Annotated in this window: 53 protein-coding genes and 1 pseudogene (2 of these 54 running past the window's edge); 32 read left to right on the top strand and 22 right to left on the bottom strand. The window is 37.5% G+C overall.

Going from position 1 to position 57,671, the window contains the following annotated elements:
• The 10 genes from ACQ86H_RS00835 to ACQ86H_RS00790 form a co-directional block, all read left to right on the top strand.
• Positions 1-71: the 3' end of a hypothetical protein gene (locus ACQ86H_RS00835; protein WP_431293545.1), read on the top strand. The gene continues 82 nt to the left of window position 1, outside the view; 71 of the gene's 153 nt are visible here — the last part of the coding sequence; its start codon lies off the left edge, out of view; it ends in the stop codon at positions 69-71.
• Between the two features lie 470 nt (positions 72-541).
• Positions 542-1,246, top strand: coding sequence for a hypothetical protein (locus tag ACQ86H_RS00830; RefSeq protein ID WP_431293544.1), 705 nt, complete (start codon positions 542-544; stop codon positions 1,244-1,246).
• A gap of 89 nt (positions 1,247-1,335) precedes the next feature.
• Positions 1,336-1,833, top strand: coding sequence for a sensor histidine kinase (locus tag ACQ86H_RS00825; protein ID WP_431293543.1), 498 nt, complete (start codon positions 1,336-1,338; stop codon positions 1,831-1,833).
• Positions 1,834-1,844: 11 nt separating this feature from the next.
• Positions 1,845-2,510 (top strand): response regulator, encoded by a 666-nt coding sequence (locus tag ACQ86H_RS00820; RefSeq protein WP_431293542.1) that lies wholly within the window; start codon positions 1,845-1,847, stop codon positions 2,508-2,510.
• Positions 2,511-2,784: 274 nt separating this feature from the next.
• Positions 2,785-3,972 carry a type I restriction endonuclease gene (locus tag ACQ86H_RS00815; protein WP_431293541.1) on the top strand — a complete coding sequence of 396 codons (1,188 nt, stop codon included), beginning with the start codon at positions 2,785-2,787 and terminating at the stop codon, positions 3,970-3,972.
• 634 nt (positions 3,973-4,606) lie between these two features.
• A complete protein-coding gene (locus ACQ86H_RS00810; RefSeq protein WP_431293540.1) occupies positions 4,607-5,719 on the top strand; it encodes a DUF4236 domain-containing protein in 1,113 nt (370 codons plus the stop codon).
• Between the two features lie 51 nt (positions 5,720-5,770).
• Positions 5,771-7,765: a phospholipase D-like domain-containing protein gene (locus tag ACQ86H_RS00805; protein WP_431293539.1), complete on the top strand. Its 1,995-nt coding sequence runs from the start codon at positions 5,771-5,773 to the stop codon at positions 7,763-7,765.
• Positions 7,765-8,703 carry a hypothetical protein gene (locus ACQ86H_RS00800; RefSeq protein ID WP_431293538.1) on the top strand — a complete coding sequence of 313 codons (939 nt, stop codon included), beginning with the start codon at positions 7,765-7,767 and terminating at the stop codon, positions 8,701-8,703. The genes ACQ86H_RS00805 and ACQ86H_RS00800 overlap by 1 nt, the downstream gene beginning before the upstream one ends.
• Positions 8,704-8,724: 21 nt before the next feature.
• Positions 8,725-8,937 carry a hypothetical protein gene (locus ACQ86H_RS00795; protein ID WP_431293537.1) on the top strand — a complete coding sequence of 71 codons (213 nt, stop codon included), beginning with the start codon at positions 8,725-8,727 and terminating at the stop codon, positions 8,935-8,937.
• Entirely contained in the window at positions 8,919-9,425 is a 507-nt protein-coding gene (locus ACQ86H_RS00790; RefSeq protein ID WP_431293536.1) for a thermonuclease family protein, read from the top strand. Before ACQ86H_RS00795 ends, ACQ86H_RS00790 begins: the two co-directional genes overlap by 19 nt.
• A gap of 1,042 nt (positions 9,426-10,467) precedes the next feature.
• On the opposite strand, the gene ACQ86H_RS00785 is transcribed toward ACQ86H_RS00790, so the two are convergent.
• The 14 genes from ACQ86H_RS00785 to ACQ86H_RS00720 all read right to left on the bottom strand — a co-directional run bounded on the left by ACQ86H_RS00785 (position 10,468) and on the right by ACQ86H_RS00720 (position 23,511).
• Entirely contained in the window at positions 10,468-11,178 is a 711-nt protein-coding gene (locus ACQ86H_RS00785) for an OmpA family protein (RefSeq protein ID WP_431293535.1), read from the bottom strand.
• A gap of 12 nt (positions 11,179-11,190) precedes the next feature.
• On the bottom strand, positions 11,191-11,844 hold the full coding sequence (locus tag ACQ86H_RS00780; RefSeq protein WP_431293534.1) for a TerD family protein: 654 nt from the start codon (positions 11,842-11,844) through the stop codon (positions 11,191-11,193).
• Entirely contained in the window at positions 11,845-12,411 is a 567-nt protein-coding gene (locus ACQ86H_RS00775) for a TerD family protein (RefSeq protein ID WP_431293533.1), read from the bottom strand.
• Positions 12,412-12,438: 27 nt separating this feature from the next.
• Positions 12,439-12,852, bottom strand: coding sequence for a hypothetical protein (locus ACQ86H_RS00770; protein WP_431293532.1), 414 nt, complete (start codon positions 12,850-12,852; stop codon positions 12,439-12,441).
• A 32-nt stretch (positions 12,853-12,884) separates the two neighbouring features.
• Positions 12,885-13,718: a hypothetical protein gene (locus tag ACQ86H_RS00765; RefSeq protein WP_431293531.1), complete on the bottom strand. Its 834-nt coding sequence runs from the start codon at positions 13,716-13,718 to the stop codon at positions 12,885-12,887.
• 5 nt (positions 13,719-13,723) lie between these two features.
• Positions 13,724-14,983 (bottom strand): hypothetical protein, encoded by a 1,260-nt coding sequence (locus tag ACQ86H_RS00760; protein ID WP_431293530.1) that lies wholly within the window; start codon positions 14,981-14,983, stop codon positions 13,724-13,726.
• Between the two features lie 23 nt (positions 14,984-15,006).
• Complete coding sequence (locus ACQ86H_RS00755) at positions 15,007-15,456, bottom strand: hypothetical protein (protein WP_431293529.1); 450 nt, start codon at positions 15,454-15,456, stop codon at positions 15,007-15,009.
• A 38-nt stretch (positions 15,457-15,494) separates the two neighbouring features.
• Positions 15,495-17,630 carry a hypothetical protein gene (locus tag ACQ86H_RS00750; RefSeq protein WP_431293528.1) on the bottom strand — a complete coding sequence of 712 codons (2,136 nt, stop codon included), beginning with the start codon at positions 17,628-17,630 and terminating at the stop codon, positions 15,495-15,497.
• Positions 17,631-17,743: 113 nt separating this feature from the next.
• Complete coding sequence (locus tag ACQ86H_RS00745) at positions 17,744-19,279, bottom strand: hypothetical protein (RefSeq protein WP_431293527.1); 1,536 nt, start codon at positions 19,277-19,279, stop codon at positions 17,744-17,746.
• A gap of 18 nt (positions 19,280-19,297) precedes the next feature.
• Positions 19,298-19,492 carry a hypothetical protein gene (locus ACQ86H_RS00740; RefSeq protein WP_431293526.1) on the bottom strand — a complete coding sequence of 65 codons (195 nt, stop codon included), beginning with the start codon at positions 19,490-19,492 and terminating at the stop codon, positions 19,298-19,300.
• Entirely contained in the window at positions 19,480-19,635 is a 156-nt protein-coding gene (locus ACQ86H_RS00735) for a hypothetical protein (protein ID WP_431293525.1), read from the bottom strand. Before ACQ86H_RS00735 ends, ACQ86H_RS00740 begins: the two co-directional genes overlap by 13 nt.
• 158 nt (positions 19,636-19,793) lie before the next feature.
• Positions 19,794-21,200, bottom strand: a complete 1,407-nt coding sequence (locus ACQ86H_RS00730) for a hypothetical protein (protein WP_431293524.1) — start codon at positions 21,198-21,200, stop codon at positions 19,794-19,796.
• Positions 21,201-21,497: 297 nt separating this feature from the next.
• Entirely contained in the window at positions 21,498-22,652 is a 1,155-nt protein-coding gene (locus tag ACQ86H_RS00725; RefSeq protein WP_138819107.1) for a transglutaminase domain-containing protein, read from the bottom strand.
• Positions 22,653-22,899: 247 nt separating this feature from the next.
• On the bottom strand, positions 22,900-23,511 hold the full coding sequence (locus tag ACQ86H_RS00720; protein WP_431293523.1) for a GIN domain-containing protein: 612 nt from the start codon (positions 23,509-23,511) through the stop codon (positions 22,900-22,902).
• An 833-nt stretch (positions 23,512-24,344) separates the two neighbouring features.
• Between ACQ86H_RS00720 and ACQ86H_RS00715 the strand changes: the two genes are divergently transcribed.
• The 10 genes from ACQ86H_RS00715 (at position 24,345) to ACQ86H_RS00670 (ending at position 34,733) form a co-directional block, all read left to right on the top strand.
• The gene (locus ACQ86H_RS00715) at positions 24,345-25,901 is read left to right on the top strand and encodes a hypothetical protein (protein WP_431293522.1); all 1,557 of its coding nucleotides are present in this window, start codon (positions 24,345-24,347) and stop codon (positions 25,899-25,901) included.
• A 25-nt stretch (positions 25,902-25,926) separates the two neighbouring features.
• Complete coding sequence (locus ACQ86H_RS00710) at positions 25,927-27,519, top strand: hypothetical protein (RefSeq protein ID WP_138819110.1); 1,593 nt, start codon at positions 25,927-25,929, stop codon at positions 27,517-27,519.
• Between the two features lie 33 nt (positions 27,520-27,552).
• Positions 27,553-29,532 (top strand): hypothetical protein, encoded by a 1,980-nt coding sequence (locus ACQ86H_RS00705; protein WP_431293521.1) that lies wholly within the window; start codon positions 27,553-27,555, stop codon positions 29,530-29,532.
• A 17-nt stretch (positions 29,533-29,549) separates the two neighbouring features.
• Positions 29,550-31,031 (top strand): hypothetical protein, encoded by a 1,482-nt coding sequence (locus ACQ86H_RS00700; protein WP_431293520.1) that lies wholly within the window; start codon positions 29,550-29,552, stop codon positions 31,029-31,031.
• Between the two features lie 65 nt (positions 31,032-31,096).
• Positions 31,097-31,363: a papain-like cysteine protease family protein gene (locus tag ACQ86H_RS00695; RefSeq protein ID WP_431293519.1), complete on the top strand. Its 267-nt coding sequence runs from the start codon at positions 31,097-31,099 to the stop codon at positions 31,361-31,363.
• A gap of 816 nt (positions 31,364-32,179) precedes the next feature.
• A complete protein-coding gene (locus tag ACQ86H_RS00690) occupies positions 32,180-32,629 on the top strand; it encodes a hypothetical protein (RefSeq protein ID WP_138819113.1) in 450 nt (149 codons plus the stop codon).
• A gap of 18 nt (positions 32,630-32,647) precedes the next feature.
• Positions 32,648-33,292 (top strand): hypothetical protein, encoded by a 645-nt coding sequence (locus ACQ86H_RS00685; RefSeq protein WP_431293518.1) that lies wholly within the window; start codon positions 32,648-32,650, stop codon positions 33,290-33,292.
• Positions 33,273-34,064 carry a sensor histidine kinase gene (locus tag ACQ86H_RS00680; RefSeq protein WP_138819115.1) on the top strand — a complete coding sequence of 264 codons (792 nt, stop codon included), beginning with the start codon at positions 33,273-33,275 and terminating at the stop codon, positions 34,062-34,064. Before ACQ86H_RS00685 ends, ACQ86H_RS00680 begins: the two co-directional genes overlap by 20 nt.
• Before the next feature lies 1 nt (position 34,065).
• Positions 34,066-34,527, top strand: coding sequence for a response regulator (locus ACQ86H_RS00675; protein ID WP_431293517.1), 462 nt, complete (start codon positions 34,066-34,068; stop codon positions 34,525-34,527).
• On the top strand, positions 34,515-34,733 hold the full coding sequence (locus ACQ86H_RS00670) for a LuxR C-terminal-related transcriptional regulator (RefSeq protein ID WP_431293516.1): 219 nt from the start codon (positions 34,515-34,517) through the stop codon (positions 34,731-34,733). Before ACQ86H_RS00675 ends, ACQ86H_RS00670 begins: the two co-directional genes overlap by 13 nt.
• 169 nt (positions 34,734-34,902) lie before the next feature.
• Here ACQ86H_RS00670 and ACQ86H_RS00665 read toward each other — a convergent pair whose 3' ends face one another.
• Entirely contained in the window at positions 34,903-35,304 is a 402-nt protein-coding gene (locus ACQ86H_RS00665; protein WP_431293515.1) for a DUF1842 domain-containing protein, read from the bottom strand.
• A 1,301-nt stretch (positions 35,305-36,605) separates the two neighbouring features.
• Between ACQ86H_RS00665 and ACQ86H_RS00660 the strand changes: the two genes are divergently transcribed.
• The 3 genes and pseudogenes from ACQ86H_RS00660 (at position 36,606) to ACQ86H_RS00650 (ending at position 41,074) form a co-directional block, all read left to right on the top strand.
• Positions 36,606-37,955, top strand: coding sequence for an ATP-binding protein (locus ACQ86H_RS00660; protein WP_431293514.1), 1,350 nt, complete (start codon positions 36,606-36,608; stop codon positions 37,953-37,955).
• Between the two features lie 132 nt (positions 37,956-38,087).
• Positions 38,088-38,731 (top strand): annotated as a pseudogene (locus ACQ86H_RS00655) (TOTE conflict system archaeo-eukaryotic primase domain-containing protein); the annotation flags it as partial.
• A gap of 117 nt (positions 38,732-38,848) precedes the next feature.
• Positions 38,849-41,074: a DEAD/DEAH box helicase family protein gene (locus ACQ86H_RS00650; protein ID WP_431295504.1), complete on the top strand. Its 2,226-nt coding sequence runs from the start codon at positions 38,849-38,851 to the stop codon at positions 41,072-41,074.
• 74 nt (positions 41,075-41,148) lie between these two features.
• On the opposite strand, the gene ACQ86H_RS00645 is transcribed toward ACQ86H_RS00650, so the two are convergent.
• Entirely contained in the window at positions 41,149-41,913 is a 765-nt protein-coding gene (locus ACQ86H_RS00645; RefSeq protein WP_431293513.1) for a metallophosphoesterase, read from the bottom strand.
• A 1,253-nt stretch (positions 41,914-43,166) separates the two neighbouring features.
• Between ACQ86H_RS00645 and ACQ86H_RS00640 the strand changes: the two genes are divergently transcribed.
• The 6 genes from ACQ86H_RS00640 to ACQ86H_RS00615 all read left to right on the top strand — a co-directional run bounded on the left by ACQ86H_RS00640 (position 43,167) and on the right by ACQ86H_RS00615 (position 47,368).
• Positions 43,167-44,081 (top strand): sce7726 family protein, encoded by a 915-nt coding sequence (locus tag ACQ86H_RS00640; protein ID WP_431293512.1) that lies wholly within the window; start codon positions 43,167-43,169, stop codon positions 44,079-44,081.
• Between the two features lie 20 nt (positions 44,082-44,101).
• Positions 44,102-44,986, top strand: coding sequence for a sce7725 family protein (locus ACQ86H_RS00635; RefSeq protein WP_431293511.1), 885 nt, complete (start codon positions 44,102-44,104; stop codon positions 44,984-44,986).
• A gap of 663 nt (positions 44,987-45,649) precedes the next feature.
• Entirely contained in the window at positions 45,650-46,096 is a 447-nt protein-coding gene (locus tag ACQ86H_RS00630; RefSeq protein WP_431293510.1) for a hypothetical protein, read from the top strand.
• Positions 46,097-46,113: 17 nt separating this feature from the next.
• Complete coding sequence (locus tag ACQ86H_RS00625; protein WP_431293509.1) at positions 46,114-46,536, top strand: hypothetical protein; 423 nt, start codon at positions 46,114-46,116, stop codon at positions 46,534-46,536.
• 8 nt (positions 46,537-46,544) lie between these two features.
• Entirely contained in the window at positions 46,545-46,694 is a 150-nt protein-coding gene (locus ACQ86H_RS00620) for a hypothetical protein (RefSeq protein WP_431293508.1), read from the top strand.
• Positions 46,691-47,368, top strand: a complete 678-nt coding sequence (locus tag ACQ86H_RS00615) for a hypothetical protein (protein WP_431293507.1) — start codon at positions 46,691-46,693, stop codon at positions 47,366-47,368. Before ACQ86H_RS00620 ends, ACQ86H_RS00615 begins: the two co-directional genes overlap by 4 nt.
• Positions 47,369-48,063: 695 nt before the next feature.
• On the opposite strand, the gene ACQ86H_RS00610 is transcribed toward ACQ86H_RS00615, so the two are convergent.
• From ACQ86H_RS00610 to ACQ86H_RS00595, 4 genes are all read right to left on the bottom strand, one after another.
• On the bottom strand, positions 48,064-48,579 hold the full coding sequence (locus ACQ86H_RS00610; RefSeq protein ID WP_431293506.1) for a hypothetical protein: 516 nt from the start codon (positions 48,577-48,579) through the stop codon (positions 48,064-48,066).
• Between the two features lie 9 nt (positions 48,580-48,588).
• Complete coding sequence (locus ACQ86H_RS00605; protein ID WP_431293505.1) at positions 48,589-49,980, bottom strand: DUF2971 domain-containing protein; 1,392 nt, start codon at positions 49,978-49,980, stop codon at positions 48,589-48,591.
• Positions 49,981-50,170: 190 nt separating this feature from the next.
• On the bottom strand, positions 50,171-50,410 hold the full coding sequence (locus tag ACQ86H_RS00600; protein ID WP_431293504.1) for a GIY-YIG nuclease family protein: 240 nt from the start codon (positions 50,408-50,410) through the stop codon (positions 50,171-50,173).
• A 38-nt stretch (positions 50,411-50,448) separates the two neighbouring features.
• The gene (locus ACQ86H_RS00595; protein ID WP_431293503.1) at positions 50,449-51,792 is read right to left on the bottom strand and encodes a hypothetical protein; all 1,344 of its coding nucleotides are present in this window, start codon (positions 51,790-51,792) and stop codon (positions 50,449-50,451) included.
• Between the two features lie 1,039 nt (positions 51,793-52,831).
• Here ACQ86H_RS00595 and ACQ86H_RS00590 point away from each other — a divergent pair.
• Positions 52,832-53,227, top strand: a complete 396-nt coding sequence (locus ACQ86H_RS00590; RefSeq protein WP_431293502.1) for a (deoxy)nucleoside triphosphate pyrophosphohydrolase — start codon at positions 52,832-52,834, stop codon at positions 53,225-53,227.
• Between the two features lie 10 nt (positions 53,228-53,237).
• Here ACQ86H_RS00590 and ACQ86H_RS00585 read toward each other — a convergent pair whose 3' ends face one another.
• Together ACQ86H_RS00585 and ACQ86H_RS00580 are read right to left on the bottom strand one after the other, a co-directional pair.
• Positions 53,238-54,155, bottom strand: a complete 918-nt coding sequence (locus ACQ86H_RS00585; protein ID WP_431293501.1) for an HNH endonuclease — start codon at positions 54,153-54,155, stop codon at positions 53,238-53,240.
• 6 nt (positions 54,156-54,161) lie between these two features.
• Positions 54,162-54,515, bottom strand: a complete 354-nt coding sequence (locus ACQ86H_RS00580) for a helix-turn-helix domain-containing protein (RefSeq protein ID WP_431293500.1) — start codon at positions 54,513-54,515, stop codon at positions 54,162-54,164.
• A 926-nt stretch (positions 54,516-55,441) separates the two neighbouring features.
• On the opposite strand from ACQ86H_RS00580, the gene ACQ86H_RS00575 reads away from it, so the two are divergent.
• Together ACQ86H_RS00575 and ACQ86H_RS00570 are read left to right on the top strand one after the other, a co-directional pair.
• On the top strand, positions 55,442-56,176 hold the full coding sequence (locus tag ACQ86H_RS00575; RefSeq protein WP_431293499.1) for a TlpA family protein disulfide reductase: 735 nt from the start codon (positions 55,442-55,444) through the stop codon (positions 56,174-56,176).
• Positions 56,177-56,213: 37 nt separating this feature from the next.
• Positions 56,214-57,671, top strand: the 5' portion of a protein-coding gene (locus ACQ86H_RS00570; RefSeq protein ID WP_431293498.1) for a SusC/RagA family TonB-linked outer membrane protein. It continues 1,302 nt past the right edge of the window; the window shows 1,458 of its 2,760 coding nt (coding positions 1-1,458); the start codon lies at positions 56,214-56,216; its stop codon lies off the right edge, out of view.

Genomic DNA, 57,671 nt, shown 5'->3' with positions numbered 1-57,671 from the left:
GCACAACCGTAACTACTACAGGTGATACCGGTGGTGAAACCGGACAGAATCCACCTCCAAAAATTAACTAAATAAAAAAGGCGGCTATGTCCGCCTTTTTTATTTTACACAGAATAATATTTGGCTATTATATGAGTAATAATAATTATTGTAACTTAGATAAAAACCAAGATTGTGAAACGTCTCTCAAGCCTATTATTTCTCTTTATTGTTTTGTTGTCTTGTTCAAAGCCAGCCTTTAAAAAAAGTTTATAAAAGGAAATATCTTATATGATAAAGCATTTGAATTTAGAGAGCAAGGAAGAATTGATAGTGCATTTAGTTATTTCAATCAAGCCAAGGATTTATTTTTAGTCGAAAATGACAGTTTAGGAGCAGGGAAATGTCTAGTTAATATGGGGATTATTTCAACAGATAGGGAGATTATTTCGGCGGCCAAGAAATCTCACTTAATGCAATTAAATACTTTGATAATACTGACAAAAAACAATACCCATACATACACTCTAACTATAATAATGTTGGAATCGCATCTGCAAAGTTGGCTGATTATTCAAATGCCTTAAAATTTTACAATCTTGCAATTGATTATGCTGATAGGCCTTTTGATATAAATCTATACTTAAATAATAAGGCCAAAATTTATCAGGACACTAAAAATTTTAAAGAAAGTCTAAAAATCTACAATCAAATTCTATCAAAAAATAGTGATAACCCGAAAGAATATGCCAGGGCATTATCAAATCTCGCAAAAACTAAGTGGTTAATAAATCTTAATTACAATGCCGAACCTGAATTTTTGAAAGCGTTAAATATTAGATTAAAAGAGAACGACTTATGGGGACTTAACGCAAGCTACGCACATCTTTCTGATTTTTACAGTATTATAAAGCCTACACTTGCATTACATTATGCGGAGAAAATGTACAGCGTAGCCAAAAAGATAAAAAGTGCTGACGACCAGCTTGAGGCGCTACAGAAATTAACAAATCTTGGTCCTACTTCGAAAATTAAACAATATTTCGAAATCTATTATAAACTAGACGACAGCTTACAAACTGCCCGTAATGCCGCTAAAAATCAATTTGCCCTCATCCGTTACGAGACGGAAAAAAGCAAAGCCGATAACCTTGTGCTCCAAAAAGATAATGATGGTAAAAGATACCAGATCATCATACTCATTATCGGTATTCTTCTACTCATTATTGTTGGTACCTTTTGGTATAAAAAAGAAAACAACGATTAGAACTCGAAGCTCAGAACACCATCCGCGATAATAAGCTTAAAACCTCCCAAAAAGTACATGATGTTGTTGCCAACGGGTTGTACAGGATCATGAGCAAACTCGATAATCAGGAAACCCTAAAAGACAACCCTATTGTTAACGAAATAGAGGAACTTTACGAGCAATCGCGTGACCTCTCCTACGAAAAACCCAAATCCAAAAATCAGCCTTTTAACGAAAAAATATCTGAGACATTAAAGTCATTCGCTTCCGAAAATACCAGGGTAATACTTGTCGGGAATTCTGCCCCATTATGGGAAAAAGTTTCTGAACAGGCCAAAGATGAAATGGAACATATCCTTCAGGAACTGATGGTGAACATGGATAAACACAGCCAGGCGAGTGATGTAGTATTTAAGTTTGAGCAGGTAGAACAAAAAATAAACATTTATTATTCAGATAATGGTATAGGCATTAGGGGTAGCGTGCAACCCAACAACGGGCTTACCAATACGGGAACCCGTATTGCAACAATTGGCGGTACCATTACCTTTGATACCAAAGTTGAAAAGGGGCTTAAAATCCAAATCTCTTTTCCGGTTTCCTAATTGTATTAAATATGTTTAAAAGAATACTTATTGCTGAAGATCAAGAAACACAGAATATTTCGCTGCAAAAAACATTGTCTGAACTGGGCGCAGAAAAACCCGAATACGTTTATTATTGCGATGATGCAATTACCTGGATAAAAAATGCCGTTAAAGCAGAGCAACCTTACGATCTGTTAATCACCGACCTTTATTTTGAGGAGGACCATAACCGACAAAAAATTGCCGGAGGTGCCGAACTCATCAAAGCGGCAAAGGAAGTGCAACCTGATTTAAAAACACTGGTATTCTCTGGAGAAAGTAAAACGGCGGTTATCGATATGTTATTTAAAGAAATGAATATTGATGGGTATGTGCGTAAAGCCCGTCATGATGCCCAGTATTTAAAACTTGCCATATCTGCCATCCATAACCATAAAAAATACCTTTCGCCCGATTTAAAACTGGCCAGAAAAGAAAATAATTCGCACGATTTTACAGATCTCGATATCGCCATTATCTCTCAATTGGTAGAGGGAACACCTCAAAAAAACATCCCGTATTACCTCCAGGAAAATGATATTAAACCTTCTGGTCTGAGTAGCATCGAAAAACGTCTTAACCTGATGAAGGAAGTCCTTGGTTTTACTAAAAATGAACAACTGATTGCTTATTGTAAAGACATGGGGATTATTTGATGAGTCCTAAGTCTTCATTCCATAATCCTTAGTCTGGTCATTACTTTAACGTACTTGTTATCCTGAGAAATAATTTATTGTATAAATCAATATGAATGACTTTTTTTGCAAATGGTAGGCTGCGAGAGATCGTCATTCCCAACTCGATTGGGAATCGTAATGCCTTGGTAGGGCTTGTAGGTTACATTAAGATTCCCGCATGCGCGAGAATGACGACGCTTTTTATTGAAGTCTGTCAATGGTAGCGGAGTCGAAGGATCTTTTACAATGGAAAATGAATCTCTATGGCAAACAGGGCCAGCGCTTTCATCAGTTAACTAACCTCACTACGGTTTCCCGTAAGGAAAACAATCTCAACCGTTCTACTTTTAGATCAAAAAACCAAAAGTCAAGTCAAATGGACCTTAAACTTAAATTAGAACAACTTCATAAACGGGTGGTCGGCTTAAAAGATCAGATCAATACCGAAGAGGCTACGAAAAATGCATTTGTAATGCCCTTTATTCAAATCCTCGGTTACGATATTTTTAACCCTACAGAAGTGATCCCCGAACATATTTGCGATATCGGCACTAAAAAAGGCGAAAAGGTAGATTACGTGATTCGCAAAAACAACGAACCCATCCTCATTTTCGAATGCAAACACTGGAAAGAAAGTGCCGATGCACACAACTCTCAATTGCACCGCTATTACCATGTTTCGAAAGCGCGTTTTGGTGTATTAACCAACGGTACCGTCTACAATTTTTACACCGATTTAGAAAAACCGAATATTATGGACGAGAAGCCTTTTCTGACCATCGATATCGAAGACCTGAAAGATAATGCGCTTAAAATGCTCGAAAGTTTTACTAAAAACGAATACAATTTAGAAACCATTCTCGATTCGGCCGAAGGTTTAAAATACATCAAGGCCATCAGAAAAGAATTTGAAAAAGAAATAGACATACCATCTGATGAAATGGTAAAATTACTGGTGAACCGTTTTTTCGATAAACCCTTAACGGCAAACCGGATGATCGCCTTTAAAGAGTATACCAAAAAGGCCCTGGCTATTTCCATCAACGAATCGATCAGCGATCGTTTGAAATCGGCATTAAATATCAATGAGAAAATAGAGAAAAAGGAAGAGGACAAAGCAATTCCTGTTATAGAAGATCCTGATGCTTCTAAAATTGTAACGACTGAAGAAGAATTGGAGGCTTTCCAGATCGTAAAAGCCATTTTACGCGAGAAGATCCCATCGGCACGGATTGCAGCCCGCGATACCCAATCTTACTTTGGCGTATTACTGGATGACAATAACCGGAAACCCATCTGCAGGTTCCACTTTAATACCGCAAATAAATACCTCGAAACTTTTCAGAACGGCAAAGATGCCGGTGAGAAAAAACACTTGTTCAACCTTGATGAACTTTACGATTACAGGGCTCAATTGCATCAAACTTTGGAAAATTATTAATTACCTGCTCCAATACTCAAAAAAATGCAGGGATTGCCTGATTTGTTCGCGTTCAGAGCAGGCAGGGCAATCTCTCATTTTTAAACGCATAAAATCCTTCTCTATTTGTCATCCTGAGCGGAGTCGAAGGATCTTTTATAACGATTAACAACCAGCACATTCTTATTTTCAACCATATAAGAAATATAAGATCATTTAAGTTTGCGAAACCCTCATCGTCCTTTCGACCGCAGTGGAGAAATCTATATCACATAATTTAATCCCCCTCTATGTGCTCCGTGTTTTATCTCTGTGGTTGAAAAAGCGTTTATCATCCTGAGGGGTAATTTATTTTATAAAAATCGATATAAGTTACAGTAATCAATCTACTTATAAAAATTCTCTCAAGTTACCGTCATTTCGAGCGGGGTGCAACGCAATCGAGAACCACGACGTGCTCAGCGAAACTAAATCTGTCTTAATAGATCTCTCCATTTCGCTGCACTACAGTCGAGATGACGACTCGTTTTATTAATTCTGCCGCCGGTATTTATTTTCTTAATCGCATTAAATAGTAGTTCTCTTTTACGGGTTCCCGTAAGGAAAGCCTCTTTAAGCAGCATAGTTTTGGCATATCAAAATAAAAAACATCAAAATGGCTTGGAGCTTTCACAAACGAATAAAAATCATCCCCGGCGTTCATTTGAACTTAAGTAAAAGTGGTATATCTACTTCTATTGGGATAAAAGGAGCAAGTATGACTTTTGGAAAGTCGGGAACTTATCTAAACAATTCTGTTCCACTTTTAGGCATTAACAGCAGGCATAAACTTTCAGGCTCAAGTCCTCAGCCTCAGGTATACCTGCCGAATGAGCCCATAGAGGTTTTAGACAATATTTTCAGTGCCGACATCCACGAAATAACCAGCCAAAACATGCTTGGTGTTAAAGAGGCTATTCTACTGGCCCAACAGCAAAGGAAAGAACTCAAAAGCGATTTGCTAAAGATCCAGGCTACTTTAAGCGCTTCGAAAACTAAACTCGTGCTGAGTTATATATTCCTCTATGGCCTAATAAAAAAGAGCATTCCCGAAAGCTTAAAAATAAATATCTCGGCACAAAAAGAAGCCATCAAACAAACATCAGTTCAAATAGACAACTGTTATGTCAAGCTTGATATAGAATTTGAACCCGAAATCCAGGAAAAGTACGATCGCTTAGTGAAAGCGTTTGGGAACTTAACTACCTCCCATAAAATTTGGGATGTAACTAGTGCCCATTTTCAAGACCGAGTGGCAGCGCGTTCATCGGCCAGCACCATTGTAAATAAACGGGATGTAAAGTTTGCTTTTAAATCACTTATCGATATCAGATCAAACTTTCAGGCGCTATACTTCGAAAATGCAAATGGAGCAGATTTATATTTCTATCCTAGCTTCATTATCATGTATTCCAATAATACAAATTTTGCTATCATTGGACTTGACGAGATTAATTTACAGCAAAGTTATGTGCGGTTTACAGAAACAGGAACAGTACCCCGCGATTCGAAAGTAATCGACAGGACCTGGGCCAAAGTAAATAAAAACGGTACACCAGATAAAAGGTTTAAAGGCAACTACCAGATTCCGATCGCCAAATATGGACAGATCAACCTCCGTACAAGTACAGGCTTAAATGAAGAGTACGAATTTAGTAATTACGAGTTTACGGAAGCATTTGGACAGAGTTTTAGAGATTACCAAACAACGATTAAACAACTAAAATAAATTAAATCAAGTATGAATACATTGTTGTATTCATACCTAAATAAAAAACTCATGCTCACGGAAAATACACAACTTGATCAGCAAGTGTTGCAAGACAACAAAGAGATTTTTGCCCGGATAGTTAAAGAGCTAGAGGGAGCCGATTTTGAAATTCTAATTGCCACTGCATGGTTTACTGACGAAGAATTATTCGATATCGTTAAAAGTAAGGCCGCTCAAAATGTAAAGGTTGAGCTGATCATTGCCGATAATCAAGAGAATCTAAAGTTGGATTTTGATGAACTCGTTTCATTGGGGGCTTCAGTAACTAAGATAAAAAACGTGGGTTATGGCATCATGAACCAAAAGTTCTGTGTAATTGATAAACGCATTGCACTCCATGGCTCTTACAATTGGTCGGTAAATGCCAGGAAAAATAACCATGAAAGTATTATCGCAACCAATCATGAAGAGACTGTAGCTCATTTAATCGCCAATTTTAACGATATTAACCATAAGGCAGCCCTGCAAAGGGGCGAGACAGTTGATATTCCCATAGTACCTTTAAAAGTTGAGGCAAAAATCGAAACTCACACGGCTAAAGAACATGCTATTTCTGAGTTTACCAAGGTGCTCGATTCGATGATTGCTGCTGAGATTGGCAATTTTGATCGATCCATGTTAAGGGGGCAAGGTTATGAGCGCTCCAAATTTAATAATGGCGATCATCAGGTGCTTACTAAATCATTAGATACAGTTTATTCTGTTTTTATAAATGACATAGATGTAGTTGAAGACAAAAAGAAACGTCTAAAAACAAAGATTGATGAGCAGGAAGTGAAGAGTCTTAATGCATTTGAAGAAAATCTTAACTTGCAATTGCAAACCGCTGAAGCAGAAGCAGAAAATGAAACATTAGATGCCAGAAACCAGCTCATTAACCTCAAAGCAGAAACTGAAAAAAACAAACAGGAAATCCAGAGCCTTAAAGAAAATAAAATTGGTTTTCATGAAAATATTATTGCAGAGGTAAAAAACAAGATACGTATTGCACAAATAGATTATGTTAGCCCCAAGTTTAAATGGTATGAGTTTATTCCAGTATTGTTCGCAAATATCTGCCTAATTACTTACCTTTTTATCTTCTACTCTTCAGCATGTTATATTTTATTGTTTGCTGTTGAAGACTCTAAGGCAGCCAAAGCCGCGGGGCTCGATGCAATTCCGATGGAAATATTTAATCCTAAAGCATTGTCTTTAACCTTATCAAAAGGCGGGGCAGGTATCATTTTTATCTTGCTCTTCGTAAGTATCCCGCTTTTCTGCGCACTCATCAAACTTTTTACAAAGCAAACATGGATTATTATCTGCATGTTCCTTGTTGGGATTGTATTGGTAGATACAGCAATAGCTTACAAAGTTTCGTCAGCCATTTATCAAATGAAATATGATATAGGAGATGTAACTGAGGCCTGGCGAATATCAATGGCTTTTAAGGACCCTAATTTCTATTTGGTATTTTTATTAGGTGCCTTCGGTTTGCTGATGCTAAAGTTTGCTTTCGAAAAACTCATGTCAATTTTTGACGAAAGAAACCCTGATGTTGCTATGTTAAAGAACAACCTGCTCATTAAGCAGATGGACGAAGATTTAAAGTTAGAAGAACAAAAAAGTCTTACGGTTAAAGGTGAAATCTACCTGATAGAAGGAAAGAACATCAGTTTAGAAGCACAATATAAAATCATTGAATCTAAGCTCGCATCTATTCCAAGTAAATTAAACTTATTAAGGGAAATTAAAAAAACAGACTTAATTACCGGAAAACAACATATTGTAGATATTGCTACGATATACAAAAGCCATGTTGAAAATGACAATCTTCCAATTTCAATTGATTCCCTAAATGATAGGATCAATATCTTTTTAGAAGGCTGGAACGATTATCTACACGAAGAATACGCCATTTTAAAAGCTACAGAAAAATCGCGCGAGGCATTTGATACCGCTGTAAACTGGCAAAATGAAAAGGTAAAAAGTTCACAAATAGACAAACGGGTGGTAATCTGATGAAAAAGTATTTTTTAATAAGCGTATTGATATGCTCGGCCTGTACCTATGTGGCGGCTCAAAAAATAAAAGAGGCTACTGACTATAACATCGTCTTTGCACCCGATCTATCAAATCGGCTGAACCCTAAATTTTATCCGAAAGCGGTAAACGATGTAGATATTGTACAGGGGCTACTGAAGAAAGTCTGGCCAGACATATTGAAGTTCAAACGAACAGATGGCCAATTAGACCATTATAGCGTCGATTTTATCAATAAAGGACTAATAGGATTATATAAAATCAATACGAATTTATTAACTATCAACCTCCAGCAATTTGATAAACAGGTTGATAGAATTAATTATATATTAGCGAGAAATAAAGTTATCTCTTCACTACCTAAGGACATCTATAACTTTACTACTGAATATAAGAAGTTTAACGATAAAGTCGCAATCTCTAATAATGGAGCTGATATTTGGACCTACTTTCAATCAGGTATTGATGATCGCATTATTTTGCCAGATCTCGCTGTCGGTAAAATAACGCACAAATTTCGCAACATCATGGTATTAATAACTGATGGATATATTGAGGCTGGTATTTATAATAAAGGCTACGATTTAAGTGCTAAAAAGATTGAAGATTTTCGAAATGCTTTTTTGAAATCGAAGGATGGAGATATGGCGTCATTCCTATCTAAAAACAATAAGTATAAAATTAAACCTGCAAAAAATCCATATTTAAAGAACCTTGAGTTAATCGTGATCGAAATGTATGACCGATCACTTTCTAAAACAGGCGCAGCCACAAAACATCCAACAGATATGGAAATTATGCGATTAATTTGGACAGATTGGCTGAAGAATTCTGGCGTAAAAAGATTTGAACTTAAGCCCGCGGCAAGCAACCAGACCGAAGCTGTTAAATATATTATAGATTTCGTTAAAAAATAAACAAGCAAATATCCCACAATCATGAAAACACTCTCCCTACTCATCTTCTTCTTTGCTAACATGATTACCTGTAAAGAAAACACAACCGTGTACATTTGCAACAGTCCCGGCGCTAAAAAATACCATTATAACAGCAACTGCCGTGGATTAGGTAATTGCACTTATCGGGTGGTTTCAATTGAAGTAGAAAAAGCTAAAAAAGACGGAAAAACATTATGCAAGTGGGAAAAGTAAGTGTATTAATTTTATTATTATTAACACTGCAAAGCTGTTTTATCCAGCCAGGCGAGAGCAAACCTTTAAACAACTACCACCTTTCCTTCACGGCCAAAGTGATCCGGATTTTAGATGGCGATACCATGGAGGTATTGTATCAGGATCATCCCATTAAAATCCGTTTGGCCCATATCGATTGCCCCGAGAAACGTGGCCACCAACCTTTTGGTGCCAAAGCCAAACAAGCTTTGTCCGATTTATGTTTCGGTCAAATGGTTAGTGTACAAGGCCAGAAATACGACCGCTATAAAAGATTAATTGCCGTAGTAATTAACCAAAACAAACAGGTCGTTAATCAGGAAATGATTAAACTGGGTATGGCCTGGCATTTTAAAAAATACTCAAGTGATCCGTTATATGCCAGGTTAGAAATAAAAGCCAGGAAAAACAAGGTGGGATTATGGCAGGATAGCAGTGCCGTAGCTCCTTGGGTGTGGCGGGGATGAGGTACAGTTTGGCAAGGTAGCTACGCGATTTCTGTTTACAACACCATAGTATATTAATTAAGTAAAACCATGCATTCTGATTTCGCGTAAATGAAACTGATTTTATATTGGCACTTTTAAGGTAGCGAAAGCTACAATTTGCGATATAATGCCCAGTTAAACTTACAGTTGATGGTTGGCAGCCCAAACGAACAGCTCACCCACCGGCAGATCGAAGATTACCTTAACCTAAGGCGTAAGTACCTACAAATGGAAAGCAAAAGACGGCACTTCATAACCCATAAAACTACCGGGTGGCTACCGTTTTTACCTGAAAGACGAATTGGCTTCTTATTTAAAGAGCGAAATAAAAGGGTGCATTTAGTTACCCATCCTTTACCTCTTGTTCGAGACAAGTTAACCCCATGTTTACCTTTTCTCTACCTATTCTTTACCTTTTGTTTACCCCGGCGTTACCTTTTAGGTAAACAAAAGGTAACGCCGAGGTCTTTTGATGCCGGCAATAGGGTTATGCTCTCCCCCAGCTGTCTGCTAGCATGGGCGCAGATTTCTGGTTGAGTTTTTAAAGTTTCATTTTGGCTCAATTATACCTGTAAACTGTTTCAATTTTGGCACCTTAAGTTCGGAATAATGCGTCAAGAAAGCCTGTAGCTAAGTGTGAGATGGATTTTTGGGGTTAAATTCGAAAACAATGTGGTGTCCAACAGTCAATACTTGGGCAACTTACCACACCATAAGCTTAACCATTAAACCCTGCCCCAACTGGCGATTATACTTGGTTGGAGCAGGGTTTATTAATTTTTTGTTTTTTAGCTATACTTTTCTCACTGCCGCTTTTAATACCGAAAGAAGGAAAAGGATCAAAAATACAATGATCACAGGAGCAAAAACTTCTAACCAGCCTATGCGCCCGAAAATGATTTTGATGATAAAGAGGATGCAGCTAAACAGCATCCCCAATAGGATTAAGATTTCTTTAAAACTCCTTTGTTTTGTTTTTTTGGTTCTTCTTTTTGCCACGGGTTTTTCTTAAATGATTAACTTATAGCAATGTAATTTCAACACGCCTGTTCTTTTTTCTTCCGCTAACAGTTTTATTTGAGGCAATCGGATTTTCAATGCCTTTTCCTATGGTGCTTATCCGGCTTACTTCAATATTTAATGCCGTTAAATGATTTTTAAATGTATCGGCCCTTGCCTGCGATATCTGCTGGTTTACGCCTATCGGACCATCGCTGCTGGCATAACCATTAATACGGATGGATACCGTAGGATTTTTGATCATATAAACGACAATGCGTTTGATTAAAGTTTTGTTGGTGCTTGCAAAAGATGATGAACCTTGAAGAAATGTTACCGGCACGGTATGGTTTAAAGCTTTGAGCGCTTTGGTTTGTAATTTAGCAGGAGCTGTATTCAGACTGGTTTTTCTGATCGGATCTGCTTGTATCGCCGTTGAATTTACCTGTGCAACAGCAGTTGTATCTACACTGCTAACTTTTTCTTTTGTTGGTGCAGCAGGTATAACAACCGAAGCCGGGTCAGAAGAAACGTTAGCTGCAGATGCTTTTGCCGCAGGATCTGCTTTGCCTGATGCATAATACCAGATGCCGCCACCAACAACCAGTATCCCGAATAAACCGATTAACCATCCCCTCGATTGGCCTGCGGGTTTTTCGATCTCTCTTTTTGAAAGATCAAATTTGGATGACTCTTCTTTAGAACCATCACTTTTATTTAAATCGAATGCCATAATTTTATTTTTTTAGGTGTACATATCAACTAAAGTTTGCAAACTGCCAGTATGCGCCCTGCCCATCGCTTCAAACTCCCAACTCTCGCCAGCACGGAACAAACGTCCAAATTCTACGGCATCTTCATTGGTATATTGGTCTTTAAGGTCGTAACGCAATATTTCAGAACCATTGCTTTCATCCACAATCCTGATGTAACAGTCGTTCACTTTTCCAAAATTCAGGTCTAATGTTCTTCTGTCTTTTTTATTGTCGTGAGGATATTTACAGATCGTGCAACATATAATAATCTGCTCGATTTTATCGCTGACTTTGGATAAATCGATAAACATATCTTCATCGTCATCGCCTTCACTTCTGCTCCCGTCCGGATCATCAATGGCGCCAGTAATTGCACCATCTTCAGTAAATGGCCTAAAGAGACCTTTTTCTATCTTATCCTCAATTTTATTACCTATACGGATCTGTCCATAAAAGGTAAAATAAGAATCAGAAGGGATTTTAAAATCACTGCCTATCGAAAAGGCAGAAACATCGAGGTCGAACTCCGGACCACCGGGTTCTTCGTTAGGATCCCAGCCCATTCCTATTTTTACAATGGTGAGTCCGGGTGCTGCTTTGGAAAGAGAGAACCTGTCTCCCTTATTTAAATTAAAACTGCTCATCTATTGATATAATTCTATTAGTGTATTTAAACCGCCGGAAAAGGCCTGGCCAAGGGCCTCAACATTCCATGCTCCCCCGTTTCTGGAAACTGAAGCAATCATCAGGGAATCTTCGTTTGTAAATTCCTCTTTGAGCAGGTACTGGCATAAAACCGATTTATCAGAATTGTTCCTGATATTGATATAGGAGTTTTGAACGTGGCCAAAGTGGTGGCCTCTTTCTTCACTCTGATCAATGGTTACTGCGAAATAAAGGAACTCCACTTTCGGATCTATTTTGGATAAATCGATATGGATTACTTCATCATCTCCATCGCCTTCGCCACCCCTGCTATCGCCCGGGTAATGGGTAGAACCATCAGGGCTCGTGTTGTTGTTATAAAAAACAAAGTATTCATCGGCAAGCAGTTTGCCGTTTTCGCCCAGCATAAACAGGGAGAGGTCGAGATCTACCGGGTGTCCGTTTACAACAGCGGTATCCCAGCCCAGGCCGGCAATAATGCGTTTTAAGTCCGGTTCTTCACTGATCAGGGAAACGGGTTTTCTTTTTTCTATTTGTATAGCCATTTTGTTAAGTTTTAGATGTTATATGCCCTAACTTTTTTTTGGAGGTAAAGGCGGTGGTTTTACGGGATTGTTTTTAGTGTTTTGCGGTACTTTTATTTCGGGCAACCTGGGGATGTTTACCGGTTTTGGAACATCGCTTTGCTTTTTGGGTGGTAACGGCGGAGGCATTTTTGGTGTTGGAAGGGCTGGCCACGGCAGTACGGGAGGCGCATTAGGTACTTTTGCTTTAACACTGTAACCGGCATTGGCAATTGTTTGGAAAATGGCCAGCATGGTATGTTTAACATCAACTGGCTGCAATGCCATAACATGATGATACCTTTTTAGCAGTTTATCAGAAAAATACGCGGTGCTGATTTCTTCTGATCCAAGCAGGATCATTACTCCATCGGCCTGTAAACTGTTTGCCCTTAACAAATCGTCTATCGCCGTAAAAATCATCCCGTCATTGGTATAATATTGCAGCCTGTCGTTCAGGTTTTTTCCCTTACATTAAACCAATACCGGTTTCCATCAGATAGTTCGGCTTCACCTTTAATAATCGGACTGATGTTTTGAAGTAAAGCCGCACTGAACGGCAGCAGGAAAGCGATTTCGGCATCTTTATTAACCGACAGATAAGAGTTTTGCAGGATGATATATTCTACAATCATATCGGCCAGTATTTTTACCCTGGGGTCGGCACCCTGACCTGGCAGTTTGGCCGATCCAAGCGCTTCAGCCTTACTATTTTTGTAAAGGTTTAAATAAAGTACATCATCAATGCCATTCATGAATAAAATAGCCTTGTTGTTTGATAAAATCTGCTTTTGGGCAAGTATATTAAAAAGGGTATTGTGATAAGCAATGCGGTCTAAATTAAAATAGCCGGCCTCCTGAAACAGGTTTTCGATCAGCGATTTCTCATTGTCTTCAATATCATCATCAAATAAAAAGCGTAATGGAAACTGCTGCCTGTACGATTCGATAGAATCTGATTTGTATAATACGGTGTTTAAAAAGTGTGATAAGTATTGTTCAAAACCATAATAAAATAGCTGTTTAACAGGTTTTTTGTTGCCATATATACTGAAATGTTTAGCCGGATCTTTTACAATTTCGAAATAATTGCCATAAGCATAAGGATCGTTTTTGTAAAAGCGTTCCCTGGCGGCGGCACCAAAAACAAAATCGTTGCCATTTACATAAAAGTATAAGGGAATCTCGTTCGATTCCCTCATTTTTAATGGGGCATAAGGGTTACCGTCGGCTTGATACCAGAAAGTAACCGTCCGCTTCGATATTTTTGCCAATACACAGAATCCCATCGTTACTATTGTTTTTGAATGCCTTTAAGCAGGTGTTTTTCAAAGAATTTCATCCCTTCCAGAATGATGATCGGCGCTACATAATCGAAATCTTTCTGATCATCGTGTTTCCGCTTTTGTGCTTTGATAAAATCGGGCTCTCCTTTGATGTAGTTCTCGATGTTCATATCCTGGAAACCCGCCATAAAATCTGTCGCATTCATTTTTAAACCGAACATGCTGGATGATACCTTGTAAAACAGATCAGCAAAATCCATAAACCTTGGACAGTGTGGTTTGCCTTCCTGTGGCAGGCAGATAAAATGATTGCCAATGTGTTCCAGCATCTCAGGCGTAATGGAATTGGTTGATTCGAGGTATTTAAATTCGCCATTTGGCGTAACCACACAGAAATTATCTTCGCCCAGGATCTCAATGGCCTGTTTGTTGGTGGGCACCAGAATGCTGGTGATATTGGTTGGGATGGCCAAACCTTTCGATACTTCGTATTTAACATCCGCATTATCTGTTCCGCGCTGCGAATTGATATCGATTATTTTTAAAGGGCTTGTGGTAATCGGACTAATGGTTTGTTTGGCCACTGCTTCCCCGCCCATTCCCCTGATAAACATCTGTGTATAATAATCATCTGCTGCGGCCGGATTTACCGCGGTAAACCAGTCGAATATCCTTGCTCCTTTACCAGCAAATGCAATTTTTATTTTAGGCGGGATGGCTTTAACGGCTGGTGGTGCATCTTCTGATTTAACAATTTCATTCCTCAGTTTATAAGCCAGTTGGCCTGCGTAAAACATAATCAAACCGGTAACGTAAAGGTTAATGCTCATCATTTCTTTACACTCGGCAGCGATTAAAAGATAAAAAGTTTCAAAATCCGAAGCTTCTAAACGGTCAACAACCTGTTCGAAATAATAGGGTGCAGTATTTTCGTTAAATTTAGGCGTGCCTGAATTTAAACCCTGGATCGATATTTTTTTCTTTTCACAAATCCTGAGCAGTACATTTTTAAAGTTGGGCGAAAATTTGGTTGCCTGTGCCACACGTTCGGCGGCGAAACGAATGGAGTTCTGTTTGATCATTGCCTTTCCACCTTCCATCTGGCACAATGCGGTAATATCCGTTGTACTGCCACCAATATCGAAACAAAGCACCAGTTCTCCGGGATTAATGGAGTAACCCCCATTCGGACGGACCAGGTAATTGGCTACAGCACAGGCTTCGGATAAAGATTCTTCATTGCTTAACTTTTTGAAATCGAACCTCACCGGGCCGGTTTCTGTTTTGATATCTACCGCTGTAAGTGTTTTTTAGCCTCGTTGCCCCATCCAGTAGCAACGGCTGTTTTGGCTTGTTCGCCCCAGCCACTATTGCCGGTGTCTGTCGAACCCCATGCTGATGTTGTGGCTGCAGGTGCTGAATCCTGGCTGCCCCAACCACCCGATTGAGCTACGGGAGATCCCCAGCTGCTGTTACCCGACGTATCGCCTATATCAGAAAGATCGGAAGGAGGGAAGGTTTTTAATTTAACATTGCTTTCAATCGGTGATATTTCTTTAAGCGAATCCCATATCCCCCTGTATTCGCTTAATAATTCTTTACCCATTGATGAGGGGTATGACCATTTTAGTGTATGCGGCTCATGCCCTTCAATAAATAACTGCGCATACACATGAAGCAATAGGGTACTTAAATAGGCGGTTTTGTAGCTCTTGTCAATCTGCTGGGTAGACCATTTCATGTTGTACACCAGCTCGGCCCTGCCAATCCGGTTATAACCTAAAATGTACCTGTTGTTTTCTGCATTTTCAATGGGTAGGTTTTTTCAAAACAGGGGAAACCACCTTTTACGGCCTGCGCCATTAAGGAGTTAACCTGGATGTTGCCATCGTTTACCACTCTTCTCGAATCGTGTATGGTTAATACAGATTTGATGGAATTAGTAAGGATTTCATCGTTCTGAAAAAAGAAGATTTCATCTTCCACCGCAGGCCTTTCATCATTGTTTTTGCTGTCTGTAGCCAGCAATGATACCCTTTTATTGGTGAGTTTCAGGTTTTCGCAAACCTCGTTCCGCTGATCGGAAAAGTAAGCAATAGAAGAATTAGTACTGCCAAAATCGACACCTAAAAAGGCTGGCGACAATGTCCTTGGCGCGTTTAACATATTCACCGGTAAAGCCTGCGTATTGCCCGATCCATCGTAACGGATAATTCCAAAACCACAATCAACCCCTGCATGGGCAAATTTTACGCCTTTAAAAGGTTTGTTGCTTTCGTATATCTCGTATTTGTATTTATTGTCGGCAACCGCATTATTGGATGCGATATGCAACTGCGCTTTAATGTTGCCATATTTTTCGGAGATTACTGCTGCCTTTCCATTATTAGCCAGGTATAAAGGAATACCCTTTTCATCCAGTACGATCCTGAAAAAATCGTCATCCACATTTCCTATAAATGGCGTAGCCTGAAACTTGGCATCGTTATGTGGTATTTCAGAATACAGAAAATAGCGGTTCCATTGTTTGGAAATAAAATTGGGCCACATTAAAATGTCTTTACCGCTGATCGATTCGGAGGTTACCCTGTAAATTACCTCTTTAACAATCTCATTTCCGGTTTCGGTATATAGTTTTAACTGAACGATTAAACGTTCTCCGTCTTTATCTGCTGGGTCGTAAATGGCGGTAATCCTCGATTTTACGTTTGATGATTCTGAAATACCCACCAATGCATCAAGTGTGGCACCAAAAACATTTAGTGCCAGTGGCGTTAATGGCAGGGTAAAATAAGCATAGCTGTTCAGCTGGCCTTTGGTTTCGGCGGCCAGTAGCAATATGGGTTTTGATTTTAGAAAGTTCCGGGTTTCCATACCTTCCCTGCCAAAATCGATCTGGGCAATCTCGGTAGTATCCGGAAGCAGTAAATCTTTCGGATCGAACAGGATACTTCCTTCTTTCAATTCGTTATAGATAATCCCCTCCGAACCGTATAATTCTGTTGAATAATTGAAAAGCAGGCCAAAAGGATAATTGAATAAAGAGCCAACTTCGGGCGATGTAGATTTATCAAGTTTTGGATATCCCTTTGCCTGCTGATAAATGACCATATCGTTCATCCAGGCTTGGATACAGGTCGAAATATTTCCATATTCAGGTCTGATCAGTTCTTCTACTCCGGCATAATTTAACCTGAACTTTTCAATGTTTTCTAAAATGTGTTTGGCATAACCATACAGGGTAGATAGTTCCTGCGGGTTAATTTCTGACTGTAAAGGATCGATAAATTTTCCGTTCTGTACGTTGATGAAAGGGAATTTTTCTTTAATCTGGTACGATACCGATGTAAAAACAAAACTATCAGGAGAGGTTCCACCGATCACGTTGCCTTTAAAGGAAATGACATCAATAAAGGGTATTCTATCTGCATTATTGGCCAATGATTGATCGCACCACAAAGGTTTCCGCTCAAACAACATATTGCCAAATGCACCGGTAGGCTCGTATATATTTGCAGTTGCATTTAAATGCCGGCCATCTGAATAAGATAGATGAATTCTATTTGCTTCGATATCTTTATAGTTTAAGGCTATACAGCTGATCAATCCTTTCCATTCGCTGATCAGGGACTTATAGAATAACATTAACCCTGATGCTTCTGCGTCTTTATCGCGGATATTATCTATGGCATTTTTGAATAAATTAGCACGGGCAAATACAGAAGGTATGCCAGATACAATTGTTCCGATATTAACAGCAGAATTACCGTCCTGATCTACAGCGATTTCGGGAATCAGGATGTTTTTGGTAAATACTTCAAGCTGGGGAATTTTATCCCAGACAAATTCGACTCCGTTCGGCTCTGTTTTGGGATGAACTTTTATCGCCAGTGCTTTGATTCTTTTATCAGACATGGTTCTTTAGTTTATATCGAAGTTTTGTGAAATGGTAAGTGCATTAAAAATGTGCGCGAGGAATTTCTCTTTGGTAGTATTTACCTTTTGCTCGTCTTTGGGATTGGTATTGATCAGTTTTTCGACAAAAAGATCATAACGGTCTCTGAAAAGTCCGCCTTTACTCCAGTGGTGTTTTTCATCCAGGAAAATGGTGCCCACATCCAGTTTTTAAGTTCGGAAGGATTATCCGGGAATGCCTTGCTATCGAAAAGGAACCTGCCAGGGGCAACGGAGTTCCTCACCTGATAAAGCCAGCCTGGTATAAATTTGGCATCTTTAAAGGTGTAGGCAAAAAGTTTAAAATATTCGTTGATGTCTTTACACTCCGCATCGGTAATGGTACTGTATTGGTTCAGTTTTTGGTTTTCGCACTGTTTGATGAAACCCTTTATACCACCATCATCAAAAGCGCCACCGTTTTTGGTTAAAGAAATATGTGCCAGGGAGAAAAATGCACCCAGTTTGTTTACAAATATTTCACCCGATTTATTTTCGTTGCCAATAAAGTCGTCAAAAGAGAAGTTGAACGAATTATCTTTAAATTCTACCGCTTTATAAAGGTAATCGGCCTTTGCGCTGTTAAAACCATCATTTCGGGTAAAAAAATCGTAAGCGGCACAGGCACATAACAACTCTGTAATGTGGCAGGGGTTTTTCTGTTCGCTGCCACCGGTAATAGTCTGATTGGAAACATTGTTGCTATCAATTTTTTTGCTTTCTATTGGCCAGCCAATGTGGTAAAGCAGTTTATAACATTTCTGAACGGTAGGGTCGCTTTGGTAAAACTGCAAGGCTGCCTGACTGTTTAGTGGAAAAAACGATGAATCTGCGATTACACTATTGGCTTTACTGGCTTTCTGTTTATCATCGGGTTTATTGAAAGTGAAATACTCCGTTAATAAAGTAGAACCAAATTTGGCCTTGGCGAAATCGATACTTGCATTACCGTTAGAACGGATTTTTACAAAATCCTGGAGTGCTTTGGGGATTACCGGGATAGATGATGCACCTGTACCACCGAATATAGAACCAAAAATAAAAACCCTGGCATTTGCCCCAGCGCCCTCCAGTTTGCCCATAAAAGTGTCCAGTTCGCGCTCCTGCGATTGTACTGTTGCACCTTTGATGATATTGCGGGCGGCTTCTACTATGCCGTGGTACATCAGCATAGAACCTAAGTGGGTTTGTGCCCGGTAGCCATGATCTAAAGCAAATTCCTGTACCGAACTATTATCTAAAAACAGATCAGAGATTAATTTATTGGCTTTCTGCTGCTCGGGCGAACCTGTGGTAATTTTGGTAATGTTTTTATAAGTTTCTCTTCCAGGGCCAGCATAATTTGTGAAAAACCGGTGTAAATTCAGTTTGGCTGAAAAGAAAGTATTTGCATTTGGTGTTCCGCCTACACTGGTACCGGTTGTTTTAACCCGGTTGTAAAGGCCGATCAGTTCTTCAACCCGGCCCTTATTTCCGTTATTCTGATCGGTATCGAGCGTGAGGATTTCGATTTCCTGATTGTCGAACATCCCGATTCCACACAAGTGGGTAAAGGCTTCCAAACAACGCATCCCGGTACCACCTATGGCGATTACGAATAATTTATCCATTGATATTTTGATTAGGGATTAAAACCAGTGTCCGATTTTTCCGGTGGAAAATATTTTGCTCATTACAAAACCGATGATGATGTAGATGACGAAACCGATAGCTGTACCGATACTCAGGGCGGTTACATAATTATTTACAACCATAATATTTGCATCAGGCTTGAATGCATAATAACCCAGTAAAAAACATACTGCCGGATTTAAGATGGCCAATATCCAAAACCAGGTTTTACGTGCCTGTGGGTCTTTTGGATTGTTCCCCCTTCAAACTTGATGGCGTTTGCAATGATGGCCGATAAAAGAAGAAAGATCAATGCGGTAATGATCGAGATGATGTAAGCTGACGTTGATTCCATTTTAGAATTTATTTTAATGATGTTGGATTACTGTTTAGTTTTGATATAGTACGAATACACTACTTTATCTACAGGTTTAAGCTCCTGCAAGGTATTTTTGATCGATTCTGCTAAAGCAGTATTAGGGGTGTTTTTAGCGTTTAGCCATTCGAATTTGGCTATTTTAGCGCCTTGTAGATTTGGTGTGGCGTGTTTGATAAAATATCTACCTTAACTAATCCATCAGGATTATGGATGTTGGCTACGCTGAATTTAGGGTCGAAAGCAACACCAAATTCTACATGTTTTGGATTAGATGCCCTGGTATTGGTAAAAAGGCTTTGGTTGAGGGTAAAAACCTCATTAAGCCGGCTTGATGCCTGTGTTTTATAAACCCATTGTGCCTTTAATTTTCCGTCGGTATTGTAGCATGCCAGTGCAATTGCATCCTTTTCCTGATCAGAAAACTTAGCCTCGCCATTATTTCCTTTGCTTAATTTGGGTTGGTGTTTTTTAGCTTCTTCTGCTTTTGTAAAATTTTCGAAATCGGTGGTCACATCCGAAACTTTTACACTGAAATTTCCAAAAGTGTAACTATCCTCATTACTCAGATCGATAAAAAGTTTCCGGAAGAAATCGTTAAACTGGTTTTGGCCGGCATAAGTGCTGTGCAGTTGATCAATGTTTTTCCAGTCTAAGCCGAGTGGATAAAATTCGTAGTTTTTCCCGTTTTTAAGGCCGTTAACGTAACCCTCTTTTAAATCGAGTACATTTTTGGCTTTATCTGATTTTGCACTTTCATCATAAAAAATACCACCTGATTTTTCTGACGGATATCCGGTTGATAGTTGATAAGCACTGTTCGATAAATCAAACCTGATAGTTGATGGCGAAAGTTTTGATTCGAGTTTTGAAATCATACTTCCTGCATCCGGATTGCCACAGCTGAATATGGTAAAATAAAGGTGTTTATTCACCTTACCTTCTTTATAATCTGCAATAAAAAAATGGACAGCATTCCCTTTTTCGAGCCATTTGGAGAAGGGTATTTTAAGAAAAGCCGTATTGGTCACTTCTATGTTTTTTTGCCACTCTTCAAAATCGGTAATCAGGAGCGCATCACTGTTACCGTCAACAATTTTTTCTACAGTTGATTGCAATGGTGCCCAAATATCAGCGTATTGTTTTGGATCGCTTACCTGTTGGCCCAATTCAGTTGTATTGGTTACTTTTAATAATGATATTTTATTGGAACCTAATTTATATACTTCAAACTGTTGAGTGAGAACGGTGTTGAAGCAGGCCGACATCATGCTTTTGATCGTTGGATCACTAAAAGCCTTATTTATTCCAGATGAGAAATCAATATAAAGTGCCGGTGTACCTTTTTTGGTTTCACTGCCTGGAGTATTAACGTTATGGTACGCTTCGATACGCTTTCCTAAATCCTGATCATAAAGGTTAAAATTTGTAGCCGCGAATGGATCTTCTGATTGGGATCCTCCAGAACCTTTACACGCTGAAATTGCAAATAGTCCCAATAATCCCATTAGCCCGATAAAGTTCTGGGTATTGCCTGTTTTCATAATTTATACATTTTAGTGCTTTTAGTATTGTTTAGCTGATCAAAAGTATAAGCATGGCAACGGCAATCCTTACGGAAAACCGTAAAGAGAAAATTATAGGCAATAAAATTTAGATTTAATTTTTAGAACCGAATGGAAGTGATGGAGTTCGAAAAAAGATATGCTTAAACGAATACACATTTTATCTCTTTAAATTCATAAAACCTCATCAAAACCAGCGTGGCTATTAATTATAGGTTTTTTGAATTTCCTTCTTAAGCATACCCAAATGGGCTATTTCTGTATTTTACATCAAAATTATTTTGGTGTAGTCCAGAACAGTTCAGGATTATTGGTTTTATAATTGATAAACTTAACCCCGGTTTTCTGATTGGTTGATTCCCTCTTCTGAGGCCCCTGAACAATACCATCCAGTGGCAACAGTTCTACATAGGCCACTTCTTTTCCGCTGGTCCAGGTTTCGGTATCATACTGGCTCATCACGGGAGTTTCAAGGCGGTAAAGATTTTTTGCCATATAGGTTTGCAGGTAATATTCCTTAGATTGTAATGCGGTACGGTTCCAGTTTGCATCTGCATTTAATACCAGCGGCATACCTTTTACCAATCGTTCTCTTACTTCCTGTACACCGAGCAGATTGCCTTTTTCATCCATCACATACGAATCAAAGGTAGGGTCAATCCAGATCCACTTCTTAAGGTCTTTACTGTATACCATATTAATTACATGGCAATCATCAAAATTGGTTTCTTTTGGCATGCAGGTAATGTATCTGGAAGTAATGCCCATAGCGAGGTAACATTCGTTAAGCACTGTGGCCAGCATACGGCAGTTTACCCCGCGGTTTTGCTCCCTGCACACCCTAATCAGCTCAATTGCATTTTTAAGGGTAGGGTTACCGCTGTTCCCATCATGCCTGATCAGATTATGTACCCAGTGCATCAGGTTGAAAATTTTAGAAAGCTCGTTTCCTTTGCCCGCGACAGAATCTAGCCTGAGGTCTGTTCTGATGCGCACCAGATTGGAGTTATCCATGGATTGGTAGGTAAATACCGGGACTTCACGTCTGTCTGAAAGGTTGTATTTTCCCGCCTTTTGAAGTGTATCCAGGTAGGCAATGGGTCTCCTGCTGGGAGCCTTTGCATCATATTTTACCTGTGTTCTTGCGGTATCGGTTCCATTAACCAGGATAATAAAATCATATTCCCCAACCTTTGGATCGACATTGAATGATATGGATTCCTGGTCGGTATAAAAAGTTACTTTTTTGGCCGAGGTGCTATATACATCTAATTTTTCTTTAGGCATAACCGTCCAGGCGTTCTTTCTGACCGGGTAATTATCATCTTTGATATCAACACTGGTAGAAGTTGCCTTAACAATTTTAAGCTGCTTTTGGGCGAATGCAGTGGTTACTGAGAAAAGGAGTAAGGATAGAATAGTGCGGTTCATTTTCAATTGGTTTAAGGTTGGGGCTTAAAACAAAGACGTAAGGAAAATGAGGAAGGTTGCATTGCATCAAAAATAATAATTACCAGCTTAAAACCAAGATTACCTGTTAGATGTAAAAACCGATCATGCTCATTTTTAAACATGCGATCTTATGGTTTCGCGTGATACAGAAATATTCATGAAACTACTCCCTTAAACAAAAAAAGCCACCCAAATGGGCAGCTTTAACCTATTTGATTGATATTTTTTATTTCGCCAGAACCATTGCGTTCTGCTCTGCTTCCATGATTGCTTCAGATGTGTATGATGCTGATTTAAGACTGGCAAAGTCAGCTAATTTTACATTTTTCTTGTTGCTGGCAATCATTGTACTTTCACCAGCAGTACCACTTAATTTTAATACCGCATCATCCTTAACGATAGTATATAAACTGCCTGCTGTTGTTTTGATTTTCGCGGTAGCACTTTGATACAAAAATAACTGAAGGTATTTTACATCGAAATTATTGCTGGTTACCACCACTGATTGGCCATAAGCTTCAATTCTTTCTAAATCATTTACAGTAACATTCAGCGTTACCTGGCTGGTTTCTAACGAGTTGATAAATAAGGTTTTTCCATCAGTTGATACGGAGGTTTTTGCAGCGTCATAATTGCTTGCACCGGCTACGTTTTGTTTATCGCCCTGGGTTAAGACGATTTTAACGTTACCGCTTACCCAGATTCTGTTGAATTTTGATAATGAAGCAGTTTTTGTTTCTACTTTAACGGGCTCAGTGGCAAAAGTTGCCATGGCTGATGAAGTAAATACTACTGCTGTTAATGCTGCTGCGAATAATGTTTTTGCTAAAGTTTTCATATCTTTTATATTTTAAGTTTTTTGTTCTTGTTTTGATATTAAGACGCAACGAGCCACCAAACGTTGCAGGCAAAAACCCGGTATTATACCAGTGTAGGTAACCGCTAGACCAACGCCTGTAATTTCTAGACGAACGGTTGGTAACTTTCCATTGCAGAAATCCACTATTTATTCTCATTACTTATCATTTTACAGTCTTTTTAAGAAAAGTGCTAATGGTCATTTCAATTGTTTATAGCTCCTTGAACAGGGAAAACAGCCCCTTAGCCTAGATAAGTAAATTAAGTAATTGAATGATTTGGCAAACAAGTTGGCAGAACAAATATGGAGGATAAGCATGTGGCCCAGGTTAAAATTATTGTTTGGGGATAACGATCAGTTACAAGTAATTCAATCTGACTTTCTTTTGTTATTCCAAAGACCTGACTGTTAAAAGCTGCCCTCTAAATATCAGAAATGCTGTAATTAGATTGCTGTATTAACGATATAAAGCATATTAAATATTTAAACCTGTGCTAAAATGATATTCATCCATTTAGCAACCACGTAGTTCTACCTGGTTTTACTTTCCCGTATTTTTTCGGTTAAACAGATGTTTCTTATCGTGTTAATTTGAGAAAATTAAGCGGAGCACGAATCGGCTTAATAGAAAAACGTGATGAAAACAAAAAACCAGGCAAGCGGCTGAACCACTTGATTAGCACAACTCTTTTAATACAACCGAACCCAATACCGCTGCCTGTAAAGCATCAAAACGCTATGGCCGCAGGTGTGCCATATCCTGAACCTTAAAATACAATCAAAACCAACAGATATTTCAAGCCCTTAAAATCATGGAAAACAAACTCATCTTTAATCAGTATGATATGGTGGTGTCTTTTACGGAAGATACGCTAAATCAGGAACTCAAAAAACTCGTTACCGGTGGAACAATCAAGCCAACGGTAGTATTATCAAGAACCGCAGACAATAGCGGTAATTATAACTATACGGTATGGGATAGCGAAAGCCAGGTCCCGACCGGAGCGGAGTACATCAGCGGAAATATTACACCTGGTGTACGTATAGATCAATCTGGCAGCAATATAGTTCTGGTATTAAATTTTGATGCCGGCAAAGCCTCATTTATTGATAAAAATGGCTTTGGCCCCTTGGCTGAACTTAAACAGTATGATATGACGGGATGGAAGTATGGCTTTAACGTTAACCTCGATCTTTCGGAATTTAAGCCCGATGGCACAAAGATACCTTCGCCGTTGGTAGCAGAGCAGCTCAATAACTTCAGTGCTGATAACCTTTCAATAAGCTGCCTTTTTATGGATTTTGTTTCTACAGACCTGAAAAGTACCATACCGGCTGAAACTTCGTGCCCGGCAGAAATGACGGAGTTTATGAGCTTTTATTTTGAACATTTATCAGCCAGCGGCAATCCGTACATATTAGGCTATAATGCCAATGCAAATAATAATAGCACATTTTCGCAAAATATCCCGGCCGAACTAACGCCAACCGGAGCCAACTATTCAATGTTTACTGACCATGTGAACACTGGCACAAGCAACCTGAACTACGCCATGGTTACCAAAGGCGGTTTTGTTAATATTCAGGGCAGTTCGCCAACACTTGATAGCAACTGGTTTTCGGCAAACAGCAACCCTGATGGCAAAATAATCATTTCACACCTCCGTTTATTGGAGGCTTTGATCCTTGTTCCGTTCTATAATAATTTGCAGCAGCAGGTATTTCAACAGGTTTCGCAACATGTAAGTGTTGGCCCCGGTGAGCCCTATAATGCAGCAAAAACCGTGAGTGGCAGCAACTGGAGTTTCAGCATGTCAAATGTTAACGGAGGTGATGACCAGTATGTAAACACCTTTACCGTTGGCCTTCAAAATGCCCCTGATTCAATTGTTCTAAGTATGAACGGAGCCATTAATATTTATAAAGAAGTATCGAAAGATGCCTTTTTTTGCACAGCCAGGGCGCATGCAAGCGCCAACATCCAATGGGCCGGAACGGTTACATTAAGCATCAGAAACGGGCAGTTGAATTTGGATAAGAGTTTCGGTATTACCAGCAAAAATTCTGACCATGGTACCAATACCTGTGCGGATGCTTTTTCGTGGATGGGCAAAATATTGGGCGGCTTTCTTGACCTGTTTACATTTTGGACCGATGGCGGTGCGCTGTCGAATCTGCTGGATGGCGCGATGAGCGTTGATATACCAGGCATTGGCGATATTTCTATCGGCCTGGACAATTTTTCGAGTGTAATTACAGGCCTCATTATTATGCCAACGGGTTCAAATTATCAGCTGTCAGCATCGCCTGCATCACCAACTATTGATAGCGACGGCAACGTTTACCTCGATCTGTCAAAAACAAATTAATTAACATAGTTAAAACTTAATCGTGATGAAAAACACAAGTATTTTTGAACAATTTGACATGGTTGTATCCATGACTCAACAAACCATTAACGATCAGCTTACGCATCTTTCAAGAGTTGGTACCATCCACCCTTCATTTATTTTAGTACAAACAGTTGAAAAGGGAAAATACGTTTATAAAGTATTGGACGATGCAAGCCAAATTCCGGACGGCTGCTCATATATCAATGCCAATATCCTGCCGCAGATTAATATTTCAAACAGTGGTTTGGATATCACCTTTGTTTTAAACATGGTTTCGGGCACGGCTGCGTTTTGGATAGGACAGGGGCCTATGTCGCAACTTACCAATTTTGATATTGCTGATTGGGCTTATGGCATTGATGTGAATATGGACCTGTACAAACTGGAGCAGGATGATATTGGCAAAAAGATAGTTGTACCACCTTTAGTTGAAGCACAGCTAAAAAACTTTACCGATAATATGTTCAGCGTAAACTCATTGCTGATGGATTTTGAATCGGTTGATTTGCTGCAGTTTAACCCAACCCATACCACAGCAGGCAGTTCTGGCGACATAGGCATTGAGCAAATGGTGCTGTTTATGCAGTTTTATTTAAAATGGTTAATTGCAACAGGCAATCCTTACGTTTTGGGCTATGCTATCGCCCAGACAGACCAAACCCAGGTTCCAGTTACTGAAGTTGTACCTGACGAGCTTAAACCGGTAGGCACCACTTATTCGATGTATAGTGATGCGGTAATACCAGGAAAGAGCAACCTGAATTTTGTATTGGCTACCAAAGGCGGTTTCGGCCATATTTCAGGCTCGCCCGGAACTTTTGATACCAACTGGATAGGTGATAATGAGGATATTAATGCCAAAATGATTATCTCGCATAACGACCTGGTTGAAAACCTGATATTAAGGCCCTTGTATGAAAACTTTCAGAGCGGCGTATTCGATCAGATAAAAGATAATATAAACGTGACTTCGGGAAATACGTATGAGCAAGGCCGCACTTTTACATCAACGGGCATTAGCTATACCATATCAAATGTAAGTTCGGGCAATGACCAGTATGTAAATACTATCGATGTGAGCTTTAACAACAACGCTACAAGTGTTGATATTGTATTGAAAGGGCATGTACAGTTGTATAAAGAAGTTGATAAAGACATGGGGGTTTGTACAGCAAAAGCATATGCAGGTGGTACGGTTGACTGGTCGGGCCTGTTTACTATCGAAGCAACAAAAGATGCATCCGGGTACCCTACCTTAAAGGTTACGAACAGCAGTAAGATTGACAACCTCTCTTCTGACTCTGATCAGAATACATGCGCGAAGGCTTTTGCCTGGATAGGTAAAATATTGGGTGGAATTCTGGATGCCCTTACAGGTGGCCTCGACCAGGGATTTTTTACCGGCTTGTTTGATGGCCTGTTGGATTTACATATTCCACAAATCGGCAATATGGGTGTTGCCTTTGGCAATTTATCTAATGCGGTGCGCACTACTATTTTACTGCCCGGCGGACAGGTATTTTATTTCAAAACCCCATTTATCGATTCAGAAGCTAATTTCTACCTATCATTAACCTACAAAACAGATCATTAATTGCTTGTTTTTAATCTTCTCAACTATTAAAATATGGAAACCCATTTCAATGACATTTTAACATTGCCATCCACTGGTTTACAGGATGTAAAATCAGCACAGATACTTGTTTCATGCGAACTGATGAAAAATCAGGTCAAAGCCTCGCCAATTGAACCCAATGATAATATCCTGGTGGCACAGGACAGCAAAGGGCAGCCCTTAATATTTACCATTGGGGCAGATGGTATTTTACGCTTATTGCAATTTTCGGCAGGATCAGTCGATGGCTTTTCGTCCATCAACTTAATGGATGGTTTTAAAGACTATGACAAGGCCATAACCTTTGATATCAGCGAAGATTTAAAAGGCCGGATTTCAATAGCCTTTTCTTTATCACTTAAAACTACTGGCTTTACGGATGTTTTTATTGCTGAAAATATTCCGAATAATGCAGACTGGTCTACATTCGCTGCTTTGTGCAAAAAGGCGCAGGGTATTGATGCTTCTTTCATTGCCGATCACATTCGCCTGGGAACAACCGACATCAATAATAACGCCATGGTACTGGCAACCGGTAAAATAAACGATAATGAATATTATTACGAGATCAATGGCACCGATTTTACCGCCGTTAAAATGGAGCTACCGGAAAATGTACACCAGGCCACCGAAATTGAAATTGGTTTTGCCTTCGGCCAGAAAGCCAAGTTTTTTTTATACGGCATAGGCGATTCGCAAACATTGGAATGTACTACCATTGCCGATAAGTTTGAAGGCAGTTTGGTGTATGATTTTAGTCCCGGTAATGCAGAGATACCCCTACAATACCAAAAAATGGCCTATAACTGTATGCAAACTGCCTATGGTACACAAACAAACCCGATGTTGATTTCCTCAGACCTTTACATCGGCACAGCGCAGGGTATATTTCTGTTTAACGGATGTAAAATTAAGGACGGTGGTTTCCAGGTAGTTACTGATAAAATAAAAGATGTACACCAGTTATATATCACCCAGGATACATCCAGCATATCTGTTTGGGCAATGGTAAGCCCTAATAACCTCTACTATATTTATGGTAAAAAGAGCAGCGCAGGATATACATGGAACGATCCTATCCTGTTTAATACCGAAACAATCCACATTGCACCAATAAGGAATAAAATTAAACTCAGCAATGAGCTTTACCTGGTTGACCAGAACGAAAACCTTATTCATTGCTGGCAGGACCCCACATCAACCATCTGGAATCAAAGAACCATTAATGTAAAAGCAAGCGATTACCTTATCAACCTGGATTCGTTTACTACCAAGGTAAAAATTACCGACCAGGATGGTAAAATCCTTCCTAACGAAAACATCTCCATCACTTCGTCTGAGTGGCTTTTTGTGAATATCAATGGCAAAATTTACAGTCTCGATATGGACAACCCTGCAATAGTGGCTACAGATGGTCGCGGGATGATCAATATCATCCAACTGACAGATAATATCGCCTCGCCGATTTTTCACCTGGATGCAGCATTTTTGGATAAAATAGTGAACATTTATCCAAATGGTAAAATTCAGCATGGCCTTTCGCAAATAAGCTCGGGCGCCGACTTGCAGAATGCGAAGGACGCTGATGGAAATCCGGTTTTAACGCAAACACAATCATCAGATACCCTTGACGGCGTTTCGTCTAATTTAAGCCAGCTTACCGGCGCCGCGGCAACCCATAAAACAGGTGTGGTAAAGGATGGTGACTTGTTTACTTCGTTAACGGATAAGGGTACGAGGGAAACAGGCAAGCTTAATCTTTCGCATCTGCCGGATAACTTTATAATTGGGATGAAGTTGGAAAACGGAACCTGGAAACCCCATACCGATGCTGGCGGATTTATTAGGGCGGGCGGCATCGGCGACGATTTTTTAACTGCCGTGGGCGATGCTTTTAAATGGCTGGAAACAGCTTTTGAAGACGGAATAAAACTGGTAGAAAAGGGCGTTACCTACCTAAAAGACGGTGTAAGTTTCGTGGTTAAAAAATAGGAGATGCCCTACACTTTGTGCTGAGCATCGCGGATAAAATATTAACCATTGTACTGGACACCCTGTTAACCGTATTCAAAGCAATAAACTGGGTACTGAAACTAATTGGTATTGATCTGCAGGCTATACTGCGTTGGTTAGGCCATTTGCTGGGTTTAGACGATATCTGGAAAACTCATAAAGTAATTGCTGCGTTAATGAATAATGGAGTTAATTATGGCGCAGGTTTGCTGGAAAGTAAATTGCAGGATTTGGAGTCGTTTTTATCAACAACTTTAAATAACGCCGAAGATATGATCTTGAAACAGGTGTTACCTGCCAATATCGCCAGCCAGTCGCTCAGCCAGTCAGGTTCAATAGATAGCCCCTTAAATTCGTCGGCAGGCGATTGGATATTCTCGCAAATATTTAATAATAACTTATTCGGCGGCGGCTCATCAGGTAGTGTTAGCCACAATCCGTTTGAGCAATTTGTTAATGATGTTATACAACCAACCGTTTCTGTTTTAATTAATGACCTGGAACAGTTTTTTAAGGATTTTACAGGTTTATTATCGGGGAATATTGCTGATGCTTATAAATTGATAGCAGATCTGATAAAACTGGTCATCGACCCAATAAAAACCATTATACTGGGAATACTGAAATTTTTAGAAGACCTGGCGGGCGATTTAGCGGCTGCTTTGACAGAAATTGTCGATATTCCGTTCCTTAACACGATGTACAAATTTTTTACATCGTTATTGGGCGAAGAAGAAGACCTGACCATAGTTAATGCAGTAGCCTTCATTATTGCCATTCCATACACCTTTATCTCCAAAACTATGTTGGGCCATGCTCCATTTGCCCAGGATGATTATGGCATGCAATCACCAGATTATTATAAAAATCTGTTTAGTGACCAAACCTCGCCATTTTTACTGGCGGGGAGTTCATCCGGCGCAATAGCTTATTCAAAAATAGGCGGAAGTATTGCATCCGTGGCGGGCGTAGTGGCAAGCATATTAACCCTTATTGGTTTTATGGAAGATGATGACGGTGAAAATCAAGGGTTAAGTACACTAGACAAAATTGCCATGGGGTTTTCGGTGCTTACAGCATCATTGTCTTTTCCGATAAAGAAAGATGATCAAAACCACGATTCTTATGTCTTAAAAACCTGTACCTGGGTATTGGCGATTATTAAGGATCTGGGGTTTAAGTTTATTCCCAAAAAAGAAATAGCGGCCGGCGCCGAAGCTATTGCAGATGGTGTTATATTTTGTATGGCAATGCCCGCCGATTCGCTCAATGGTGAAAATGCAGGAGCCTACTTCCAGGATGTGCTTAGTAATTGCGGTGGCGCAGCAGCAGCCGGTGGTATGGCCTTTAAGAAAACCGAAGCAGGACTTATAATTGGTGCAGTTGGTGCAGGTATAGCTTATATTGGCGCCATTATCGGGCTGGTAAATTGCCTACAATCTGACGGAATAGTTCATAATGTTAACCCGGGCGGCTAATTCCGGATGATTTCTTTAATACAAAACCAGGGGCTGGCAGCCCCTGGTTTTAATTTACTTGCAAAATGGTTGAATCAATTGATTTTAATATAGACAAGCAACTTAAAAGCAACTGGTGCTGGGCGGCTGTAGCAGCATCTATAGCCCGTTATTACGGGAAAACCGAGTTTCAGGATCAGGTGCAATTAGCATGGCGGGTTTTGGGCAAAGAATGCAAATGTGCAGGCGTAAGCTGTTCGATTTGTAACATACCGCAGTTTATTGGTGAAGTACTTAAAATTACAGGTTTGCAAAAAAAGCAATACCGGCAGCAGTATCAAAAGATGAATTAATTGAAGAACTGATCAATCAACGCCCCGTGATTGCTGTTATTAAATGGAATAACTCGGCAACAGGCCACCTTATAGTTGTAAGCGCGGTTAACTGCGACCAACATTTTACTGTTTGGGATTCCCGGCAACCTCAAATGTCCATTTTATCTTATCAAGATCTGTTAAATAATTACCAGGGCAAATCAACATGGGTAAATACTTTTTTTACCGAAGCGAATTAGTATTTAACTGCGAAGGTCAGTAAAGTCGTGAAATACTACAACTCATATTTTTCGTCAAAATCAACATAGGAAATCAATTAATGAACTCAAGATATAGCTATTAACGCTATTTAAATTTAATCAATTTTTTCGGGATAAGCACTACAGTAGTTTGTTATAAATACTTGCTATTTTTCAGGCATTTGCTTTCAAGGAGTTGAATTTGGCACTATATATCTATAAAATTATTATTGAATGAAATTTAGCTCGTTTTGTAGATAAATATCTCAAATATTTGTAGATTGCTTTGAATTAACCTCAATCAATCAAACAATGACAAACCTGTTTTTTTAAGTGCCTGATACCTGCTGAAGGAGCCGGCACAATGTAATTTTTTCAGTAAAACAGCGTTCGCGGGTTTTTATTTCAATGCTGCCAGCAATTTATATTTTTACAGCAACCTCTAAACTAACATATACCCAAAGCCTATGGTTGATGAAAAAGATTGAAAAATATTACAAAATAATTTACTTACATCAATTACGTTTTACTGGCTGGCCGCAAAAAGGCGGGTGCTAGTAACGGATCCTATAAAAAAATATAACAATCGAAAAAAATGGACAAAATTTATAAAGATTACGTCAGCAATAACGAGATAGAATTGCACAGCATTCATGATAAAACTATTAGCTTAACAACGGCAAAAAAACGCGTAAAGCGATGGTTGGAAACGATTGGCAGTATGCCTGAATTTAAAGATAACCCTAAAAAAATACCAAGGGCAATACTAATCTCAATGGATGACATCAAACAATTACAGGAAAAATATACCGGTGCAGTTGGAATAAGAGTGTATTTTGGCCTTGGCGGAGAAGCGCAGCCCACCGTTGGCGATCTGGACGGGCTTATAGTTCCGGTATTGTTGAAAGACACAGGCGAAGCAATAGACCCGATTGAAAATGATACTACCGAAACAGACCTATTGGTATACGACTTTACTACCCCTTGTCCGCCGGTTTGCAATCTGTCAAGTGAGTTATATATCCCTTTTCCTACATCCGACTGACCTTGCTGATCAATATTTATGCAGCTATTTTATATTGCTATAATAGTACCGGCGCTGGTACTGCTACCCATAGTTGCCGGTTTGATAATAAAAGTCTATAAAACCAGCAGCTTTAAAATAATATTATTCTACCTGGTTTTTAGCGGCATAACCAATGTTGCCGAGCGGCTACTGGGCATGCGGCATATCAATAACCTGCCATTATTGCACGTTTATACCATAATTGAATTTTTGTTTATTATGCGATTTTTTCAATTAGTCTTAAACCACCCGGCGACGGTTAGGCTTGCCGGGTGGTTAATGGTTATTTTCCCCATTTTTGGTATCATTAATTTTGTTTTTATACAGGATATTCATCGGTTTAATTCGTACCCGCGGCCGGTTGCCGCATTAATTATTATTGCTTTCTGTTTGTTTTATTTTTTAAAATACAGCGAAACCGAAAATCAAAAATCATGGGTATATTATCCGCTCACCTGGATAGTAAGCGGCTTGCTGGTTTATTTTGGCAGTTCTCTTTTTTATTTTGCGTTTCTAAATGTACTTATTGAAAAAGTGAGCTCAGCTGTGGCTTATCTTTTTGTTACCATACACGCTACCCTTGTGATGGTGATGTACCTGTTATTTACTACCGGGTTTTTATATGCAAAAAACGAGCGATAATATTTTTATACTGTTGCTGCTAAGCATCGGCGGAGTATTTATGCTGGTTGTTTCATTTGTTGTGATTTTCATCAGGCACCAAAACAAGCTGCTGCGGCAGCAAAGGCAAATACAACAGGCCGAAATTGCCCATCAAAAAGAACTGTTGCAAACGGTTATCGAATCGGAGGAGACCGAACGTAAACGAATAGGACAGGATCTGCACGACGATGTGGGCACTGCGCTCTCGAATTTGCGAATCACTATCGAGATGTTTAACCGCAGCACATCCGCAGACCTCGACAGTTTTAAAAACTCGTGTAAATCAATTATTGATAAGGTGATTTTGGATGTGCGTAATATCTCGCACAACTTGTCTCCGGCGGGCATCTTGCTTTATGGTTTTATTGGCGCTCTGGAAGAATTAAGCGAATTTGTAACACTACACAGTGGCCTGCAGGTCAGCATCAGCAATAAAGCCGGCGACCTCCCTGATCGGCTCAATGAAGCCGCAGCTATTTCATTGTACAGGGTAATGGAAGAGTTGCTGAATAATACGATTAAACACGCTGGGGCTAACCGGGCATACATCAGCTTTGAAACCGAGGGCGGTTATATGAGCGTGAGTTATCAGGATGATGGGCGTGGAATGCCAAAGAATATCAAAACAAAAAAGGGGATTGGTCTGCAGAATATTGAAAGCAGGCTCGGAATTATAGGAGCTGATTTTACCATGGGCCAAAACCAGCTTAGCGGGTTTAGTATGCTGATCAAAATAATACCAGTTATTTAACATGGAAAATATCAGAATAGCCATTGTGGATGATCAAAATATTTTCAGGCAGAGTTTGGGAATGCTGATTAATAGTATCCCTGGCTTTGAATTGGTTACCGATGCGCATAGTGGGCCTGACTTTCTGGAAAAATTAAAGGGCCTGCACACGCTACCCGATATCGCCCTGATAGATATGAGCATGCCCGGTATGAATGGTATTGAGCTGAATGAAATTTTACAGAAACAGTACTCCCAAATAAAGATTGTGGTATTATCGGTTCTGATACAGGAAAGGCTTATCTCAAAAATGATAGCCGCCGGAGCCGATGCCTATCTTGAAAAAAACTGCAATAAGGACGAATTGATAACCACTATCAATACGGTGCACGCGACCGGTTTTTACATCAATCAGCAAACCATGCAGGCTTTACAGCATACAGCAAATTTCAAGAACAAAAAAACAGGGAATTGGCGGATATAACAGCAGATATTACAAAGCGAGAAAGGGAAGTGCTTGAGATGATATGTAATGAACTTAGCGCTGCTGAAATTGCCGGGAAATTATATTTAAGCGTACGTACGGTTGAAGGGCACCGCAATAACCTTATTCTTAAAACCGGGTGCCGCAATACCGCCGGCCTTGTGTTGTTTGCTGTAAAAGCAGGCATATTTAGCCTGGATTTATAATTATTGCAAAACCAAAGTTTTGCAATAATTATAAAATGATAAGGTACACCATCGAAAATATTTAATCCTGATAGAGCTACTTTAAGGCAAATTTGCTTACAACAATAGTTTTGAATTTAATCGCTTGGAAAAAAATAATTATTTTCATTAGTTTGCTTCGAAATTGCGATTATACAGTTGCTATTTCAAGTTTTCGCACAGACTCTTCTACTTTTACCCAATGACCATTTTCAAGATATTCATATACGGCTTTGCCGCTTTGCCAATCATCAGTTAAAAGCAATGATGCCTTTAAATTTGGAGCAGGGAGGCCTATCGGCTGAAAGTAAGCATACCCAGTTAAATTTGCCATAATTGATGTTTTATGAGGCATAGTGGTCTGAAAATGGTATTCACCCCTGATTTCGTCGTCAGCATCGATGCCCGGCCCACGAAGAGTGGCCGAACCAGTTATCCTTTTGGACACTGTATTGACGATTAAATTAAATTCGATGATTGGAGCAGTACCCACCGGAGAATCGATTAGATAGATCACATGAAAAGTACCGGTTTTTGTTTTGTGTTCTGACATGACTTTACATTTAAAGTTTTTTAATTTATTTCTTATGTCAAAGTAATGAGGAATGCCTGACCGTTCCCCGCGTAGAAAAACGCGAATGATAAAACAGGTATTTATACTCGCTTTTGTTGTATTAAGTTGGACATCCCGGATCCCATTTAGATTTAACACTTAAGACTGATGAATTCTGCAAGATCAAGATAGCTGATGCCGCTGGCATGATCTGCTGCATCTTGCTGAAGCAATAATGTCATTGCTGAAGCAAAATGAATGCATTTTCAGCTGGGGGCTCTGCCCAATATCTTATAATAAATTGTATAGTATGTACCAGAGAAATTCAGATAAAAATGCTCAGAAACCTCAATTTTACATTGGTGGGCTAATTGAGTATCCCATGAGGATCAATCACGTCAGATTTGGATGCTGCTCCCCAAGTGATCCTACTGGAGCGACAAGCAGACTCAACCATTTGCTTAATTAAGATCATCCGGATGACTATCGTCATCGCATTTTTGCTTGCTGCTTCAAGTTGCTCGTAAAGCGGTCATTGGCGGAGCAGACATGTTTTGATCGTAATTTATGGACTATCCGGATCAAGCTTAAAACGTATTACACCAATGCGGTGCTGATCGTAAGGGTCAAGGATTACCTTAGCCTCAGGTTACCATCATCTCCTCTTGAGATCTGGTCCAACTGAAGCTGCTTCACGTCAATATAAGAAAGTCCGGTATAGCAGCTGAAAATACTTTTTTATTAAGTTGCTGACCTTTAATTATTTACAAGAATGAGTAAATTTTCGTCTCACTAAAACCAGTCATTCAGAATGAAAAGCCATGGGTATTAATGCGTTATAAAAACCAAAACAAAGTCTTGAAAATCAACGATTTGCGCAACAATGTTCTGGTTTGAATCTAAGGAAGTGGTCCCGACGAAGCCAGAACAAGCTTTATTTAAACAACCTCCTGACTAACAATTACTTGCAAAACACAATTACGACTCACTAACGATCCAAAATGACTGTTATTGGGCTCAAATGTTATCACTCAAATTTACGAAATGAATTCGTTTAACACAAGAAAAATCATCTAAATACAACTAGCTACAAAATATCAAGAAAATTAATAAATGATTTTCGCAAACATTTCAGTAATAACAACACATACATTTACCCTAATTCTATTACAATTATTAATTATATTTACCCTAATTCTGTGACAGGAAAGCTATTAATTAACCCTAATTCTGTGACGAAATATTCATTAATTAACCCTAATTTTGTAACAACAAGTAGTTTTGGAATTAAAGTTTGTCAAATGTTCGATAGGATAATATTTACGGAGTTAGAAAAATGGCTTACCAAATCAAATCGTAAGCCATTAGTGATAAGAGGCGCCAGACAGGTAGGTAAGACGACCGTTGTTGGGCAATTTTCAAAAAAATTTAAGCAGTACATCTATCTCAATCTCGAGCTTGCTGTTGACAGAAAGCCTTTTGAAGAGTTCACAACGATCGAATTACTCGTGCAGTCTTTGTTTTTTATTAAAAATCAGTCACTTACCCAAAGAAACGATACACTTTTGTTTATTGATGAAATACAGGAAGTGCCTGAGGCCTTAAACATTCTACGTTATTTTTATGAAGACCAACCAGGGATTGCGGTAATAGCCGCGGGCAGTATGCTCGAAACTTTATTTGATAAAAACATTAGCTTTCCGGTCGGAAGAGTGGAATATATGGTATTAAGGCCTGTTTCTTTTCCAGAGTTTTTGAGTGCTATGGGTGAGCGGGAAGCGATAAATTATTTACAACAAGTACCCGCACCACCCTTTACACATGATAAACTCATGCAGCTATTTCATACCTATGCACTTATGGGGGGAATGCCAGAAGTTATTGCAGCGTATAGTAAAAACAAAGATCTACTGGAATTGTCATCAATCTTCGATTCGTTGATTACGGCATATATGGACGATGTTGAGAAATATGCCGGTACAAATGCACAGGCATTACATATAGGTCATGCGATAAGGGCATCATTTGGACAGGCCGGTCAGCGTATTAAATTTGAAGGTTTCGGAAATTCGCCCTACCGGTCCAGGGATATGGGAGAAGCATTAAGAACGCTGGAAAAGGCGCTGTTAATTGAGCTCATTTACCCGTCAAGTGATGTAAAACTGCCTTTGCTGCCAGACTATCGGAAATCTCCAAGGCTTCAGGTGCTGGATACTGGAATGCTTAATTATTTTGCTGGTATACAGACAGAGGTTTTAGGAACTGATGATTTAAATAAAGTTTATCAAGGGACCTTAATTGAGCACTTGGTTGGCCAGGAATTATTAGCGACACAGTTTAAATCGTTAAGTGCGCTCCATTTTTGGGTACGGGAGAAAACCACTTCAAGTGCGGAGGTGGACTACGTTGTACCTTTTGAAGGGCAACTCATTCCGGTAGAAGTGAAATCAGGAGCTGAAGGCAAATTAAAATCTTTGCATATGTTTATGGATCTGTCCCCACATAATATGGCCGTCCGATTTTATGCAGGCTCGCTGCACATTACTGATGCCGTTACCCCCGGCGGAAAGAAATACAAACTATTGAATCTCCCTTATTATCTGGTATCTCAAATCGAGAATTACCTAACCTGGTTCAAAACGCAAATTTAGATTAGCAAGTTTACACGAATTTTTTCAAAAGATTTAAAATAGATTAGCGCATAGCATTTATTATCAAATCTTAGGATCATAGCTGTATATTCGAAAAGCAGTACAGAAAGATTATAATCGAATCCTACGTAAATGGAAAATTTGACTCAAGAACAAATTAATTTGTATAAGTCCCTATTTAAGGGAAGAGAAGATGTTTTCGCATTGCGATGGGAAAAAGAAAAGAAAAAGCGGATACTCACCAGCGTATTCGTATGACCCATATCTGTATAAAATTCACAAAATGAAAGGTGGAAGTTTTCAGAACTATACAGAAAAAACACATCAAGCGCTGGACAATATCCAGATCGCGAATCATCTAAATGGAAAACAATTTGTTGGAATTTATCCTCTTTTACAAAATAACACGTCGTGGTTTATAGCTGCAGATTTCGATGAAAAAAATTGGATAAACGATTGTCGCTTATTTATAACTGAATGCAAAAAAATAAAATCCCTTGTTACCTTGAGAGATCAAGGTCTGGCAATGGCGGGCATGTATGGATTTTTTTAACAAGCCTTTCCCTGCTTACAAAGCCCGGAAGATTCTGTTAAAACTTCTTGAAAACAGTAATGTAGTGTCAATTTTCGACAAAAATGCGAGTTTCGACAGGATGTTTCCAAATCAGGACTACCTTTCTGGAAAAGGGATTGGTAATCTCATCGCCCTACCACTTAATCAAACAATTAGTAGCCAAGGAAATAATTGTTTCATAGATCCCGATACACTACAAAAATATGATGACCAATGGGGCTTTCTAAAAAAGATAGAGCGTATCGACATACAATATTTAGATGATATATACACATCGCTTTTCAATGAAGCGGCTAATGAAAATGCGTCCCCTAAAAAATTGACAATCAGCCTTTCTAATGATGTTAAAATCAGTAGAGAAGGCCTGACACCAGCCTTGACAGAGTTTCTAAGGGAATCATTAAATTTTCCGAATACAGAATTTATCATTAGAAAAAATAGCGGGAAGAGCACATTTGGTTTACCCAGATATTTTAGGTTTATCCGAGAAAATGCCAGTGGTTTTTCAGCTCCTAAGGGCTTCATAGGAAAACTTATCAGATTCTGTTTAGAGCAGAAGATTAATTATGATCTTAAAGATATAAGAACTCTAAGACCTGAAATAATTTTTTCGTTTTACCCAAAACTCCGAGAGTATCAATTCCCAGTTATTGCAGCAGCAGAAAAGAAAAATATTGGAATTATTGTTGCTCCGCCTGCGACAGGAAAAACTGTAATGGGCTTAAAAATAATTGCATCAAAACAGCAACCTGCGCTTATATTGGTACACAGGAAACAATTGGCAGATCAATGGGCGGAAAGAATCGAAACATTCTTGGGTATACAAAAACAGGACATAGGCACAATCGGCCAAGGCAAAAGAAAAATCGGCACCCACATAACGATCGCAATGATCCAGAGCCTGGTTAAAGAGCTTAAAGGCGAAAATGCAGATAAAATAAAATCCTCATTCGGGACTATAATTGTGGATGAATGTCATCATATAGCGGCTGAAACCTTCAGTGACACGATTGGTCAACTTAATTCATTTTATCTTTATGGCCTCACGGCTACGCCATTTCGTAAAAATGATAATGGAAACTTAATCTCTGTACATCTTGGGGAAATAATATCGGAAATAGAAAGCAGTAGTATAAAAAACGAACAATCTCCGGAAATAATTATAAGGAATACAGCACTTGATGTATCATATAATGCAAAAACAGATCGTTTTGAAACACTATCAAACATACTGATACATGACAGTTTAAGAAATAATTTAATTATAGAGGATATTACATTACAAATTGGCCGAGGTAAAAAAGTAATTATTCTAACAGAGCGCAAAGAACATATTGAAACTTTGCACCAGCAGCTCAAAAGAAACTTTGAGGTCATCACACTTAGTGGGGATGACTCAGAAGCTAACCGGAAAATAAAATGGGGAGCTTTAAATTCCGGAAATTATCAAGCCCTTATTACCACTGGTCAATTTTTTGGAGAGGGTTCAGATCTGAGCAACGCACAATGTCTGTTCCTTGTATATCCATTCTCATTTGAAGGCAAATTAGTGCAGTATATTGGAAGAGTCCAGAGATCTGAAATTAAACCAATAATCTATGACTACAGAGATATAAAGATTGAATATCTAAATCGAATGTTTCTTAAAAGAAATGTCTACTACAGAAAATTAGAAAAAACACTAACTCTATTTGATGATTTTGATGAGCAGAAAGAATTACCGAAATCACAGCAAGAATCAATTATAGAAAAATCAATAAATATTCCCATTGAAAAGCTTGATTTCCTATTTGGAGCAGTTGCTTTTGATATATCAGTGAAAGATTATGGAAGGGAAATCAATTTTGATATTGAAAATTTGACGATAAGGCCGGAATTTGAGGTTTTGAAACCATACTTTGAAAAATTTTTAAAATCAAAGTCGGTTAGAGCCGAAATTTCTTTAGTCTTAAGAAGTGGCAATATCATAGCTAAATCGGCTAGGTCGGAAGATATAAATAAATTAAGCAGGGAAATTATTGAGGCGGCCAGATTCCGGTATGTAGAAAATACTTTGTTTAAGCGAAATTCAGGATATAAGATAGATGCCACTCAAAATGGGGGAGCAATTTCTGAGGGCAATAATTTGCCTTATGAATCCGGCGAGGAGTTACTTAATGATGTTTTGAATAAAGGAAATTACAGGCACCAAAGACAATTGAGGTATTTGGCTGAATTCCATGCAACTCATATATTAAAAGTTAGATTTGTCTTAAGTCCATTCGCATTCTTGTTTCTCTTGGATGGGAAAGATCACTTCCATATGATAATGGAAACATTAGACAGCGAAGAAGCAACATATATTTGGCGTATCAATAAAAGTGTTGGTGATTTAAAAATCGAACTTGAAAGAATAAATGAGTATATCAGAGTTATAAGAAATCAAGGTAGGCTAGCTTACTTAACTTCTGCACCATCAAACTTCAGCCGCATCCTACATGACTATTCAGATGAACGGAAAGGATTTGTAATCTGGAAAGACACTCTTGAAGAACAGATAATTTGATTATTTTTGGAGACAATAGCTCATACCCCAAATACAAATATTTTCTGCCGCAAAATTAAGCAAATCTTTAAAATCTAGTCCAGAATCTCGAGAAGTTTAGCTGAACTAAAATTAGTATGTTCTCCTGATCTTACATAACCAAGTTGATTGGTTGACATTATTGTTTTACCAATTTTAAAAGGCAAAGTGTTTTGGTGATGGTGTCCATATATCCAATAAAGAGGATTATGTTTTTCTATCATCTCAGTTAATTCTACAGCAAATGCTTCATTCAGTATACTTCCCAAAAACCTGGAAGGATAGTTCATTAAAGTTGGTACATGATGAGTAACTACAATCTTTTGCTGTCCATTTTCATTTGATATTTCATCCTGAATAAAGTATAAACTTTCCTGATGTAGTTTATTGTAATCAGCTGGCCTGAAAACTTGCCCATTATTACGGATCACGTAAAAATCGGACATTCCATCATATATCTGTCTCTCATTTGGAGGACTAATGTGAGACCACATTGTTGAAAAGATTAAATCGTAATCTGTAGCTTTGATCGTAATGTTGTTGACCAGTTGAACATTATTTTTGATCTGCTCTAGATGGGGGCCAGAACATCTGGCGATATCACCGTAATAATATTCATGATTACCAGGAATCCAATATACCTGTTCAAACTTATCTGAAACATAATCAAAGAAATCCATACGTTTTGCAAGCTGGCTAAAAGTTACAATATCGCCAGCTAAAATCAATACATCAGCCTTAGGTTGAATTGGAAATTTCTTCAGATAATCATAATTTTCAGGGAATTCTAAATGTAAATCAGATGCGTATTGAAAGGTCATGGTTATTAAGTGTTTTACAATTGAAAATTGGCCATCTATAATCTTACCAATAACTATAGAAATAATTTATAGCTAAAAGTTATTGAATAGCAAAATGTAGCAATTGGAGAGTTTGCCATCATATCAAAATAAATTACATCATCTTTTTATTGAGATAAATAAATTAATTATCTGAAAGTCAATATCTTATGGAAAAATCCGACGAAACCAGAACAAGTTTTATTTAAATAACTTTCTGACTATCAATTAATTGAAAAACACAGTTCGGACTCACTGACTATCAAAATGACTGTTTTTCGGCTCAAATGCAAGCCTTCAAATCTAACAAATGAATTTAAATATTACAAGTAAAAATATTAAGCTATATCTATGATTTGTCATTGAAATACTAATTACACAGCAATTTCAAAGTTGTTGATCCTTCAAAATACTTAGAAGCAGCCAATAAATCATTGCAACTATTTTCAAGCTTTTTGACATAATCAATAAATATTATACTATATGTTTCTTTCAAGGCTGTCCATTGTTTGTAAACACTCACTAAATCCCGCACTCTCGAAATCAATTTTGGAAACCTCATCTTCCTTTGAACCTGTTTCTTGCTAGTAATTACTGATGATATTTTCGAAGGGGATCAATAGCTGATCATGCGTATAAACAATTTTGTACATTCTCGTTATTGGCCGCTAACCATTTTACAATAATATCATTCAAATCTGTCTGAATTAACAGCTTTAATATCCTGCGGCTTGGCACACGCAAATTCGCGTTATTATTTTGCTAAATAGAACTTATTGAACGAGGATTAAAGCAATTACCAGTTGTAAGTAAATTCATAAATTGGTTATTGCCCACCATGTGCCAGCCCGACTCTATACAAGCTTTTCATTTTTCGCAGAGTAAGAAGGCAAAGCATGTTGGACATCGCAATCCGCCATAGGCATTCGGATTTACGCACACAAAAAATCTGTAAAGATATATTTGCGCAATAATTTTTTTAGTTGTTTTTTGATTGCAAGCGAAGATTTACTATGCTGTGGTAGTTCTGCAAAGGAAAAAACCAAATCCTATTTTTTTTGCATTAAGATAACACTAGTTTTTAATTAAAAATAGAAGTATGTTCGGGATGGAAAGATAAGATTGCTAGAGTGCATCAACACGAATCTTTAAGAAACATGTATAGCAAAACCAGGGGAATCATTTTTAATTTATATTTTTGCCATCGTTAAAGTACCGATAAGGTATCTAAATTTATGGCAAAAAGTAAGAGAAGTACTTTAGATTCAACAACAACCTCTAATTTAGACCAATATGGTCATTCTATAAATTATGCGATATCGCAGATTTTTAATGCTGCGTTATCAGATAAGATACATCAAAAAACAGGCGAAGAAAGTATAAGATCTCTAATATATAAATATCATCTTTACCCTAGTGGACAAGAGTGGGACTTGGTACTGGGCCTTGAAATTGCCTATAATTATCTTAAAAAGTATTATAGGTGTGAGTATGTTTATAAGAATGAAATTGCTAATCAGCTTCTTCTTCAATATCATGATGATAACTCCGCTACCCTTTTGAGGGAAGTTAATTCAGGCGGCTCAATCGCGGATGTTGTCATAGTCAATGGTTCCACAACAGCTTACGAAATCAAAACCGAATTAGATAGTTTTGATAGGCTAGAGAGCCAAATAACTGCTTATCAATATTTATTTGACTTCGTATATGTAGTTACATACCCCAAGGCTTTAGCCTACTTAAATAAAATGTTACCAGCATCAATAGGTATTATAATTTTTGATAATGATGGAGTTTTAAAGTGTGTCAAAAAGCCTTTAAAACAAATTGAAAACTTTGATCCTAGTAAAGCAGGACTTACTTTAAGGCAAAGTGAATTAATGAAGGCTTATAAAAATATTCATAAAAAATTACCATTAATGGGTACAGCTTTAATTCACATGTTTTGCTACAAATGGTATCTTGAATTGAACGCTTCTAAAGCCCGTTCAGTCTTTAAAACTGCACTTAAAGCGAGGAAACCATCAAAACATCAATTTGATTTGATTAAGAACTGTAGTACTTCTCTAAAGATGTTATTTTTAAGTAAAGGATTTTCAAAAAGATATTGTATTGAAACTTTGAATAAATTATATTTGGTTAATAATTAAACGCTTAATCAAATCTCTTTATGTACTTTCCTTTTTTAAGGGGCAAACAATTCGAAATCGAAGCTTTGCTCGAGGTTCCTAGTCGCGTATATTCCAATACACTACCAATAATTGAACCTGTTAATCTGCCAAGACGTAAATTATATAAAAGTCTTGCAGATAATAATATTCCATTTATTTTGATAACAAATCCATTTCACCCAGCTGGTAATAGGGTTATAACATCAGAAATTCAAGTCCTCGTTGATACTGATTTGTCAGGTTACCAAGGCCTATCTCTTGGATTTATTATCGATAACCGGTTTTCTGTCAACGAATTAGCAAATTTCTTTGCAAATAACTCCAATCTTGACAAAGTTATTATCTTCAATTACAATCCTTTGATTGCTGACTTGATTGCTATTCAAAATGTTATATCTGCAAATCGGACTGCATACATTGTTTTCGACGAGAAAAAAACCAATTATACAACCAGGAATGCCTTTTCATCTTACTCTAACCTAATTTTGTTAACAGATGGTTTCCAACGAGAACTAAGGAATGCAGATTATCCACCAGCTAGCACATTTGATTCATATTTTGCTTCTTGGGCTACAAGTGGTTGGGCGGGTATTGGTGATTACGCGACTATTGGTGATCATTTCAATTTAGGCGGCGGACAAGTATATGTCGTAACACTTCACGTTACAATACAAACCACAGGTGGCCTGGAGGTGAGACATTTTTCTTCAACATTTAACCCCACTGTACAGGGTTTTTCTGCTCAAAAATTTGCGGAAGCAAACTCACAATTAGTTACATCACCTTATACGTTATCACTATTATCTTCAGGTTTGGATATTTACAGGGACTTAGATGCTAGAAACCATAATCCACAATTGGGGGTAGCAAAAAAGCATCAATAATGCATCACATTGAGCTTATGTCTTCTATTATATAATATTTCTTTCAAAACAAATTGATTAAATAAAGTAGCTACTTTTTAAATAAGCGGGACTTTATTTAATCTTTGATGTCATAATTATATGATCTATTTATTAATTAACATTCTTCATCATTTAGCGTCTTGGTAGTTAGTAAACCGTTTGGAAACACACTTTCTCCCAGAATCTTATCAATAAAGAGAATTTAGTGTATTATTGATCATGTAGGGATGATCAATAATACACTTGATAGGCAATGGGGAGAATGTGATTTTTAGGCTTCGAGGTAATATCCGTAAGAATTAGGAATGGATTAAATATTCCATTAAGATTATTTATAAGATTTACGGCTTCCCATAATTATCTACAATAATGCTCAATATCTTTGTAAAGATGTAGTGTCAATGCTAGCTAATTAGTATTAATCATGTTATAAATAGATACTATTTCAAAACTTCTTGAAAAGAATTAATAAATAAAATGTGACAATAAACCCTTGATAAAACCGCAACAAGTTTATTTAAGATCTTGTTTCTCATCTGTAAGAACTTTAAAAAGGTGTAAATTTTTGTTAGTAAATATTAGTTTATACATAAATGAGTATAATTACAAGTGAAATAATAAAATAATTAATCAATCATAATAATGTCGAAGAATCCCAAACTAGAATTTTTAAAAATAGAATTAAAACCTACTAATCACAAAAATGTTATAACATTCCAAGATTTTTTCAAAGAGGTATATAAAGTTGAAAATCCTGAAAATGCAAATGTTAAAAAAGGCATTTATAAAACGAGTGACATAATAAGTGGCTTTTATAAATTTCTCTATAAAAAAATTGACGAGACCTATAATGATAATCAGAAAATTAAAAAAGCATTTTCGGCAAAAACAATAAAAAAAGATAATAAAAAAACAACAAGTATTAATTTGGATAAGGATCTAAATATAATTGATGGAATAATTTCAGGAGGGTATTATGATACGGGAAAGGAAGTAGGGAGTATTACTGACGCAACAATTGAAACAGAAAAACTTAAAAGGGATAAAATATTACTTGATGACTTTTATTTTTACTTTACACACCGTTAAACAAGAGTATTGGTATCTTGATTTTACAATCTTACACCAAGGACTCCATTAACGATATTTTTAAGCCATTTATTGAACGCTTATTTAGCTTATCAGCATTTTCTTTTAATGCAATTCTTTCTGAATTTATGCCAAAAAAATTACAAGAGGTTTTTAAAGAGCATTCCGTAATAAAAGAGTTTACTTTTACCCAAAAGATAATTGGAAAATCGGTAAAAGATGAGGTTTTCCATAACAATGATTATAAAGTCACAATTTCTATTAGACCACAAGGTACTGTTCAGCTCAGTAAATTAGATAAATTAAAACAAAAAATAGGGAAATTTAATTTATCTTTTTTTGATAAGAATCCGCAAGAATTGACTTTAGAAAATTTTAATCAAAAAAAGCGTATATTAAGTCTGATGATACTTATTCGAGTGAAACCCCATTTGAACTAGACAGCGCGATGGATATAAAGGCAACAATATATTTAAAGAATCACATAAAAGTTTCAGAAAATGGTACACCTGATTTCGATGCGTTAAAAAAATATGCTATTAAAGCTTTGAGCGAGATTGTTGTACCGGAAATATATCCAGAAGTAGATTTGAAATGAAATTTGAAAACATTAAATTAATCATAGTAGAAAGTTTTAGATGGAGAAATAGAAATCTTCTTGAAAACAGGAATTTTGTAGATAAAAAAATTTCTTTTTTAATTCTTATCAAGAAAAACTTTTCTCAGCTTGTTTTTGGTATCTTCTTGTCTGTGCTATTTAGGGAATTAATTAACAAAGATTTTGCTGCTAACATGGTAACTGCACTTTCAATTTTTGTAGGTTTGTTTACCACTACTTTAATTTTAATTTTTGATAAATACATTTCACATTACAAAATTGAAGACAAAGCTGAAGCAGCTATGGCAGACTTGAGCGAAATACCAAGTGACTTAGAAGTTAATTTACTTCGGACAAAAAATTTTTCAAAAAGATTTGTTTATGTTTCTCTTGAATCACTTTTGATAGCTATACTATTAATAATGATTTTGTTAATTCCGTTGATGATGGGTAATATTTTTAGTGATATAGACTTATTAGATTACAAATTTGAATTTCAAAATTTAAATCTTGTTAAAATAAAAATATTCTCATTTAATTTTTTGGTGTTTATTACAAGGGTTGTTCTTTATGTTCTGCTAATTAATTATTTCACTAGAATGTTTTATGTGTTTGGAGCACTAGGTGAATATATTAAGGGTGTATTTGACGACAAAATCAAACCCAATATCTAAAACCCAAGGGATGTGAAATGCGTAAGTTTGCATTTAAAATTATAAAATATTTACACCATAATAAGATTGAATTTATAGTTGACAAATTTATCAAAGCAATTAGACTATCTAAATAGCAATTGGAGGCAAATAAAGATAGGATGCTAAGTAACGATTTATTTTTTTACCAGAACTTGTATCTGTGGAGAAAGAAACATAAGATCTTTCCTTATATCCTACTCGTTAAAGCTCCACAAATCTTCAAAAGTAAAAAATCACCCTATAGTCTGCATTCATAACGCTATACCTTTTCCACAACAACTTATTTTCTGAAATTGCTTTTATTGATAAATAAATAATTAACTCCGAAAAATGGTCTGTTTTGGTGGAAGCAAATTCGTAATACATAAAACGCATTGGGTGTTGATACCCTCTTGCTCCCTTAAAGAAACTGAGGAAATCAGAGCCTAGGCAAAAGAAAATAGCGCAAAACAATCAATTGCTGTTTTGGGAAGAAATAAAAGTCCGGCCATCGCCCAGGACTTTTACCTTTTATTTTGTGGTCGACTCTTCTAAAGAGCTATCGTAACCCAGTTGCCAAAAGTACATATCAATGATCTTCATTGGTGGATAATATATCGATCTTTTATCCTTGATCATTTGTGTACATAAATTAATTTCAGGTTTATTGTCATGGTAAAATTGAAATATTTTACCTAATCCCCTCTATCAAATTTTATTTTCTTATCCTTGGTAATCTCAGTGAATCCCTTGATAAAATATTCATCAAAAGCGGGTGTACAACCGAAGGTTCCTAGTAAAACTTTACTCATTAGGGTATCCGTCGTGCTAATTGCTTTTTCCTCTTTATTTCCTCGTTTAAACCGTATTCCTCTATAATAATTGGAAACTTCCCTTTTTAAACCCAATATTTCATCAATTATAACATCACTTAAATCTGTTGGTCGATAGTGTTTCAAGTGCTCAAACTTGCCAGAATAGTAAATATCTACCACTCCTTCATGGACCATATGATTCTTTTGTAATAATCCTCCGGATCCCCGGTACATTCCCCAACTTGCCAAATAAAATCCAAGATGTAACTGATGGTGAATTGTTGGTCCGCTCAAAGCAAAGACTTTCCGGCAATGATCCCATGAATGATACCTATGAAGAGTATCTGCACTGGCCTCCGCCAAATATTGTTCAATGACTGTAGTTATCTTTTCCAAACCGATAAATTAACGATAATTATTTATTCCAGAAAAATCGACTTCAACCGAAAGAAGTCCTCTTTCTTCTAAAAGCATTTTTAATTGAACATGATTAAGTTGTTTCTCAGGACATTTACTCCCGAGGGTAATTTTTTCGAGTGTGACAGGAAGGAGGGTATTAACTATAGGAACGCTTATAAACGGTGCAATTATCTTATGACTATAAGTGAGATTCCACTTCCTTTCAAGACTTTCCGTTGCCCCCTTGATTCTGCGGTTGGTATTGTTGAGCGCCAATAATAATCTTACCTCACTTTCCTCTGTATATTCAAATGGCTTGAAAAAGTGTTTCCAGATACCCAGACTTTTGAACTTTAGTTTCTGACCAATCTTCAACCGGACCTGCTCCATTAAATTCTTAATAAGCTCCAGCTCTAAATGGTAAGGAATACCGCTGCTTTGCTGAGTTCCATAGCTAACTTTCTTCAGTTTAACGCCAGGTAGGTTACCACCCTTGTCAATCCTGAATACTAGACACGCACCTTTGCAGTCATCCCCGTACAGTCGCCACTGATTTAATTTATCCTTTACAGTAGAGCAGCAGGAAATAAACCGTCTGTTCATTTCTTTAAGCTCTGCCGGATTGTTAAAAACAGTATAAGTGCTATCAAGATATTGGTCGACATATTCAACCTCTGAAGTGTCATTCATTCCAGCAATGCCGTTCATTCGTATGGTGTTGCCATCCACTGTAGCGAAAACAGTTTCTAGCGAGGCGTATCTATATATTAATGTATCTAAAGGCAGATCGTCAAGTAGGATATTGAACAATCTGTTTTCAAAATTCCCATCCAAGGTAATATCCTTACCAAGTCGGAAATATTGACCACTTCTATTGTAGTGTAAATGTTTTTTGAGCCTTTCATTATTGAAAAGTTCTTTGACACTTTCGTACTTTGACAATTCTTGTTTTGGGATCTTTCCATTCAAGATAAATTTGTTTACCTCCGTTTGAAGGACAAATGCTATTTCATTCTTTATCCCTTGAAGCTCCTCATCCGTTGGAATATCGAAGATTTTCTCAACAAGATCTCTGGCATTTTCAAGGAAACTGAGGATTGTGTTGTCATTATTGTAAAGGAGTATCTGTAATCCGTTGGTTACTATCGTATATTTAAACGAAGTCGACTCAACAATCTGATAGTTTCTAATATCATTCGTGCTGATCTGCTCCAAATACGGCCTTGTATCAAAAATCGCTAACGGCTCACCGTTACTAAAGATTGCAGCTTCAATTACGAGTGTATAATTTTTTTGAGAAGTTATAAATGGTCGGATCAACACGGCACCTTCGATTTCCGAAAGTTGAATATTTACTTCATCAAGTAAAGAGTAAATGTTAAAGTCAAGGTGGTCCATAGAGAGGCGTTAAGTAAATAAATTAATATTAAGGTTTCTAAATTATCATTTCGTCTGTGGATTTAGGATCAATCGCCTGGAAATTATACCTCTATAACTCCACGTCTGAACAATAACATCGGTAACTAAGGTAATATTCTTATAGGTTGTTGCCTATTTTTTCTTGATTTAATTTTTGTTTGTCGTGGCACTATAGTACTGTACTATTGATTCTGTCGACAACAGTCTGGACAGTTTCACAAATAATATCCATATCCCACTTAAAATACTCTCTTCTAGGATCCAGCCTATAGGCTTTTAACAATTCATGAATTTCCTTTTCGGCCAATTTACAATCAAAAACATTCCACTCCCTCATTACATAATGCTTATCCGGAACACCTGTCTTTGAGAGTTCGGACGCACGTTCTTTAGAATTCCTGGTAGTCAAACCAACTTTGAAAACATTATCTGGTAACGTTGGATTTCTCAGGACATAAATATATCCAGAATTGGCCCCCCGTAAACCTTCTTTTTCTTATCCGACACGATTAACGTATCAGTCTTACTTTCAAAATATGAGGTTGTTGTCTCTACCCAGGTTTTTCCTGTAATCTGCTTCCCTTTTTTATCTGTTCCAAATTCATCAGGAGTCAACGTTTTCCAATAACCAGCAGTTTCTATTTTAAAATTTTCATCTCTTACTGAAACCCTGTCTGGGGAAAACTTGTTGTTTCGATTCAGAATGTATAATATTCTCGTATGCTTTTTAAATTTATTGTCAACAATGTTGTACTCTTTCTTCTTTAACGGACTTCTTGCTATTTCTTTGTAACCAGTATCATGAACCTCATCAAGTATCTCATCTTCGAAAAAAGTATAATAGGTTGGTAGATGAAGTACCATTTTGGCTAGTTCAAATATCGGGTTGTATTTTTCAATATCCCTTAGATGGTTCATATAGGCCTCTCTGTTTTCTTCCTTAAAATGCTCGCCCTCTTGAAGCGTGCCTGATAGTTCATCTGTAATGATATTGAATGCTTGCCCAACGTCTTTAGCAATATATCTTCCATCGATCGTTTCAGAATCAAGATCAACCCTGCAGATTATTAAAGACTTCCATAGATTAGGATCCTGGTTAAGCCTCACTGCCTCAAGCTTATATTTGTCATTAGGTTTTATTCCTTTCTTAAGATTTAGTTGATCAAATCCGGGAAGGTTCTTGGTAGCACTTTCCGTATCTGTTATCTCACCCGCTTGAAATAAAATAGTTACCTCATTTTCTCTTCTAACAATAGAGACCCCTGAAATTACATACTCAGCCCCGTCTTGCGATTTAAAGGTAATCTGATTGATGTCCGCTCCGACATTGTAATTGAAGATCACGTCTTTTTCAAGAGAATCCTTTATAGACTCTATGTTTCCATCAAAAGCCTCAGAAACAATATAATTGGTAAAGTCAAAAAACGATAACAGATAATCCTCTTCTTCCAATAACTCAAAATACATGATCTTTTTATCATATATAAAAAATGCTTCCAGAATATTAAACATAAGGGGCATAGATCTTAAGCCTAGGCTTAAAAGTCGGCTATTGAACTCTCTGAGGAAATGCCTGATTTCATTATCCATTCCTAAATCGATTCCATTTATATTCTGGATAAAAGCCGTTTTATTGGCTTTTTCAAAATTAGTCTTGAGTTCTTTTTTAATCTTTGGGTTATTGGCCATTCTCTGGTTGTGTAGCTCAACGATCCTTTCATATTCAGGTGTACCTTCTTTAGGTAGTACACCATGAAAAATATCCTTTAATCTGTTTTGATGAGCGCTCATGAATTTGTATTTGAAGTTATTAAGTCTCTGCAATATACACACAGCTTATTAGTCAAAGAATAATAGCTTTAAATTAAATATGGTCAACCGCCTGTCATTCAAGTTTTCCATTGGAGGCCCATGGCTTGATTCATTTAAAAATATCTTATCTGATAAATTGATACATTTGAAATGTAAATTTGGTTTGTGTATGTGCGGCTTAAGATCAGGGTGTTCCGGTGTGGTCTCTGGCAAAACCCTCTTTCACTTATCATCATTTCCTTTCTCTGTTTTGGGCTTAGGCCCAGGTTTGATTGCTTCCATAATTAATTTTTAAATTAATAATTAGTTCTCGGACCGATATAAGCCCTATACATAGCTAATCTAACCCAGATCAATTAATTTACGGTTTCCCATAAAACAGTATATATATTGGAACAAGGATACTACCTAAAGCAAAGGATAAACTTGAGGAATTTATACGATGGAGAAATAGCCAGATAAAATGAGAGTGCTTAAAAAATGATCTATTTTTTGCTGTACGCGAAAGTAGATTTTTTAGTTTGATAAGTTCAATAGTTATTAGATTAGCGCATTCGTTTTAGTTTCAACTGCAATGAATTACCTTTGAAGTCTAATTTGTTTTTTGAAGATATTTTCAGATTTTATTAATTTCTCTAAGAACATTAGAAAATCTATAGTTTATTTAGCACCTCCTGTTTTATGCCCTAGGCAATCGTTGAACTGCTCAAAAAATAACTAATATTGCAGGGTTCTTCTCATATTTTTTAATAAGGTTTGAGATTCTTATCCCTTAATTCATTTAATGGTTTAGATAAAATGTCAACAATTCCGTCAAAAGTTTTCACTCTAAAGGATTTTTTCCCAAGATTCAATGTTTACCAGTGTTGCATTAGATCCTTCACTAATTCTACAAACTTTTTTTGTGAAAGACCTAAAGCATTACTTAACCGAATAATATTAGTACTCATAATGGAAAAACCGTTTGTCATTGATCAAAATAACAACACAAATCATGAAAACTTAAGATTGTAGTCTGATGAAATCCCAAGGAACCAACCCCGTTAACGTATGTTGCGCAATCATAAAAAATGAGGATAAAAATGTATTGGTTGCACAAAGGAGCTCAACAATGTCTTTGCCACTTAAATGGGAATTTCCAGGAGGAAAAGTAGAGCAAAGAGAAACTGCGGAGCAATGCTTAATTCGTGAATTAAAAGAGGAATTAAATATAATAGTTAAAATAGTTCGATTAATTGGATCCCATATACATAAGTATCCTAGCCTTTCCATTAACTTGATCGCTTTTGAATGTATTATAGTTAGTGGCGAGATCGTTCTCTCTGAACACATAGCTTTTAAATGGGTCGATAAAGAAAAACTTTTGGAATTAGATTTGGCTGATGCAGATGTACCATTTGTAGATAAGCTCTAATAATTATGTTTTAGAATTTATGCCAATTTCTATGAAAAGCAAGGTATTCTTTCTGTTTACTATTAAAAGATCCAACATTCTTTTTTTGTAGATTCCAATCTGCAAAAACTTTAGCCGCTTCTTTTTTAATTAACAGCTCGCCATCATCGCTGAAGCTAATAATTCCCTTATCAAAAAGTTTGTCAACATGGGGGCTTAGGAGTAAACCGTTGTTGCCGTCAATTTTCTCAATGTTATCTGATTTACACCAGGGTTTTATATGACTAGCAATTAAAAAAGATAGATCACTTACATCAGTTATTCTGCAAAACTGTTCAATTTTAATAAGATTGCGCTTATATAAACCTTGACCTGTCCTAGCCTTAATAAGCTGTTGTTTCTCTTGTTCTGGAATATTTAAATTTTCTATTTCTTTTTGTTCCTGGTCGTCTAAAATTTCCTTTTGGTCTTGTATTAAATCTGGTAATATATAGGTGTTTTCTAAGTTGATTATCTCTATAAGTTTTTCACCTAATTTAGCGCTTATTTGTGCTAGGTAAATACCTTGATTTCCATTCCCATTTTGTTGTAGTGGAGAATATCTCGATGGAAGCATTTCTTTTATGTCATCGATAAAATCTTTTGGTTTAAAGGAACTATTTAAAACCTCCCAATCAATTTTAACCAGATATCCATCCTTGCTCCACTGTTCACCAACGACACCAAATTCTTCAGGAACAGGAGCATTTGAATAACGTTGACGAATAATACCAATTGCTTTAATTTTGGCACCTGCGTACGAGAAAATAACATCGCCTATGTTGGTTTCGGTTAAATTTGTATAGCTTTTGTTAGCGCTATTGTTCTTATTTTTGATTGGAGACCAAATATATCCACCCCCAACTTCCGCCTTATAAGTTTGCTTGTGATTTACCCACCAATAATTCATACTACTCTAGGTTTTGGTTATTGGAACTATCTGAATAATTTTGTCCTCAAACTGCTTACTCTCACTTCCGTCTTTATTCAGTTTGGGAACTTTTTCGTAGGTTATTTCAATCATATTATTGCTAGGTATCTTCGGAAAAAGGTGACCTATTGATTTCAAGTTTAAAGCTTTCACTAAAAGAGGGAGGTGTCTAATGCTATATTTATCTCTTTGGCTAAGGTCTTCGACTTTACCAACAAAGCTGTCAGCCAACTTTAGTTTTGAACTAAGATGCGCTTTTGAGATACCCTTTTTTATTCTTAATGCTTTAACTTCTTCTATTAATAGATAATCTATCTCAGAGAGTATTTTTTTCTCCATAATTTTAAGAAAAAAATCAACCAACATGTTGGTTGTTAAATAAATTATACTTATCTTCGTTATCAGTTATTTATAGCGACAAATAGAGTTGGGGTATAACCTGGCTTTAACGATGTCACTCATGAACGAAAACCGTCAAACTTTCACATGAGCCGATCGTGAGTTCGCCTATCTATTGAGTTTTGCTATCTTCGTGATATCTTATATTCAATAGGGCGGGCTTCATGTTAGTCTTTTGTGAAACTTAAGCCTTGGCTTAAGCGGTTCTTGACGGTACCACGTTCAAAAGCATTGAAGTCCGCCTTATTGGTTTTCCAATCTGGTTTCCTTTTGCTTTTGGGGTACATCGTTTTACATAAAATTACCGTTTATGAAAACGAAAAAATTAAGCGCCATCAAATTGTATCTATTCCAGGAAGAGATACTTTGTTATTCCCTTAAACTCTTGTTAAAGAACGTTATCTGTTCTCCATCGTAATACGCGTGCCGGAATTACAAGTTTAAATAAAGCCCAATAAAAAACAGGGGTTGGTGTGAGAGAGCGCACTTATTCCCAGTGGGTTAATTTAGCTTGGTACCAGCCCTTATTGCTTTTTAGGCAAAGGTGCAGTACTATGGTGTTTCGCAATCCCAAGGTAGTCATCTTTTTCTAATTACAAATACGGTTTGCCGTATCTGCATATTTTATGCGGAAGGGCTGGTTTTTGCCTGTTTTTTTATTACACATATAAATTCCAAACAACATGAACCTAAGCAATCACTATCCTTTCGATAGGCTTTACGCTTTAAAGCCTAAGAATCCTGTATAATCTACCCAAATCAAGGCAGGTAAACCAAAAATGGTTAAATAGAAATAGGTTCTTTAATGATAACCTGCCTTGGTTTTGCCTCCGTGATTATTTCCTCCAAAACCAACTAACTAAATCATGAAAATAAAGATAAGAAATATCTTACGGGACTTGCTATGTGCAAATTCTGGATATAAAAAACTGGAAAATCAGTCTACAAACTATTTTTCCGCCATAAACACTAAGACTTTCAGTAAGGTCAACCAAACTCAAATTTTGCGACAGAACCTTATCCAAAAAATATCTGCGGCTAGCCTGCTCATTTTCACACTTACTTCTATTGCCGCATGTTGCTATGGCCAGGGAGTCAATAATGCTAGACCTTTGATTATTGGTGATACTTTAAGCAGATCAGATTTAGCCAGCATTTTTTCAGCAAACAATTTACCTAAAAATGGTAGAGCGCTTTCGTTAGATCACTACAATGATGATCTGATTATCCTTGATTTTATGAATTCCTTCTGTGCAGGCTGCATTGCAGCTATTCCAAAACTCGATTCACTTAAAAACAAATTTGAGAAACTGAAAATCTTTATGGTATCGCCCGAAAATAAGGAGAAATCACTTTATTTCTTCCGACATAATGAGATAGCAAGAAAGACAAAAATTCCGATGATATATGGGGATACAATTCTTAAAAAATTATTCCCCCACATGTTTATCTCACATCTGGTTTGGATAAAAAACGCAAAAGTTCTGGCTATTACAAGACCGAAAGAGGTTAACCAGGAAAATATCAACAAAGTTCTTGCAGGAGAGAAAATAAACTTTCCTATAAAAAATGACTTCCTAAAATCAGCTAAAAATGAATAGGCTATTATTTCTATGTCTTCTAGTCATACTACCGTTTATGCTAAAAGCGCAATCGATAACCGGGGATGTACATGATAAGGAAACCGGCAACATTATTTCCGGCGCCTCAATCAGATCAGTAAAAAACAGGACTGTCTCTACTTCGGACGAAAATGGAGTCTTTAAAATTGTTTTGATCATGCTCCCGGACACCCTTATAGCCAGCAAGATGGGCTACAGCCAGTTAAAAATAGCGGTTCAAACACGAACGCTTATCAATATTACACTTGTTCCTGCATCCAACCAACTAGAGGACGTAACGGTAAGTACTGGCTATCAAACAATATCAAAAGAGAGAGCGACAGGATCTTTTGAGGTGATCGATAACAAAATGCTGAACAGAAGAACAGGAACGGATGTCCTAAGCAGGCTCGAAGGAATTACCACCGGTCTTCAATTTGACAGACGCGGCCAAAGTCCAGACCAAAGTGCAGCAAGCGCGGGAAATATAGTTATACGAGGGATCAGTACGCTTTCCAGTAATATAAAAACACCTCTCATTGTACTCGACAACTTTCCTTATGAAGGGGATATCCTAAATATAAATCCGTCGGACATTGAACAGGTGACGGTATTGAAAGATGCCGCAGCAGCATCAATCTGGGGAGCAAGGGCAGGAAATGGTGTTATCGTAATCACCACAAAAAAAGGAAAGATTAACAGCTCAACCAAAATCACATTGGGAGCAAACCTGATTGTCTCCGAAAAGCCGAATCTCTTTAAATATCCCAGTATGTCCAGCTCAGACTTCATTGATATTGAGCAGTATTTATTCAGGCAGGGCTTCTATGATTCTGCCTTAGGGAACAACACTACGTATCCCGTTCTTTCACCTGCTGTCGAGATTTTCGATCAGTCCAGAAAAAAACTTATCTCCAGGGCAGACTCATTGGTACTGGTTGATCAGTTGAAAAGTAGGGATATAAGAAAAGATTTCGATAAAAATCTTTACAGGAATGGAATAAGCCAGCAATACAATCTTGGTATAAACGGTGGATCTGAAAAGATGGCCTATGCTGTTTCTGCAGGCTTTGATAAGAATTTCTTTAACCAGATGGGTAATTCATACCAAAGAATAACTTTGAGGGCCCAGAACACTTATAAACCCATAAAAAATATTGAAATACTGTTTGGATTACAGTATTCCAGTAGCATTTCAGAAAACAACAGTCCAGGCGGAATAAGCGACATTCAATATGCATCCGGAAAAAACCTTTATCCATATGCCCAGTTAGCTGATGATTCTGGAAACCCAGTTTATTTTGCAAAAAATTATAGATCCGGGTATCTGGATACAGCAGGAAGAGGGAAACTCATGAATTGGCAATATAGTCCTCTTGACGAGCTGGCCAACGCTAACAACACCAACAGTCTCCAAGGGATACTTATCAATACAGGAATCAGATACAGAATTAGCGATAGCTGGGCTGCTGACCTTAAATACCAATTTGAAGAA

Source organism: Pedobacter sp. P26 (assembly GCF_050632135.1).
Classification (GTDB): Bacteria; Bacteroidota; Bacteroidia; order Sphingobacteriales; family Sphingobacteriaceae; genus Pedobacter.
The sequence above is the reverse complement of the archived record's forward strand: the minus strand, read 5'-3'. Positions and strand labels throughout refer to the sequence as shown.

What these genes read in the sequence shown, in the direction of transcription:
- ACQ86H_RS00580 (WP_431293500.1), bottom strand. Translation starts at nt 54,515, where the DNA reads ATGGAGAAAAAAATACTCTCTGAGATAGATTATCTATTAATAGAAGAA.
- ACQ86H_RS00720 (WP_431293523.1), bottom strand. Translation starts at nt 23,511, where the DNA reads ATGAAAACTTTAGCAAAAACATTATTCGCAGCAGCATTAACAGCAGTA.
- ACQ86H_RS00795 (WP_431293537.1), top strand. Translation starts at nt 8,725, where the DNA reads ATGAAAACACTCTCCCTACTCATCTTCTTCTTTGCTAACATGATTACC.
- ACQ86H_RS00825 (WP_431293543.1), top strand. Translation starts at nt 1,336, where the DNA reads ATGAGCAAACTCGATAATCAGGAAACCCTAAAAGACAACCCTATTGTT.
- ACQ86H_RS00820 (WP_431293542.1), top strand. Translation starts at nt 1,845, where the DNA reads ATGTTTAAAAGAATACTTATTGCTGAAGATCAAGAAACACAGAATATT.
- ACQ86H_RS00805 (WP_431293539.1), top strand. Translation starts at nt 5,771, where the DNA reads ATGCTCACGGAAAATACACAACTTGATCAGCAAGTGTTGCAAGACAAC.
- ACQ86H_RS00635 (WP_431293511.1), top strand. Translation starts at nt 44,102, where the DNA reads ATGTACTTTCCTTTTTTAAGGGGCAAACAATTCGAAATCGAAGCTTTG.
- ACQ86H_RS00750 (WP_431293528.1), bottom strand. Translation starts at nt 17,630, where the DNA reads ATGTCTGATAAAAGAATCAAAGCACTGGCGATAAAAGTTCATCCCAAA.
- ACQ86H_RS00590 (WP_431293502.1), top strand. Translation starts at nt 52,832, where the DNA reads ATGAAATCCCAAGGAACCAACCCCGTTAACGTATGTTGCGCAATCATA.
- ACQ86H_RS00585 (WP_431293501.1), bottom strand. Translation starts at nt 54,155, where the DNA reads ATGAATTATTGGTGGGTAAATCACAAGCAAACTTATAAGGCGGAAGTT.
- ACQ86H_RS00620 (WP_431293508.1), top strand. Translation starts at nt 46,545, where the DNA reads ATGGATATAAAGGCAACAATATATTTAAAGAATCACATAAAAGTTTCA.
- ACQ86H_RS00715 (WP_431293522.1), top strand. Translation starts at nt 24,345, where the DNA reads ATGGAAAACAAACTCATCTTTAATCAGTATGATATGGTGGTGTCTTTT.
- ACQ86H_RS00745 (WP_431293527.1), bottom strand. Translation starts at nt 19,279, where the DNA reads ATGGATAAATTATTCGTAATCGCCATAGGTGGTACCGGGATGCGTTGT.
- ACQ86H_RS00645 (WP_431293513.1), bottom strand. Translation starts at nt 41,913, where the DNA reads ATGACCTTTCAATACGCATCTGATTTACATTTAGAATTCCCTGAAAAT.
- ACQ86H_RS00690 (WP_138819113.1), top strand. Translation starts at nt 32,180, where the DNA reads ATGGACAAAATTTATAAAGATTACGTCAGCAATAACGAGATAGAATTG.
- ACQ86H_RS00800 (WP_431293538.1), top strand. Translation starts at nt 7,765, where the DNA reads ATGAAAAAGTATTTTTTAATAAGCGTATTGATATGCTCGGCCTGTACC.
- ACQ86H_RS00810 (WP_431293540.1), top strand. Translation starts at nt 4,607, where the DNA reads ATGGCTTGGAGCTTTCACAAACGAATAAAAATCATCCCCGGCGTTCAT.
- ACQ86H_RS00685 (WP_431293518.1), top strand. Translation starts at nt 32,648, where the DNA reads ATGCAGCTATTTTATATTGCTATAATAGTACCGGCGCTGGTACTGCTA.
- ACQ86H_RS00780 (WP_431293534.1), bottom strand. Translation starts at nt 11,844, where the DNA reads ATGAGCAGTTTTAATTTAAATAAGGGAGACAGGTTCTCTCTTTCCAAA.
- ACQ86H_RS00675 (WP_431293517.1), top strand. Translation starts at nt 34,066, where the DNA reads ATGGAAAATATCAGAATAGCCATTGTGGATGATCAAAATATTTTCAGG.
- ACQ86H_RS00770 (WP_431293532.1), bottom strand. Translation starts at nt 12,852, where the DNA reads ATGATTTTTACGGCGATAGACGATTTGTTAAGGGCAAACAGTTTACAG.
- ACQ86H_RS00775 (WP_431293533.1), bottom strand. Translation starts at nt 12,411, where the DNA reads ATGGCTATACAAATAGAAAAAAGAAAACCCGTTTCCCTGATCAGTGAA.
- ACQ86H_RS00605 (WP_431293505.1), bottom strand. Translation starts at nt 49,980, where the DNA reads ATGGACCACCTTGACTTTAACATTTACTCTTTACTTGATGAAGTAAAT.
- ACQ86H_RS00730 (WP_431293524.1), bottom strand. Translation starts at nt 21,200, where the DNA reads ATGAAAACAGGCAATACCCAGAACTTTATCGGGCTAATGGGATTATTG.
- ACQ86H_RS00735 (WP_431293525.1), bottom strand. Translation starts at nt 19,635, where the DNA reads ATGGAATCAACGTCAGCTTACATCATCTCGATCATTACCGCATTGATC.
- ACQ86H_RS00755 (WP_431293529.1), bottom strand. Translation starts at nt 15,456, where the DNA reads ATGAAATGGTCTACCCAGCAGATTGACAAGAGCTACAAAACCGCCTAT.
- ACQ86H_RS00575 (WP_431293499.1), top strand. Translation starts at nt 55,442, where the DNA reads ATGAAAATAAAGATAAGAAATATCTTACGGGACTTGCTATGTGCAAAT.
- ACQ86H_RS00660 (WP_431293514.1), top strand. Translation starts at nt 36,606, where the DNA reads ATGTTCGATAGGATAATATTTACGGAGTTAGAAAAATGGCTTACCAAA.
- ACQ86H_RS00695 (WP_431293519.1), top strand. Translation starts at nt 31,097, where the DNA reads ATGGTTGAATCAATTGATTTTAATATAGACAAGCAACTTAAAAGCAAC.
- ACQ86H_RS00790 (WP_431293536.1), top strand. Translation starts at nt 8,919, where the DNA reads ATGCAAGTGGGAAAAGTAAGTGTATTAATTTTATTATTATTAACACTG.
- ACQ86H_RS00710 (WP_138819110.1), top strand. Translation starts at nt 25,927, where the DNA reads ATGAAAAACACAAGTATTTTTGAACAATTTGACATGGTTGTATCCATG.
- ACQ86H_RS00765 (WP_431293531.1), bottom strand. Translation starts at nt 13,718, where the DNA reads ATGGGATTCTGTGTATTGGCAAAAATATCGAAGCGGACGGTTACTTTC.
- ACQ86H_RS00595 (WP_431293503.1), bottom strand. Translation starts at nt 51,792, where the DNA reads ATGAGCGCTCATCAAAACAGATTAAAGGATATTTTTCATGGTGTACTA.
- ACQ86H_RS00665 (WP_431293515.1), bottom strand. Translation starts at nt 35,304, where the DNA reads ATGTCAGAACACAAAACAAAAACCGGTACTTTTCATGTGATCTATCTA.
- ACQ86H_RS00815 (WP_431293541.1), top strand. Translation starts at nt 2,785, where the DNA reads ATGAATCTCTATGGCAAACAGGGCCAGCGCTTTCATCAGTTAACTAAC.
- ACQ86H_RS00615 (WP_431293507.1), top strand. Translation starts at nt 46,691, where the DNA reads ATGAAATTTGAAAACATTAAATTAATCATAGTAGAAAGTTTTAGATGG.
- ACQ86H_RS00725 (WP_138819107.1), bottom strand. Translation starts at nt 22,652, where the DNA reads ATGAACCGCACTATTCTATCCTTACTCCTTTTCTCAGTAACCACTGCA.
- ACQ86H_RS00785 (WP_431293535.1), bottom strand. Translation starts at nt 11,178, where the DNA reads ATGGCATTCGATTTAAATAAAAGTGATGGTTCTAAAGAAGAGTCATCC.
- ACQ86H_RS00630 (WP_431293510.1), top strand. Translation starts at nt 45,650, where the DNA reads ATGTCGAAGAATCCCAAACTAGAATTTTTAAAAATAGAATTAAAACCT.
- ACQ86H_RS00680 (WP_138819115.1), top strand. Translation starts at nt 33,273, where the DNA reads ATGCAAAAAACGAGCGATAATATTTTTATACTGTTGCTGCTAAGCATC.
- ACQ86H_RS00705 (WP_431293521.1), top strand. Translation starts at nt 27,553, where the DNA reads ATGGAAACCCATTTCAATGACATTTTAACATTGCCATCCACTGGTTTA.
- ACQ86H_RS00640 (WP_431293512.1), top strand. Translation starts at nt 43,167, where the DNA reads ATGGCAAAAAGTAAGAGAAGTACTTTAGATTCAACAACAACCTCTAAT.